Here is a 55,099-nt window from a genome sequence, read left to right on the forward strand (position 1 = left end):
AAATCGATGTCCCTCATACCGACGAGAAAACTCCTGATTGATAATCATTCTTATGAATATATCAAACTAACACATAATTCTTATTTATATGTATAAAATATCTCAGTCGTGAAAAATAATCTGAAATGTTCGTCTGACCCCAAACAAACTGGTGGATAAAACCGTTGTGCGATGCGGCCTGAGCAATAAGCCCACCGTTATAAAGGCTATCTCATTCCTTAAATCAAATTGAATTATTCAGGATGAAAGCGGCCTGATGGCCAGGCCGCTAATGTTTACTGCATGAGGAATTTTTCGAGGAACTGACGCGTACGCGGTTGTTGAGGATTGGCGAACAGCGATTTGGCCTCGCCTTGTTCAACAATACGCCCCTGGTCCATGAAAATGGCCCGGTCGGCAACATCGCGGGCGAAGCTCATTTCATGGGTCACAATCACCATGGTGCGCTTCTCTTGCGCCAGTTGGCGGATAGTGTTGAGCACTTCGCCCACCAGCTCAGGATCCAGCGCCGAGGTAGGTTCGTCGAATAAAATAACATCCGGGCGCATCGCTAACGCTCGCGCTATCGCCACACGTTGCTGCTGCCCGCCGGAAAGACGGCGAGGATAGCTGGTCTCTTTGCCCGACAGCCCTACTTTGGCCAGCAGCTCACGCGCACGTGTCGTTGCTTCGGTTTTGTTCTCGCCTTTGACGATCACCGGCCCTTCAATGATGTTCTCCAGTACCGTACGATGCGGGAACAGGTTGAAGTTCTGGAACACAAAGCCCACGTGTTGACGAAGCGTACGGATCAGCCCCTTTTGCTGGCTCAGCGGACGAGCAGTATCAATGGTGATATCACCTACCCGAATCGTGCCGCTTTCAGGTTGTTCCAGCAGGTTAATGCTGCGTAAAAGCGTGGTTTTCCCCGAGCCGCTTGGCCCGATAATCGCCACCACTTCGCCCTCTTTCACTTCCAAATCGATACCGTGCAACACGGTCTGACCATGGAATTTTTTCACCAGGTTTTTGACGTCAATAGCACTCATTTTGGATCACGCTCCTGGCGGTTGAGCTGGTTTTCAAAGTAGTTCTGCAGCGCAGAAAGCACCGTCGCCATCACCCAGTAAATCAGCGAAGCGGCCAGATACATGGTGAACACTTCCAGCGTGCGCGAGGTGATCAGCTGCGCCTGGCGGAACAGCTCAGGCACCTGAATAGTCGCCGCCAGCGAGGTATCTTTCACCAGGCTGATAAAGCTGTTAGACAGTGGCGGCAACGCCACACGTGCAGCCTGCGGGAGAATGGCGCGACGCAGCGTTTGCCATGGCGTCATCCCGATGCTCGCCGCGGCTTCCCACTGCCCTTTATCAATTGACGAGATAGCCGCACGCAGCGTTTCTGAAGTGTACGCCGCGGTATTCAGCGACAGGCCAATCATCGCCGCCGGAATCGGGTCCAGTTCAATGCCAAACTGCGGCAGGCCGTAGTAAATCATGAACAGCTGAGCGATTAGCGGCGTGCCGCGAAAAATCGAGATATAGAACCGCGCCAGCCAGCGCACCGGGCCAATCGGCGACATGCGCATCAGCGCCAGCACAAACCCCAGCACTAACCCAAAAAACATCCCGCCGATGCTGAGCTGAAGGGTAAACACCGCCCCTTTCAGCAGATACGGCAGCGAGTCGATAACCAGTTGGATACTTTCTTGCATTATGGTGTTCTTACTCAAACATGAGGATGGTAAGCGAACAGCGCCGGAGCACCGCCCGTGTGAACAAACAGGATGGGGCCTTCATCTTTAAAGCGCTTCTGGCTGATACCGTCTATCAGCCCGGCCATCGCTTTGCCGGTGTAAACAGGGTCGAGCAAAATGCCTTCCAGGCGCGCCAGCAGCTTAACGGCTTCCATCCCTTCGTCATTCGGCGTGCCGTAGCCCGGAGCAAAATAGTCATCCCACAGCGTGATATCTGCTCTGGCTTTCAACTCCAGACTTTCCGCCACCGCCTGCTGCAACGTCACCACTTTCGGTTTTTGGTCGGCAATGCTACGGGAAACCGTCACGCCAATGAGTTCCACATCCGGCATCAGCTGTTCTAACCCCACCGCGAGGCCCGCATGCGTGCCTGCGCTGCCGGAAGCCACCACCACGGAAGAAAGCGACACCGCGCCTTCACACTGCTGCGCAATCTCAAGCGCGCTTTCCACATAACCGAGCGCACCGAGAGCATTTGAGCCACCGACTGGAATGACATAAGGACGAAAACCTTGCGCTTCGACACGCGTCGCCAGTTCTTCCAGTTGGCGGTTAGGATCGGTCAGCGCGTCGCACATCTCGACCTGTGCGTTAAACAGATCAAGCATCAGACGGTTGCCGTTCGTCAGGTAGTTTTCGGCTTTGGTGCCGATTGGGTTTTCCAGCAACGCCACACAATTGAGGCCCAGCTTCGCAGCCACGGCGGCAGTCTGACGTACGTGGTTAGACTGGATTGCACCGGCGGTAATCAGCGTATCTGCGCCTTCACGTAGCGCATCAGCAGCCAGAAACTCCAGCTTACGCAGCTTATTGCCGCCCAGCGCCATCGGGGTCACATCATCACGCTTGATGAAAATATCGCGCCCCAGATAGTCAGAGAAACGTGGCAGGTACTCCAGCGGAGTGGGTGCGCCGATAAACTCCAGACGCGGGAAACGAGTTAGATTTTGCAGTGACATAGCAGCTCCTGTTTTCTTTTTATTATGCACACAGTTGCCCGCGAAAATAAGTCCCCCGTCCTGCCCCAGTTTCAAGGGGTTCCCCCTGGTGCAAATAGCTTATTTTGATTTAGCTGGTTGCAGACTTACGCCTTCCTCCAGACTAAAACGGACGAGGATCTGATATTCTCCGGCATATCCCATCGGCCAGGTGCAGCGTTTAAACGCCCGGCTGGTATCACGCAGAAAGATTTGCGTCCCTTTGGTATTGATACGCTTCAATTGGCCCATGGCGCCAATGCTCACCTTCAAGGTGACATCCCCCTCCACGCCCATGGCACGCGCTTTTTCAGAATAGACAGGCAACTGGCAATCACCAAATATTTCCTGCTCTACCGTCAACGGCTCTGACCTGGCGCGAATCGCTTTCGGCGGCGTTTTAGCCTCCCCTTTTTCTGGCGTGACAACCATAGATTCTTCATCCGCATCCTCTGGTGGAGTCAAGACCGGGGCATCGCTGACGCCTGCGGCTTTAGCCACAGCGGTAGCCTGTGCGGCTTCTGCCAGGGCCGTCGCTTCCACCTCCCGGGCCGCCGCGGCAAGCGTTGCGGTTCTGGACACTTCGGCCGCTCTATCTGCTCGCACGGCCTCTGCCGCCCTTGCGACGGCGGCCACTTTGTCCGCCTCAGTTCGTTGAGCGTTCGCTTCCAGCCGGGTCACGTCTGCTTCTTTAGCCGCCTGCCCTGCGGCAGCGGCTTTTGCCTTTAAATCTGCTTTTGCGGCTTTCGCCACCTGCGCAGCACTCGTGGCGTTGGTTTTCGCGTCTGCAACGCGTTGAGCAACCTGTTCTTTCTCTGCAACAGCCGCCAGGGTCGCCTCAGAGGCTGACGTTGCAGCCGTCACTTTCATTGCTGCGCTGGCTTTCGCCGTTTCTGCCCGTTCGGCCGCCTTCGCGGCTTCAGTGGCTTTCGCCGTCGCGATAGCGGCAGCGTCGCGGGCTTCTTGCTCAGCTTTGGCGGCCTCTTTCGCTCTGGCGACTTCAGTGGCTTTTGCGGTTTTCACGATTTGAGCGGCTTTCGTGGCGGCGGTCATGCTTTCTGATAAGTCAGCTTTCGCCGCTTTCGCTGCCTCTGTCGCTCTTGCAGCCTGCGTTTCGGCTTCGGTTAGCGTGGCGGTCGCATTCACTTTTGTGGCTTCCGCATTAGCCGCCGCCTGAGCAGCAGCCAGCGCCGCAGCCGCCTGCGTATTTTCGATGGCTTTAGCCGCTTCAGCTTCTCTTGCCGCCTCTTCTGCCTGGGCCGTTAGGGCATCGTTAATCGCGGTAGCCTCTCTGGCGGCTTGCGTCGCTTTGTTCGCTTCTGTCACTTTCGCCACTTTGACGACTAACGCCGCTTCTGTGGCTTTTGCCGCTTCGGCTACCCTGGTTTGTTCCAGCGCTTTGGCAGCTTTCGCCGCCCTGTCCGACTCTTCCGCTGCCGCAAGAGCAGCCTGAGCGGCACGCTCTGCGGCGGCAACGTCCTCAGCCGCTCTGGCAGCCTGGGCTAGTTTTTCGGCCTCAAGCGCTTGCGCGGCTTCTGTGGCCTGTTTCGCTTTTTCGGCCTCATTCGCTTTGGCCACTTTGGCCGCTTCTGCCGCTTTGACGGCTTTCGAGACTTTAAGCGCTTCTTTGGCGGTCGCGGCTTCAGCGGCTTTTGCCGCATGGTCTGCTTTAGCGATTTTTGCTTCCATGGCAGCCTGCGCCGCCTTTAGCGTTTTCGCCGCTTTAGCGGCTTCCGCATCGCTTGCGGTTTGAATGGCTTTTGCTTTCTTCGCGGCCTTAACGGCGTCGGCGGCTTTTGCTGCCAGCCTGGCCTGTTCCGCTTCCGCTTCCCGGGCCTTTTCTGCCGTTCTCACCACGTCATTTATTTTCACAGACTCCACGCCCGGCGCATTCTCAAGCACACTTCCCGTTTTATCTGTCATCGGCGAGCCGGTTTCTGTCGGGGCCCTGAAGGGAGTGATAATTGGCGTCTCCTGTGGCGGCATGGGGATCACCGGGACAACATGAGTAGCAGCAGACGTGTCAAAAATAGCGAGTATTGCCAGCAACATGAAATTTATCGGTTTCAATTTAGTCTTCCCTCAATTGACTCTCCCGCTATTATCATGAACTCCCGCAGCTGAGTATTGATCGCGCGCATTGCACGCAAAGGCTATTTTCCCCTTTTTATCATGCAGTTATATATATTTTGTATTGATATTCAGTGTGGTATTCAGTTAAACAATTCGTTAGAGAGGAACGGCAGGCGGATAAATTATGCAACCTGAAAAAGTAAAAAGTCCCGATCTGGCGACCGGGACTTTTTGTTTACTTTAGGGCGTCAGATAACGCCCTTGAGTCATCACTCTTTAGTGGGTGACATCCGCCCCAAACCACTTCTCGGAAAGCGCTTTCAGGCTGCCATCTTTCTGCATGTCAGCAATCGCACCGTCCACGGCTTTCAGCAGGTCTTCGTTGCCTTTGCGCAGCGCAACACCAGACTCCTGACGGGAGAACGCTTCACCGGTCACAGCCAGCGTATCTTTGGTTTTCTTCACCAGATCCAACGCCGCCAGACGGTCGACCAGGATCGCATCGATACGGCCTACGCGCAGATCCTGATATTTGGTCGGGTCATCATCATAGGTACGCACGTCCACGCCCTGCACGTTCTTACGCAGCCACTCTTCATAGTTGGTGCCTAAGCCCACGCCGACTTTTTTGCCTTTCAGGTCAGCCGCGGTTTTGATAGTGCCTTCATTACCTTTTTTCACCAGCGCCTGAATACCGGACACGGTGTACGGCGTAGAGAAGTCATACTTCTTCTTACGCTCGTCGGAAATGGTCACCTGGTTGATCACCACATCAATACGTTTGGAATCCAGCGAGGCCAGCATCCCGTCCCATTTGGTCGGTTTGAGGTCTGCTTTCACGCCGAGGTGTTTCGCCAGCTCCTGAGCAAACTCCACTTCAAAGCCAGTGAGTTTGCCGTCATCGCCCTGGAAGCTGAACGGCGGATAAGTGCCTTCCAGCCCAACACGCAGCGAACCACGTTCTTTGACCTGAGCCAGCAGGTTTTCAGCGGCGAACGTTTTGACGCTTGCGCCAGCGACCAGCGCCACGGCCATCATTCCCATCAGAGCCTGACGGCCCAACAGTGCTATTTTCATCATTCCCCCGAAGTATCGAATTTTTTTGCAGTGTAAGGGTTATAGCTAAAACAGCTAATACCCGTACGTTACATCTTATTCAAAATTAATATATATCAGAGGTGACCTGATACGCGAACCATTGCGACTCAACAACGGGACGGCCATTTTTATATTGCGAGTACTTGCGTAAGGCAATGCGATAATTATTGGTGCTGGTTGAAGGCAACCACGGTGCCAGCGTTTCGTCCGGTTCACCGTCGAGCAGTTCGCGGTCGATTTTCAGCGCGGTCAGATGGTTCCCCAAACGACGCAGGCGAACCACATATTCGCGCACCGTGCCGGGGCTCATATCGGTTTGTTCAAACAGATACTGCTTAAAGCCGAGGATATCGAAGAAATCGCTCTGCTCTTTGCAGTGCAAGTCACCGCAGAATCGACAAAGCGCTACCCACTCCCGGCGTTCCAGCAGCCAGTCGGCTTCGTCCATCAGCGTATCAAGGCGGGAAATGGCAATTTTGTTGACGATTTCGCCCTTGCGGACCAGCGTGATGCGATCCAGCAGTTTGTGGCAATGGGCGCAATGCGTCTGGCTGTGTTTAAAGTCTTTCAAATAGCGGCTTAAAGGCCGTCTTTTTACGTGCTGCACCGTCATGATAACTCCTGGTAGTCAATGCTATGTGCGGCATTTCTCCAGGCATGACAGCTTAGCCGCCCTCCTGGTACCGACCCAGTTTTGTACGCAAGCGCTTAATAGCCTGACTGTGAAGCTGGCTGACGCGTGACTCCCCCACTTCCAGTACGGCGCCAATCTCTTTGAGATTGAGCTCTTCCTGGTAGTAAAGCGTCAGCACCAGTTGCTCACGTTCCGGCAAGGCTTCGATGGCCTCAATCACGCGCTGGCGCAGATTGCTCTCCATCAGTTGATGGAGCGGGTTCTCCTGCTGGTTTTCTTCAGTCACCAACTCGATACTGTCGCCGTGCTCTTCCCGCCATTCGTCATAGGAGAAAAGCTGGCTGTTATTGGTATCGAGCAGCATCTGACGATACTCCTCAACAGCAATGCCAAGACGCTGGGCGACTTCCGTTTCCGTCGCGTTACGTCCCAGTTCCTGTTCCAGTTGTCCCATCGCCTGCGCCACTTCACGAGCATTGCGGCGGACGCTGCGCGGCACCCAATCGCGGCTGCGCAGTTCGTCCAGCATCGCGCCACGTATGCGCTGTACTGCGTATGTGGTAAATGCCGTGCCTTGCAGAGCATCGTAACGTTCGACGGCATTCAACAACCCAATGCCGCCCGCCTGAAGCAGATCATCCAGTTCCACGCTCGCCGGCAACCGCACCTGAAGGCGCAATGCTTCGTGTCGCACCAGAGGTACATAACGCTGCCACAGCGAGTGTTTATCCATTACACCTTCAGCGGTATAGAGTGAATTCACGATAAACAGCCCTGCAATAGTTGAGTTATCGGCATGATTATCCGTTTCTGGAGGGGTTTTAATCGACGGAATAGTGGCTAAAAGGGGGGGTTATTTGGGGAGTTAAGTGAAACTGTACAATGAAAAAACCCCGCCGGAGCGGGGTTTGTGAAGCAAATCAAGCTTTGACAGATTAACCCTGCAGCAGAGACAGAACCTGCTGTGGAACCTGGTTAGCTTTTGCCAGCACGGAGTTACCAGCCTGCTGAATGATCTGCGCTTTAGACATATTGGACACTTCGGTCGCATAGTCGGCGTCCTGAATACGGGACTGCGCTTCAGACAGGTTGGTGGTGGTGTTGTTCAGGTTAGTTACCGCAGAATCCAGACGGTTCTGGATAGCGCCCAGAGAAGAACGGAACTTGTCTACGGAAGCGATAGCATCGTCCAGTGCTTTCAGCGGATCGGTGGTGGATTGCTGAGATTTTGCAGCATCAGCACTGATCAGAGTGGTTGCGCCGCCTGCAGTTTTACCAAGGTATACGGTCTGAGTTGTGGTTGTACCACCTGCGTCGGTAAAGTCTGCGGTAACCTGGTCACCTGTAGCATTTACATTGTAGGTTTTGCCGTTGATTGACAAAGTGCTACCTTGCTTAGTTGCTCCCTGCAGATCAAGGTCAGACTGTTTTGCCGCACGGTTGTCCAACTTATCCGCGGTAGTTAACTGACCTGTGGCCGCATCTGTATAGATAGCTGGGCCAGTCAGAGTTGCGCTTGCACCTACGTTAGAAGTACTTCCCGCGACCGTCAGAGTGAGGTCTTTGCCGCCTACAGTTGTTTTGAATGTAGCATTACCAAAACCATCTGCGGACGCATCACCAACGAGTGTTAAATCGACGCCGTTTACAGTAATTTTATCGCCGTCTTTTTTCCCGACTGCGGCAGTTGCAATTGCGGATGCATCTGCTGAGCCCAATTTGGCCGTGTTAGTAGTAACTGCGTTAGCGGTGAAGGAACCATCAGCTGCATTGATGTATTGTGCAGCACCAGCAGAGGATACAGCACCACTAGAAACATCAACATTATAAGTTGCAGCGCCGACTTTGTAGTTGTCAGTACCAGTAGCGCCGAACTCGGAGATCAGCTCACCACCAGAAACTTGCTTAGCACCATCAACGTTGAAGCCAGACAGACCTAATGTGTTGGAGTCAATTTTCTTCAGGTCGATGCTGATGGTTTCGCCATCGTTCGCGCCAACCTGGATTTTCATGGAGCCGTCTTTTGCCAGCACGTTCACGCCGTTGAACTGAGTCTGACCGGATACACGGTCGATTTCGTCCAGACGGGATTTGATTTCGTCCTGGATAGAAGACAGGTCGGAATCGGAGTTAGTACCAGTGGTTGCCTGAACGGTCAGCTCACGGATACGCTGCAAGTTGTTGTTGATTTCAGACAGGGCACCTTCAGTGGTTTGAGCAACAGAGATACCGTCGTTGGCGTTACGCGCAGCCTGAGTCAGGCCTTTGATGTTAGAGGTGAAGCGGTTAGCAATCGCCTGGCCCGCAGCATCATCTTTCGCGCTGTTGATACGCAGACCAGAAGACAGACGCTCAATGGAAGTCGCCAGAGCAGACTGGTTCTTGTTGATGTTGTTCTGAGTGATCAGCGAGAGGCTGTTGGTATTAATGACTTGTGCCATGATTTCGTTTCCTGTTGTTCATCAAATCTGTGGGTTAGATTTGGGTTTCCACCCGTCGGCTCAATCGCCGTCAATGTGGTTATCGTCGTGCCCCAACCAACCTTTAGATCTTTTTTCACAAACCCTGAAATAATTTCTTAGCCGTCGAAATACTCTTCTGTCGTGCCTTTATTCCCGCCATTAAAAAAAGAAAATTAAACGTAAACTTTCCGCCATTCCCGCCGATAACCCCGGTATTCATTCTACATGTCGATAGATTAAGGAATTAATATGGCAAGTATTTCTACGCTGGGAGTTGGCTCGGGTCTCGATTTAAGCAGTATTCTGGATAGCCTGACAGCTGCTGAAAAATCAACGTTAACACCGATTTCTACGCAGCAATCTTCTTACACTGCAAAACTCAGTGCCTATGGCACTCTGAAGAGTGCATTGGTTGCATTTCAGACTGCTAACACGGCGTTGAATAAGGCTGATCTGTTTACTGCCACGACCACGACCAGTAGTGCAGACGCCTTCAGCGCGACCACAACAGGTAATGCAATTGCAGGCAAATACAACATCAGTGTCACGCAATTGGCGCAGGCGCAGACGCTGACGACGCTTAATGCTCAAAGCGATACTAAAACCGCTATTGCCAGCTCAGATAGCTCCATCACCATCCAACAAGGTGGCGGTAAAGATCCCGTCAAGATTGATATCAGTGCCGCAAACTCTTCACTGAGCGGCATTCGTGATGCTATCAACAAAGCCGATGCAGGCGTGAGCGCAAGTATCATTAACGTTGGTAACGGTCAGTATCGTCTGTCTATCACCTCTAAAGATACTGGCGTTGATAACGCGATGAGCATCAGCGTTAGCGGTGACAGCGCCCTACAAAACTTCATGGGTTACAACCCTGCCAGCGCCACTAACGGCATGGAAGAGAGCGTCACCGCCCAAAACGCCAAACTAACTGTCAACAACGTAGCTATTGAAAACAGCAGTAATACCATTAGCGATGCGCTTGAAGACATAACCCTGACATTGAATGACGTCACTACGGGTAATCAGACATTAACTATCAGCAAAGACACTTCCAAGGCTGAAAGTGCCATCAATGATTGGGTTAACGCCTACAACTCGCTGCAGGACACCTTTGCTTCTCTGACCAAATACACGGCGGTGGATGCAGGTACCGATTCCCAGGATACCAGCAATGGTGCTCTTCTGGGTGACAGCACCCTGCGTACCATCCAGACACAGCTAAAAGGCATGCTCACCAACTCTGGAAGCGCCACGCTGAAAACGCTGTCCCAAATTGGTATCACCAGTGATGCGAGCACCGGCAAATTGTCCGTCGACAGCACTAAGCTTGAGAACGCACTCACAACGAATTCAGCTGGCGTGAAAGATATGATCGTCGGTGACGGTAAAACCTCCGGCATTACCACCAGCATGAGCACCAACCTCACTAGCTGGCTCTCCAGCACCGGGATCATCCAGGCCGCGACTGATGGCGTGAGCAAGACCCTGAACAATCTGACGCAGCAATACAACGCAGCCAGCGATCGTATCGACACCATGGTCGCGCGCTACAAAGCCCAGTTTACCCAGCTTGACGTGATGATGAACTCGCTGAACTCCACCAGCAGCTATCTGACTCAGCAGTTCGACACTTCTTCCAGCAGCAAAAGCTAATTAACCAAGCCCAGGAGCTAACATGTACGGCGCAAATGGCACACAGGCCTACGCAAAAATTGGAGTCGAAAGCGCGGTGATGAGCGCCAGCCAACAGCAACTGGTGAACATGCTGTTCGAGGGTGCGCTCAGCGCCCTGGTCCGCGCTCGCCTGTTTATGCAGGACAACAATCTGGAGGGGAAAGGCCTTTCCCTCTCGAAAGCGATAAACATCATCGAGAACGGCCTCAAAATCGGCCTTGATGAGAAAAGCGATGATGAACTCACGCAAAACCTGATTGCTCTGTACGCCTATATGGTAAGGCGTCTCCTGCAGGCCAATCTGCGCAACGAAATCTCCGCCGTTGAAGAGGTGGAGTATTTGCTGCGCAATATCGCCGATGCCTGGAAGGAAGTTGCCACCTCGCCCACTCTGATTCAGGACGCCGTCTAATGAGCACTGCACCGCACCTGTATAGCCTGTACCAGCAGCTTCTTGATCAAAGCCTCATCATGCTGCGACACGCCTCGGAAGGACAATGGGATGAATTAATCGCCTGTGAAATGGAGTATGTCAGAGCGGTGCAAAACCTGGCGGAAGCCACGCAAGACCTTGATCCCTCTTCAAGTGTGCAAGAGCAACTGAGGCCTGTTCTGCGGGCCATTCTGGACAATGAATCCGAGGTGAAGCGCCTGCTGCAGGCCCGTATGGATGAACTGTCGAAACTGGTGGGCCAGTCTTCGATGCAAAAATCTGTGCTGACCGCGTATGGCAAACAGGGCGGCCACGTCCTGGTGCCGCAGGAATCCCGCGACACCCCGACCAACTGATTCGCTGGCGCGTGCTGCGCGCCAGGCGTTTTCCTCTAAATATTCCATACTAGAGTCTCTTCCCACATGGAGTCTCTGTATGCGCAATCCCACCCTGTTGCAATGTTTTCACTGGTATTACCCCGCTGGCGGTGAACTGTGGCGGGAGGTCGAAGCGCTTGCGCCCAACCTCAATGAAATTGGCGTCAACATGATTTGGCTGCCCCCGGCGTACAAAGGCGCGTCTGGCGGCTATTCCGTGGGATACGACAGCTACGACTTGTTCGATCTGGGCGAGTTTGATCAAAAAGGATCACGCTCGACCAAATACGGTGACAAAGAGCAATTGCTGAAAGCCATCGCCGCGCTGAAAGAGCATGACATCGCCGTGCTGCTGGATGTGGTGGTAAACCACAAAATGGGCGCGGACGAGAAAGAACGCATTCATGTTCAGCGCGTCAACGAACAAGATCGCACCCAAATCGACGATGAAGTCATCGAATGTGATGCCTGGACGAAATACACCTTCCCGGTTCGCGGAGGGAAATATTCGCAATTCGTCTGGGACTTCAAATGCTTTAGCGGCGTGGACTATATCGAAAACCCAAATGAAAACGGCGTGTTTAAAATCGTCAACGACTACAGCGGCGAAGGCTGGAACGATCAGGTCGACGGTGAATTGGGTAACTTCGACTACCTGATGGGCGAAAACATCGATTTTCGCAATCACGCGGTCACCGAGGAGCTGAAATACTGGGCGCGCTGGGTGATGGAACAGACCGGGTGCGACGGTTTTCGTCTTGATGCGGTCAAACACATTCCGGCCTGGTTCTACAAAGAGTGGATAGAACACGTGCAGGAAGTTGCGCCCAAACCGCTGTTTATCGTGGCGGAGTACTGGTCGCATGAAGTTGAGACACTGCAAAACTACATCAATCAGGTCGACGGTCAGACGCTTTTGTTCGATGCCCCGCTACAGATGAAATTCCACGAGGCCTCACGTCTGGGCCGCGACTACGACATGAGCCAGATTTTCACCGGCACGCTTGTCGAAGCAGACCCTTTCCACGCCATGACACTGGTGACCAACCACGACACACAGCCGCTTCAGGCGCTGGAAGCCCCGGTTGAACCTTGGTTTAAACCGCTGGCCTACGCACTGATTCTGCTGCGCGAGAATGGCGTGCCTTCGGTGTTCTATCCGGACTTGTTTGGTGCCATTTATGAAGATACCGGCGGTGACGGTAACACCTACAAAATAGAGATGCCAGTGATTGAGCAGTTGCACGAACTGATCGACGCTCGCCAGCGTTTCGCCCATGGTGTACAGACGTTGTTTTTCGATCACCCTAACTGCATTGCTTTCAGCCGCAGCGGCACAGACGAAGCGCCAGGCTGCGTGGTGGTGCTGTCAAACGGGGATGATGGCGAAAAACAAATCGCCCTTGGGGATAACTACGGCAACAAACGCTGGAAGGATTTTCTCGCTAACCGCGAAGAGACGGTGGAAACCGACGAAAGCGGCACGGGCGTGTTTACCTGCAAAGGGGGAAGCGTCAGCGTGTGGGTGATGGAGGAGGTGATTTAATTCGGGAAGGTATTTCACGGACTGTACGGCCTGATGCCCTCTCCCCCGGCCCCTCTCCCACAGGGCGAGGGGAGCAAAAACTAAAAAATCCTCTCTCGAGAGGATTTTTGCTGTTTACCTTGCCACCGGGCACTCACTCTTTTAAGGCAACGGCGACAACAGAGGATTTTTTTCCAGGTAGTCGGCACATTCCTGGGTAGGACGATCCACGCGTTTCAGCGTCATGCGATCGTACTCAATACGCTCACCTTCGCGTTCGATGGCATACACGTCGCGCTTGTTGGTGACGTTATAAATATCGTCATCACGTTGCATCAATTTACCCGGCAGCGCGATAATGCGTTTCCACTGACGGCAATCCAGCGTGTCGCCCTGCGGCGTGACAATCAGCGTCGCAATGGCTTCCGGGCTGACCATCGCACTTTGTGGCCCTTCTGACTGCCAGTAGCCCGCAAGCCCAGCCGGGGCGGGAGCTTTAACCACATCGTTATAGTTATCAATCTGAACACACCCGCTCAGGGCCAGCATCGCGCCAATCATCGCAAACTTTTTCATCACTCATCCTGCAAACCGTGAAAAAAATATTGTGTCATTAAAGGGCTATCGCTTCCAGCCTTTACTTCTGCGGAATGATGGAGATATGACCATTAGTTTCGAGGATGGCGAACTTAATTTCCGCAAGCTTTGTCAGCCCCTGATTGCTACGCGCCGAAGCCATAATGTCCTCTTCGGAGATATCCGCCATTTTCATTTTCCCCCGCAACAACACGCCATTTTCCACCAACACCACCGCCGTGCCGTCGATCATCTCCTCGGCACCCGGCAGGTATTTTTTGAGTTTGCCAAACAGCATATCCATCACGATGAGCGTAATGATGCACAACGCCGCGCCAGTGACAGAAAAATCATTGCCGAGCAGCCCTTGTTGAGTGGCCTCACTGATGATGAGTAGCAAAATAAGATCGAACGACGTCATCTGTAACAATGCACGTCGCCCGGCGATTTTAAACACCACCACCAGAATCAGGTAAATTGCGACGGCTCGCAGGATCATATCCATGGGCAACGCCTACGGATAAATAAACTGGGAAAGGGCAACAGGCGGCTGCTGATTCACCTGTAGCGTCGACTTCACTCTTCCGGCATCACGCGGTTGCACGCTGAGCCACAGCGTGCGCGTTCCGCCCTGCGGCTGATCGTGGAATTCGAGCGTCATTGCACCGTGATGGCTGGTAAAGCGCCACGGCTGTGGGTAGAGCGCATTTATCTCAAACGCATCCATAAACTGGCCGCCCAGCGTCACCGTATAACTGTCGCTGGCAGGCACTTTGAGCGTCAGCTTCAAATCCATGTCGCTTTGATTGCGCCCAAAGCGCTCATAGCTCACGCTCAACGACTGGTCCGTATTCACCGCGCTGGCGTTACTGAAGAAGCCTTTCGAAAACAGGCCGCAGAACCCAGCCAGCAACAGCAAAATCAGCAGCACGAAGCCATACTGACGAGCGGCATTCTCCACCCGCAGCCAAAAAAGATGCTCTGCGACAGGAGCATGAGACGACGATGAGGATTTGCTGCCAGCCATAGTGACCTCGACGCGTTGACGAACCGTAGAGGAAAGTATGATCGGTTACACAGGAACGGAAAGTAATCGGCTAAAAAAATAAACGGGCACATTGCGTAAGGCGACAAGCAGAGCACGACTTGTGTTACAGATTATGGCCCCCCTTCAAGAGATTAAGGCACTCCCGGAAGCGGTTATAAACGGTATTTTTCTCTTTCAGCCGATGCAGAAAAATCAATAACTCTTGTTCACTATGCAGATTGTATTTATTCATCACCAGATATTTGTGCGAGAAAAATGTTTTATCGCTGATGTTAAGCTCACTGGCTATCTGGTTCACTGTTCTTCCCTGGTAATAAAGAGCCATAATCTGACCCTGGCGCAGAGAGAGCTGTTTGTGTCGACAAGTGTAACAGTTACTCTCTATTTTATTTTCAACAACGGGCCGAAATTGCTGCCACGAAAAAGCTATCTTTTCACGGACTGCATTCAGCCTTTCATTACGCTCAATAAAAGTCAGCGTTCTGGTGCACGAAGACACGACCCCTTTTCTCAGTGGATATTCATCGACAATACCGATGACGACATTGGTTCCCCGAGCCTTCAGTTCCGGTAGACACAGATCTGCTTCCCCGAGGCACAGGGAGACCACAATGATATCGGCTGCGGCAACCGTTTCCTCGGTGAGTTCATAGATGAAATTAACAACCTGAATATTTTCTGTCGCAAAAAATTCCCTTATTAGTTCCTCCATACCAAGACGAAAGATTTCATCCTCATCTTTGATGATGATATTGACCATTGAAATAACCTTGTACTTTCCCCGCAAGGCAGGGACATCATTGTGCTTGCAGAGTAATAGCTGTAAAGATGAGGCTCAAGGCACAACAACGTATTGATTTGTGCGAGCCTCTTTTTGAATTTATTGATAGGTAAACGTTAAATTCACAACGGAGTGAAAGGTACCGGACGTGGCATTACCTTTTGCAGAATAAATACGGGCAGAGAGCGGGAACGTGGCTTTATGCGTTGATGGGTCGACAGAACTTTTCATCGACGTGCCGTTGCCATAAATGGTGGTTCGCGCACCCAGCTGTAATGAAGCGCCTGTGCTGGTCCCGGTATTTTTATAGGTCGTCACATCATTGCTATCAGGATCGCCGCTAAACTTCGCCGTTGCAAAATTTAAACCCGCGGGGCACTGATTCACTTCCAGCGTAAAATCTACCCATTCACCGCCAGAGGTTGGACTGCGCAAATCAAAAGACTGAATACTGCCTAAATCAATTGTTCTGTCGACCGTATTCACATCTACGGTGCAGGCGCTCGCCACAACTTTTCCTGAAATATTCAGCGTGCCATCGGCAAAGGCAGTATAAGGCAGCATGCTGATAAGTATTATTATCGGTAAGCTAAGTTTCATCTGCATTATTCCCCATTACGCCCCGTATTCAACGGGGCACAATGTCATTACTGATAGACGAAAGTGGCTGTGACCACGGAAATGATCGTGCCTGGCGTAACGCCGCCATTGGTGCTGTAGGCGCGAGCGCGCAGTTTGTAGGTATAGGCATTGCTGGCAATGGTCCCGGTAAGCGATTTACCGTCGCCCAGTTGATCGCCAGCCTGGCTTTGCAACTGCACACCCAGATTGGTTGCGGTGCCGGTGCTCTTGTAGAGATCACCGGTGCTCAACGCATCCTCTGTGCCGTGTACGGTCATGATGGCTTTGGTGGTACCCGCCGGGCAGCTAGTCAGGCCGATGTCGAAGTTCACCCAGTCAGTGGACGATGCCGCCGTTTGCAGGGACGATGCCTGAATGCTCTGGCCCAGATCTACCGATTTGGTCACGCTGTCGCTGCTAATTTGACACGGGGATGCCACGACATTCCCGGTGATATTCAACGTAACCGGGTCAGCAGCGTTGACACCGGCGCTAGCCAGCAGCGCGCCCATTACGACCGCGCTAACGGCGGCTAATTTTACATTTTTCATCGTTAACTCCATTTATATTATTGATAAGTCAAATTCAGCGTGGCTGAAGCGTTTGCCGTGCCGGTGGTCACAGAGGTTTTAGTCTGGTAATAACGGGCGGTTAACGGGAAAGTTTCCTGGCCGCCGGAAGACTGCTTCAAAACAATACGGTTATTCAGCACAAGTGGTGAGCCGTTATATAAAATTTGTACACCTACACCTTTAGCTACGTCACTATTACCCTGACCGGTTAAAGCCAATACACTGGTTGTGCCTACGTCCGGGTTTTGGGTTCCGGAAAGGCTGACGTTGATATTCGCCCCTGCGTCACAATCCAGCCCTAAGCTCTGAGTATTTTGGGCTCCTGACGGGATTGTCCCAATGGTGGTCCCGAAAGTTGACGCAAGAATATTTCCTATTGGGAATACAAGGTTCGGGGTTTTGATTGAGCATGCAACAACGCTTACAGGAGAACTAAAACTAATTGGAATATCTGAAGTCCATGTTCCTGCAGCCTTCGCCTGGCTATTTCCCATAAATGCTCCAATCACACCATTTAAGTTACCTGCAGTAACCGGGCCGATTTTATAAAGTTGAATCATTGGCTGGAATGTGTACGAAAATACATCCCCATTATTATTACTCCATCCATCAACCATCCAATCAGAACCTGTAGCTCCATTCACAGCAGGCATAGTTTGCCCCAAAAACAGGCTATAATCGTGAACCCCAGGGTATACCATGCCAACAGAATTCACTGAACCCGAATGCGAATTCATACCAATTGCAATCCCTACACCAGGCAAATTTGTTGAATAAATTCTGACACCATTAATCGTCATACTATATGCAAGTAATGATTTAATGCCCGCAGATGAGCCGCCAACATCAGTTACACATTTAATAGTTAATGCGTTAGTTCCATACAAAGTTGCTCCAATGGGAGTTCCTACTGCTGCATCCCTTTGTACCACTTGTCCACCACTTGTGAAAATCGAGGCGCCTATTTGCGGTGTGCAATTGGCTGCCTCAGCAACTCCAATACTCGTATAGCTGAAACATAATAAATAAAATAGCATTATTAAAATTCTGTTCATTTACTTACAGACTCCTGTGAGCTGGACTATTTTTTGAGGTGGAGTGTCGCGTTCTGTATTAAGGCGCGTAGTGCAAATTTCATTCTGACTCCATTGAACATTCAGCAACTCATCGCCGTTTATTCCAGATAAATAAACCTGCCCACCTTCCCCAACAATAAATCCTTCCGATTTACCCTCGAGGGTCGCAATCGCCCCAAACGGCACCGGCTGACCATTCGCCTGGGTCAGAGTCATCAACACGCGCATCCCAACGTTAGCGACATAATCCGCACGCACCACGGCACCACGGGTTGGAATAACCGTCTGGTTAGTCAGCTCCAGCTCCACGTCGTCCGGCAGTGAATCGGTTATCAGCGCCACGTCGTTCTTACGGAACACCGTCAGGTTGCTGACCACCGTATAGCCGCGCCAGTCGGTTTTCGCTCCGGTCTGGTTCTGCACGCTGACCCCCTTCGCGCCCGGCGCTTTGATCAGCACGTTGGTTTCACCCAGCGGCTGGCTCAGGGTGATGCCGTCGGCGTGAGCCAGAATGCCGCCCTGCAGACCGTAGTTCAGACGTTCGCTGCTCTTGTCATAGCCGTAGCCTGCCGTGACTTCGCCGTAAGTGCCTTTATAATCGGCGTTCATGTTGCCGGTGTAGCCGACATCATCCGTGCCGTAGCCCTGCTGCACGTTCCAGTTCAGCGCATTATTTTCCAGCGCCATCCCGCTCAGGCCCACCTGATGGGTGGTACCGTTGTTTTTGCTGGCGTTCATGCTGTAGTTGACCCAGCTGTTCGGCAGGAATTTCTCCAGCGGAATGCTCACGTTCAGCGCCAGCTGCTGATCCTTGTCGTAGTACGTCTGGTTACCCGATCCCGTTGAGCTACCATTTTTGCTGTAGGTGTACGTCACGCCGTAGTTAATCCCGCGCCAGCCGTTGTTGTATCCGGCGCTGTACGACTGCATCGTCCTGTCACTGTTCCAGTAATCCTCTTGTACCGCGCTCAGCATCAGCGACCCTAAGCTTTCTATGGTCTGACTGACGGTCAGCTCCATACGGTTACGGCGACGGTCCGGCACGTTGTTATTGCCGCTGTAGGTGTCGAGGACTTCCTGCATGCCGTAGTAACCGCTGGTGGAGTAGCGATAACCTGCGATAGCAAAGTTGGTGCCTGTCTCTGCAATGTTTTTGCTGTAGCGTCCACGCCAGGACTGCCCGCTGGTTCTCTCACTGTCCTGCGGCTTCGACCACGCCTGGGTGACATCCACTGAGAACGCACCGATGTCGCCCATGTTCTTGCCCACACCGGCCGCCAGAGACTGGTATTTGCTCGACTCCTGCATCCCGCCGTAAAGGGTGAAGCCTTTTGGCAGACCATAAATGGCAGTGAACTGGCTGAACGGGGTCTTGTCCACGCTGCTGTCATAGGAGCGATACTGCCCGCCGGTCACCGAATACTTCAGATGCCCTTCGCGCTGTAATACCGGTAACGAGGCAAACGGCACGCTGAAGTGCTGCTCGCTGCCGTCGGCTTCTTTGACCGTCACGTCGAGGTCACCCGCGCCACCGGTTGGGTACATGTCGGTGATTTCAAACGCGCCCGGTGCCACATAGCTCTGGTAAATGACGTAGCCGTTCTGGCGGATCACTACCTGAGCGTTGGTACGGGCGATCCCACGCACGACCGGCGCATAGCCTTTCAGCGAGTCTGGCAGCATGTCGTCGTCGGACGCCAACTGGGCACCGCGGAACGGCATGCTGTCAAACACGTCTGATGGCGAAGAGCTGTCACCCGCGGTGAGCTGAGACTTTAGCGGAATAATGTCACGCTGGCCGTAGGTGTAGACCGTGTCCCATTTGTCCTGGCCGTTGCTGTCGCGGGTCCAGGTGGTGTAGTTGCGAAAACGCCATGGACCGATGTTGATACCTGGACGCAGGTTAGCGTACTGGCTGTCAGAGCTCTGCCCGTTATTCCCCCGCGCCCAGTTATTCGACCCGCTCACCGAGTAGTTGAGCATCGCCGCGTTGATCCCCTCATCCCACAGATCGGGCGATACCCAGCCGCGTGCCTGCGGAGAAAGCGCCGCCTGCGGGACACTCAGCACCAGACGCTGGGTGCCAAACTGGAAGTCGCTTGAGGCCTGCGGGATAGCGGATAAGTTCGCGCACTGTCCGCCCGTGTCCAACTGCGGAAAGAGTTCGGTTTTCACGCCCCAGGTTTTCAGCTGCTCCACGCTCAGGCACGGCAACAGCGTCACTTCGTCGTCCGCCCCAGAGACACCCTTAAATTCCACGTCACGGGTATCCACCAGCTGGTTATCGATGACGATATCCACGTGGTAAGTCCCCGGTGCCTGGGAACCGGATTCATACGCGGAAAGGTCCGCCTTGCCCGCCCCAGGGTTATCCAGTTCGAGCAGCTCAGGGTTAAAGAAATCGCGGGCGTGGGCGGCGTTCGTTACGCTCCCCAGCGCCAGCGCGATGCAAAATGCCAGCCTGGCAGGTTTGAGTAATTGTTGTTGTCTGGAAACCATGTCGTAACCTGTAGTCCTTTATGACGTCTGAGCTTTTTTTAAATACTGCCGTTATGTGGTTTTCCTGGACCGCCGTAGTCGTTGATGACGGTAAAGGTCAGCGCCCCGCCGCTAACGCCATTCGGTAAAGTGAAGCGTGCGGTTGAGCCCGGCAGCACGTAGGAGACATCTTCGAGCTTGCGTCCGCCGACGGTGATGTCGTTAAAGTTCATCACGTAGTTCGTCGGGTTGGTCACCGTCAGTTGGTTCCCACTGCGCGACCAGCTGAGCTTGTCTGCCAGCTCTTCCGGCGCGGTACCCTTGAGGGCCGCCGGGCGGTAAATCAGCTTGATGCGAGTTTTCACCGCAATCTGCAGGCTATTGTCCTTACGCGGCGCAGACGGAATGGCCTTAATGTTCAGCCAGTAGAGACTCTCTTTATCCTGCGGTACGGCACCGGCCAGCAAAATACGCTCGACGTTCTGCTGATCTTTACCCAGGCGATACAGCGGAGGGGTAATCACAAAAGGAGCTTTCTCCGCGCCACCATTCTGCGTTTCAATCCAGGACTGAATTAAATAAGGCGTGGTGTCCGGGTTATTCACACTGATGGAAGCTTCTTTTTTATTGCCGTCATAAATTACGCGGGTGCCGCCAATAACGATCCCGGCATTCGCCGCGCTCATTCCGGCGGAAATAACTGCGCAGGCAATTAAGGTTTTACGAAGAAAATTCATTTTGTACCTCGATGAAAAAAGGGGCCGATAGCCGGCCCCAGTGCATTTCCGGAAGGGGAAATTAGTTGTAAACCACAGAGAAGTTGGCAACAGAGTTAGCCGGGCCCGCAGTCACAGTGGCAGCAGTTGATTTGTACTGTGCGTAGAACGGCAGGGTGTTGTCTGCAGTGGAGCTCAGGGTGTAGCTGTAGTCGTTCTCACCGTGCAGTGGCAGGTCAGATTTGTCACCGGTCATCAGGTTGATAGCCACGCCAGTTGCTGCATCAGCAACAGAGCTGTCGATAGCCAGCAGAGAAGAATCGGTTGCATCTGGAGTACCGTCGAAGCGGACTTTTGCAGACGTTACGGTTTCTGGGCAGTCTTTCAGCACGATGTTGAACTGAGTAGCAGCAGTTTTAGAACCGACAGCAGAGAACTCGGACTTGTTGTATTTACCGAGATCAACGGTCTGGTCCTGAGAAGCCACGTCTACAGAGCAAGCCGCGTCCAGAATTTCACCGGTGAAGTTTACGGTGCCAGCAGCAGCCATGGCGTTAGACATAGACAGTGCAGCGGTAGCAGCGAAAGCAACAGCGATCAGATTCTTTTTCATTACATTTTTCCTTAAATAGCTATTTGATTAAACCTATGACGACAGTCGTATAAATTCCGCCGCTCCATTATTTGCAGCGGGAATTTAATTAGGTATTTATGTTTTCACATGAGTTTATTGGCAATCAGTTCATCGTATTCAAAACAATATTCAATTTAATTATTTCTTCCTGGGAGAATAATCATTTCGATGATTGCCTGAGACGATGCCGTGTTGCTGGATGCGAAATTTATACATTCACGGACGCACTGGCAAATTTTTTAGGTGTTTAATTTTAGACACCAATAATATGTTCCAGAAAATTAAAGCGCTTATCTACGCAGGATACAGACAAGCCTGAAAGCTTCTATAAGACGCTATCCAAGTGATAATCACAAACAAATGAATATAACAAGTGTCTACCTTTACACACCCCTATAATAAGAGACAAAACCACGACAAAGATCACACAAGTTAATTCAAGGACCGCCTATTAAACAAAGAGTTACCGTTCAACCGTTTCGCTTGGGTGTCTATTTTTCCACACTTATCAGGAGTATCAATCCATTTATTCCAGAGTGATAATTAATACCTGCTATCCACCTGGTAAATCATTGGGTCCATCAATATGAACGAAACGTTGAATATCAATAGCAACCCTTTGGCTGCGGAAATGCTGCCCTGCGAGGAAATTACCGCATTGATGACGCCGTTAAGTGCAGACCTGCCTCGCTCAGTCGCGAAACGAAGTGAGGTTCTGAAATACACCACGTCTAAAAATCAGATGTGTATCGTGCTGCATAAAGGGAGTATGGCGCTACGCCGTCGGGGTGACGGCATGGTCGTGTCCTCAGAACAGGCACCTTTTATTTTCGGTCTGGGCAATCAACCCGAAACCCCAGATACCATGTATCTGCAATGTCTGGAGGAGTGTGAAATCAGTTTTGTTCCGCTGCGGCGCGTCAATGAAATTGTCGCCAAAGAAGAGTTATGGGAGCCCTTCGTGAAGGTGTTGCTCTATACCATCTCCAAAATTTATGAACACTGTACGCAGGTTCACCAAATGTCGGCCTACGATATTATTCGCTATCAGCTCTATGAGTTGATGAAGGAATCGGAAACCGTCAGACAGAGCACTACCGTGGCGAAATATATTAAAAATCGAACTTATCTGTCCCGTAGCGGCATTATGCGCATTTTGTCTGAATTACGGACAGGTCAGTACATACAAATTGAAAATGGGTTCCTGATGGGGATCACTAACTTACCCAAAAAGTATTAACGGTAGACCCCCTGTTGGATGACGCGGGAGGCGCTATATTTACTGTTGATAATCAATAACGGTAAGTAGAGTTAAGATGCCCAACAACGTGACACCAGCCCCTCATCTCAATCAGCCCACGCATTATGGCCTTGAATTAATCAAGCATATTGGCGCACAGATGGATTTCTCGGATTGCCCCAAGGACTGGGTTCTGCCTTACAGCGCTGAGGATGAGATGCTGTGCTATGTGGTGACAAAAGGCTTTGTCACCCTTCACCGCAAACAGGATGATTTATTACTGACCACACTGCATTCCCCAATGATAATAGGGCTCGGCAGCATTTTCCCGTATGTGGATTCGGTGTATATCAAAACGGCCAGCGAGTGCACCTTAGGCTCACTGCCGCAGTCAAAGGCGATGAAGATCGTGGAGGAAGACGATCTGTGGCGACCGTTAGCCAATCATCTGATCGCACTACTCAATAAGTTATTTACCCTCAACCAGCAACTGGTGGGACCAAACGCCTATGAGATTGTCCGTACTCAACTGCTGTATATGATGAACGAACCCGACGAGTACCGGGAATCTAAATTCATCACTCAGTACATACGCGAAAAGTCGCTGCTCTCGCGCAGCGGGATCATGAAAATCCTCAGCCAGCTGCGCCAGGGCGGGTACATTGAAATTGAAAACGGGATATTGAAGAAGGTCCACAAACTTCCCGCGAAGTACTGACTACACCTGCATCGACATCATTTCCTGATAAGCCGCTACCAGCTTATTCCTGACCTGAATGCCCATCTGCAAAGATACGGACGATTTTTGCAGGTCGGTCATCACATCGTTTAATGCAATGCCGGGTTCACCCATCGCAAATTTTTCGGCCTGCGCTTTGGCGCTGTTTTGCGTTTCGCTGATGCGGTCCAGCGCGGAGCTTAACTGCCCGGCAAAGCTGATGGACGGCTGCTCTTCAACTGCCTGATTGCGGGCGACGCTGGCGGCTGCCTGCATCTGCGTCAGTACCCCTTCGATACCTGTGATAGCCATGTTTATCCCCTGGTCGATGTCATGGAGGATGAGATTAGCAGCTTGTCAATAAGATAAAGGCGCTAATTAGCGTGAAAAAACCCGACTATTTGACCCATAGAAAATCGCGGAACGTCAAATAATGGCATGGCTATCACTTTGCCTTTGCCGACCGGGAGTCAGCCTTGTTTTTGTCCACGTTTAACACCAGCGATCCGTATTTGCGAGGTGCGCAATGAGCGCGACAGCCACGACCACAGCCCAAACAAAGATGCCTGAGTGGGTCGCTCGCCTGCGCGCTAACCCCAAAATTCCCCTTATGGTGGCAAGTGCCGCGGCGGTGGCCATCATCGTGGCTCTTGTGCTGTGGGCAAAGCAGCCGGACTACCGCACGCTGTTCAGCAATCTGACCGATCAGGACGGTGGTGCCATCGTCACCCAGCTTCAGCAGATGAACGTGCCTTACCGTTTTGCCGATAGCGGCGGCGCGATTGAAGTGCCAGCGGATAAAGTGCATGAGCTGCGTCTGCGTCTGGCTCAGGCCGGGTTGCCAAAAGGCGGCGCGGTGGGTTTTGAACTGCTGGATCAGGAAAAATTTGGCATCAGCCAGTTCAGCGAGCAGGTGAACTATCAGCGCGCGCTGGAAGGTGAACTCGCCCGCACCATCGAAACGCTCGGCCCGGTGAAAAGTGCACGTGTTCACCTTGCGATGCCGAAACCGACGCTGTTCGTGCGTGAACAAAAACAACCTTCCGCCTCCGTGACCCTGAACCTTGAGCCTGGCCGTGCGCTGGATGAAGGCCAGATTGCGGCGGTGGTGCATTTAGTGTCGAGTGCCGTTGCGGGTCTTCCACCGGGCAACGTGACGCTGGTCGATCAGGGTGGCCATCTGCTGACCCAATCGAATACCGGCGATCGCGACCTGAATGACACTCAACTCAAATACTCCGCTGATGTGGAAAGCCGCATTCAGCGCCGTATTGAATCCATCCTGTCGCCAATTGTCGGCAACGGCAACGTTCACGCGCAGGTCACCGCGCAGATCAACTTCGATAATAAAGAACAAACTCAGGAGCAATACAGCCCGAATGGCGATGCCAGCCAGGCCGTGATGCGTTCCCGTCAGGTGAATGAGAGCGAGCAGGTCGGCAGCCCGTATCCGGGCGGCGTGCCAGGCGCGTTATCCAACTCCCCTGCCCCAGCGCCAAATGCGCCAATCTCGACGCCGCCTGCCAACCAGAATGCGGCTCAGGGTCAGCAGCGTACCACCAGCACCAACAACCAGAGTGGCCCGCGCAACAGCTCGCGTAACGAAACCACCAACTACGAAGTCGACCGCACGATCCTGCACACCAAGATGAACGTCGGTGATGTGCAGCGCCTGTCCGTTGCGGTGGTGGTGAACTACAAAAATCTGCCGGACGGTAAGCCGCTGCCGCTGACCGCCGATCAGATGAAACAGATTGAAGACCTGACTCGCGAAGCGATGGGCTACTCCACCACCCGTGGCGATACCCTCAACGTGGTCAACTCGCCGTTTACCGCCGGGGATGAAACCGGAGGCGAGCTGCCGTTCTGGCAACAGCAATCGTTTATCGATCAGCTGATGTCTGCTGGTCGCTGGCTGCTGATTGCTCTTGTGGCGTGGATCTTGTGGCGTAAAGCGGTTCGTCCGCAGTTTGTTCGCCGCCAGGAAGTGCTGAAAGCCGCGCAGGAAGAAGCCCGCATCGAACGCGAAATGGCGCAGGCGGTGGAAGTTCACCTCAGCAAAGATGAGCAACAGCAGAGTCGCCGTGCCAACCAGCGCCTGAGCGCCGAGGTGATGAGCCAGCGTATTCGTGAAATGTCAGACAACGATCCGCGCGTCGTCGCGCTGGTCATTCGCCAGTGGATGAGCAACGACCATGAGTAATACAGCCCTTTCCGGTACCGATAAAAGCGTCATCCTGCTGATGACCATTGGCGAAGATCGCGCGGCGGAGGTGTTCAAACACCTCAACACCCGCGAAGTGCAAACCCTGAGTGCGGCGATGGCGAGCGTGCGTCAGATTTCGAACAAGCAACTGACCGAAGTGCTGGCCGAGTTTGAACATGAAGCAGAGCAGTACGCGGCGCTGAACGTCAATGCCAATGAGTATCTGCGTTCCGTGCTGGTGAAAGCGCTGGGCGAAGAACGCGCCGCCAGCCTGCTGGAAGATATTCTCGAAACCCGCGAAACCACCAGCGGTATCGAAACGCTCAACTTTATGGAGCCACAGAGCGCCGCCGATCTTATTCGCGACGAGCACCCGCAGATCATCGCGACCATTTTGGTGCACCTCAAACGTGGTCAGGCAGCCGATATTCTGGCGCTGTTCGACGAACGTCTGCGCCACGACGTGATGCTGCGTATCGCCACCTTCGGCGGTGTTCAGCCTGCGGCGCTGGCTGAGCTGACCGAAGTGCTCAACAACCTGCTCGACGGCCAGAACCTCAAGCGCAGCAAAATGGGCGGCGTGAGAACCGCAGCCGAAATTATCAACCTGATGAAAACGCAGCAGGAAGAAGCGGTTATCACCGCCGTGCGCGAATTCGACGGCGAGCTGGCGCAGAAAATCATCGACGAGATGTTCCTGTTCGAAAACCTCGTCGAAGTGGACGATCGCAGCATCCAGCGCCTGTTGCAGGAAGTGGATTCCGAATCGCTGCTTATCGCCCTCAAAGGGGCCGAACAGCCGCTGCGCGAGAAATTCCTGCGCAACATGTCGCAGCGTGCGGCGGATATCCTGCGCGACGACCTCGCCAACCGTGGCCCGGTTCGCCTGTCGCAGGTGGAGAACGAACAGAAAGCGATTCTGCTTATTGTGCGTCGCCTGGCCGAAACCGGCGAGATGGTGATTGGCAGCGGAGACGACACCTATGTCTGATACCACGCCATGGAAAGTCTGGCAGCCTGACGATTTGGCCCCGAGAATGCCGGAGTTTGTCGCCGAATTCAGTGCTACAGATGAGCAAACTGACGCGGAGCCGGAGATATCTGAAGAGCAAAAGCTGCAACAACAGCTGGCGCATATTCAGATGCAGGCTCACGAACAGGGCTACAACGCAGGCCTGAATGAAGGTCGCAGCGCCGGACATGCGCAAGGTTATCAGGAAGGCTTAGCACAGGGTCAGGAACAAGGCCTGACTCAGGCGCAACAGCAGCAAGCACCGTTACATGCACGGATGCAACAGCTGGTGAGCGAGTTTCAGCATACGCTGGACGCCCTCGACAGCGTGATTGCCTCGCGCCTGATGCAGATGGCGCTTGAAGCGGCACGTCAGGTGATTGGTCAGGCTCCGGTGGTCGATAACTCTGCGCTGATCAAACAGATTCAGGCGTTGCTGCAACAGGAACCACTGTTCAGCGGCAAACCGCAACTGCGTGTACATCCGGATGATTTACAGCGAGTTGAAGAGATGGTTGGCGCGACGTTAAGCCTGCACGGCTGGCGGCTGCGCGGTGACCCGACGCTGCATCATGGCGGCTGCAAAATCTCCGCTGATGAAGGCGATCTCGACGCCAGCGTCGCCACGCGCTGGCAGGAGCTGTGCCGTCTGGCCGCTCCGGGAGTCATCTGATGACCGCCCGTTTAACTCGCTGGCTGACCACGCTCGACAATTTCGAGACCAAAATGACCCAGCTTCCGGCTGTGCGTCGTTACGGTCGTTTGACTCGCGCCACAGGCTTAGTACTGGAAGCCACCGGGCTGCAATTGCCGCTGGGTGCGACGTGCGTGATTGAGCGTCAGGAAAATGGCGAGGTGCGTGAAGTCGAAAGTGAGGTCGTCGGCTTTAACGGTCAGCGCCTGTTCCTGATGCCGCTGGAAGAAGTTGAAGGCATTTTGCCGGGCGCTCGCGTGTATGCACGTAATGCTTCTGGCGACGGTCTGCAAAGCGGGAAACAGTTGCCCTTAGGGCCTGCGCTGCTTGGTCGCGTGCTTGATGGTGCCGGTAAACCGCTTGATGGTTTGCCAGCCCCGGACACCACCGAAACCGGCGCGCTGATCACTCAACCGTTTAACCCGTTGCAGCGCACGCCGATTGAACATGTGCTGGACACCGGTGTTCGCCCGATTAACGCCCTGCTCACCGTCGGACGAGGCCAGCGTATGGGCCTGTTCGCAGGCTCCGGCGTCGGGAAAAGCGTGCTGCTCGGCATGATGGCGCGTTACACCCAGGCCGATGTGATTGTGGTCGGGCTTATCGGCGAGCGTGGTCGCGAAGTCAAAGACTTTATCGAAAACATTCTGGGTGCTGAAGGCCGTGCCCGTTCCGTCGTTATCGCCGCTCCGGCTGACGTTTCGCCTCTGCTGCGTATGCAGGGTGCCGCATATGCCACGCGCATCGCCGAAGATTTTCGTGACCGTGGACAGCACGTGCTGCTGATCATGGATTCCCTGACCCGATACGCCATGGCCCAGCGTGAAATCGCGCTCGCCATTGGCGAACCGCCAGCGACCAAAGGCTATCCGCCTTCAGTGTTCGCCAAACTTCCGGCATTGGTTGAACGCGCCGGGAACGGCATTACCGGCGGCGGATCGGTCACGGCGTTTTATACCGTGCTGACCGAAGGCGACGATCAACAAGATCCGATCGCTGACTCAGCGCGAGCCATTCTTGACGGCCACATTGTGCTGTCCCGCCGTTTGGCGGAAGCGGGCCACTATCCGGCCATCGACATCGAAGCCTCCATCAGCCGCGCCATGACCGCCCTCATCACGGAGAAGCACTACGCGCGGGTGAGGAACTTCAAACAACTGCTTTCCAGTTTCCAGCGTAACCGTGACCTGGTCAGCGTCGGCGCGTATGCCAAAGGCAGCGACCCGATGCTCGACAAGGCCATTGCGTTATGGCCGCAACTGGAGGGCTTTCTGCAACAGGGCATTTTTGAAAAAGCGGGCTGGGAAGACTCTCTTCAGGCACTTGAGATTATCTTCCCCGCCGCCTGATAGCAGGAGAACACCATCATGGCGCAACACGGTGCATTAGCCACGCTCAAAGAGCTGGCTGAAAAAGAGGTCGATAACGCCGCCCTGCTGTTGGGTGAAATGCGGCGCGGCTGCCAGCAGGCCGAAGAGCAGTTGAAGATGCTGATGGACTACCAGCTGGAATACCAGAATAACCTGAACAGCAATATGTCTCAGGGCATGGCCAGCCTGCGCTGGCAGAACTATCAGCAGTTTATTCAGACGCTGGAAAAAGCCATCGACCAGCACCGTCAGCAGCTGTCGCAGTGGAACCGAAAAGTCGAACAGGCGCTCACCACCTGGCGCGAGAAAAAACAACGTTTGCAGGCATGGCAGACGCTACAGGACAGACAAGCCGCCGCGACATTGCTGGCGGAAAACCGTCTCGATCAGAAAAAAATGGATGAGTTTGCCCAGCGCGCCACCTTAAGGAAACCCGAATGATTACTCTGCCGAAACTTGTGGTCAGCGATACCGACCTCACCGCCGCCTCCGGTCTGACAGGCAAAACCAGCGATACCGGTGGCACGGCGCAGGACTTTTTCGCCCTGCTGGCAGGCGCGATGTCCGGAAAAATCGCCAAAGACGGCAAAACCCCGCTGACGCTGGCCGATTTGCAGGAAGCCAGCCAAAAGCTGCCACAAGGTGATGCTAAAACGACGCTCAGCAACCTGTTGGGACAACTTCAGGACGACAACACGACCAAAGCGGATGTCACCACGCTCAGCGATGCACAGTCAGTCCTTAGCGCATTAACGCCGGAAGTAAAGAACGATGTGCTGAAGCAGCTCGGCAAAGATCTCCAGAAAGACGACGACAAACCGAGCCTGAACGACGAAGAGATGGCCGGGTTAAGCGCGCTGATGGCGATGCTGCCGCATGTCGCTACGCCAACCGCTGCGGTGCCTGCGGGTGAAACTGTATCCGTCACAGGCGCAGATCGTAAAGACGGTCCGGCAACGCTTGCTGGCTTGCTGACGACAAATACAGAAACCACCAGCCCACACGGAAAAACCAGCGGTAAAGAATTTGCCCTGCCTCAGGCTGTGCACGGGCAAACTGCTGCCGCAACTGACGATGTCACTCTTAATCAGTCCACACCGCTGACAATGGCTGCAGCGGCGAAAGCTGATACTGACAGCAATCTTTCTGCCGCCACGCCAACAGTCAACGTTGCGCCGGTTATCAGTAACGCTAACGCAACCGTCAACACACATCCGGTGGTCACTGTGAACTCGCAGCTTGGCACGCCGGAGTGGCAGCAAAACGTCAGCCAGCACATTACGCTGTTCACCCGTCAGGGCCAGCAAACCGCCGAGCTGAAGCTGCATCCGGAGAATTTAGGCCAGGTGAGTATCACCCTGAAACTGGACGACAACCAGGCGCAAATTCAGATGGTGTCCCCGCACAGCCACGTGCGCGCCGCGCTGGAAGCCGCTATTCCCACGCTGCGCACCCAGTTGGCCGATAACGGCATTCAACTGGCGCAAAGCAACGTCAGCAGCGAAAGCTTTGCCGGACAACAACAGCAGCAATCGGCCTTTGGTCAGTCATCTTCCCAACGTTCTGCTGAAGGTGGCGCGTTTAATGCCGATGATGAAGAGACTCTGGCTGTGCCTGCCAGCCTGCAATCACAGGCGCGTGGCAACGGGATCGTCGACATCTTCGCCTAACGCCAGAGGTAGCATGATTATTCCCGTCTTTTCCGCCCTTTGAGCGTGACTTAAGTCGGGATAATCACTCTTAAAGCTGCACCGAAACAGGAAATGAGTATCAGATGACTGACACCGCGATCGCGAAAAAAAGCAAACGCTCAATCTGGATCCCACTGCTGATGCTGGTGACGCTCGCAGCCTGCGCGACTGCGGGCTATAGTTACTGGCGACTGCAGCAACAACCCTCCGCGGATGCCAAAAAAGAGGTTCCGCCACCGCCAGCCCCAGTGTTCTGGGCGCTGGATACGTTCACGGTTAACCTCGGCGATGCCGATCGCGTGCTCTATATCGGGATAACGCTGCGTCTGAAGGATGAAGCGACCCGCTCGCGTCTGAATGAGTATCTGCCGGAAGTGCGTAGCCGCCTGCTGCTGCTGTTCTCCCGTCAGGATGCGGCAAAACTGGCGACCGATACCGGGAAACAAGACCTGGTCAACGCCATCAAACAGACACTTGCTCCACCGTTGGTGGCGGGCCAACCGAAGCAGGAAGTGACTGACGTGCTGTATACAGCTTTCATTCTGCGGTAATCCCATGGGCGACAGTATTCTTTCTCAGGCCGAAATTGACGCGCTGCTGAACGGCGACAGCGAGAAAAGTGACGAACCGCAACCCGGCGCCACTGGCGACAGTGACATTCGTCCCTATGATCCTAATACCCAGCGTCGCGTGGTGCGCGAGCGTCTGCAGGCGCTGGAAATCATCAACGAGCGTTTTGCTCGTCAGTTCCGTATGGGCCTGTTCAACCTGCTGCGTCGTAGCCCGGATATCACCGTGGGCGCGATCCGCATTCAGCCCTACCACGAATTTGCCCGCAACCTGCCGGTGCCGACCAACCTGAACCTGATCCACCTGAAACCGCTGCGCGGGACCGGGCTGTTCGTGTTCTCGCCAAGCCTGGTGTTTATTGCGGTCGATAACCTGTTTGGCGGCGATGGGCGTTTCCCGACCAAAGTCGAAGGCCGCGAATTTACCCACACCGAACAGCGCGTGATTAACCGCATGCTGAAGCTGGCGCTGGAAGGCTACAGCGATGCGTGGAAAGCGATTAACCCGCTGGAAGTGGAGTATGTTCGTTCCGAGATGCAGGTGAAATTTACCAATATCACCACCTCGCCGAACGACATCGTGGTCAATACCCCGTTCCATGTTGAGATTGGCAACCTGACAGGTGAATTCAACATCTGTCTGCCGTTCAGCATGATTGAACCGCTGCGCGAGTTGTTGGTGAACCCACCTCTGGAGAACTCCCGCAGTGAAGACCAGAACTGGCGCGAAAACCTGGTGCGCCAGGTTCAGCATTCAGAACTGGAGCTTGTGGCGAACTTCGCCGACATCTCCCTGCGTCTTTCCCAAATATTAAAACTACAACCCGGTGACGTGCTGCCGATTGATAAACCGGATCGCATTATTGCCCATGTGGACGGCGTCCCGGTATTGACCAGCCAGTACGGCACGGTGAACGGTCAATACGCTCTACGCGTTGAGCACCTGATTAACCCGATTTTGAACTCGCTGAATGAGGAACAGCCCAAATGAGTGATATGAATAATCCGTCCGATGAAAACAGCGGTGCAATGGACGATCTGTGGGCTGAAGCGTTGGGCGAGCAGAAATCAGCAAGCGGCAAGAGCGCGGCTGATGCGGTATTCCAGCAATTAGGCGGCGGCGATGTAAGCGGCACGCTGCAAGATATCGACCTGATTATGGATATCCCGGTCAAACTGACCGTGGAACTGGGCCGCACCCGCATGACCATCAAAGAGCTGCTGCGTCTGACGCAAGGTTCCGTGGTGTCTCTGGACGGGCTGGCGGGCGAGCCACTCGATATTCTGATCAACGGCTACCTGATTGCTCAGGGTGAAGTTGTGGTCGTTGCCGATAAGTACGGCGTACGTATCACCGACATCATCACCCCGTCAGAACGTATGCGTCGTTTGAGTCGCTAAGATGAAAACCCAGGCCAGCGTTTCTCAACCTGCCGTGACCGCGAGTCCCTCTTCTCCGTTGATAGAAGTCAGCGGCGCGCTGCTGGGGATCATTCTGCTGATCCTGGCCGCGGCGTGGCTGGCGAAACGCTTCGGCGTTAGCGGCGCGAGAAGCTCGGCCAGTAAAGAGTTGAAAGTCAGTGCCAGCGCTTCACTCGGCCAACGTGAGCGAGTGGTGATTGTCGACGTGGAAGACGCCCGGCTGGTGCTGGGTGTGACGGCCTCTCAGGTGACGTTGCTGCACAAATTGCCTCCGGCACAGGTTGATCCTGACGCGCCAAAGCCTGAAGTGCCTGATTTTGCCTCACTGATGAAATCTGTTATCAAGCGCCCTGGGAGATCCTGATGCGTCGTGTGCTTTCCCTCTCGCTTGTCGCGCTGTGGCTGCTCTCGCCCGCGGCTTTTGCTCAACTGCCAGGGCTTGTCAGCCAGCCTCTGCCAAACGGGGGCCAAAGCTGGTCTCTGCCGGTGCAGACGCTGGTGTTTATTACCTCTCTGACTTTCCTGCCCGCGATCATGCTGATGATGACCAGCTTCACGCGCATCATCATTGTGTTTGGCCTTTTGCGCAGCGCTTTGGGCACCGCTTCCGCACCACCGAATCAGGTGCTGCTTGGGCTGGCGCTGTTTCTGACCTTTTTTATTATGTCGCCGGTTATCGACAAGATTTACAACGATGCCTACCAGCCGTTCAGTGAGGATAAAATCACGCTTGAACAGGCGATTGATAAAGGCTCGCAACCGCTGCGTGAGTTTATGCTGCGCCAAACCCGCGAGGCCGATTTAGCTCTGTTTGCGCGTCTGGCAAACACCGCGCCTATTCAGGGGCCAGAAGCCGTGCCAATGCGCATTCTGCTGCCTGCTTATGTCACCAGCGAACTCAAAACGGCCTTCCAGATTGGCTTCACCATCTTTATTCCGTTCCTGATTATCGATTTGGTGGTCGCCAGCGTGCTGATGGCGCTGGGGATGATGATGGTGCCCCCGGCCACCATTGCGCTGCCGTTCAAGCTGATGCTGTTTGTGTTGGTTGACGGTTGGCAACTTTTGGTGGGATCACTCGCCCAAAGTTTTTACAGTTAAGGAACGTCCATGACCCCTGAATCGGTAATGATGCTGGGCACCGAGGCGATGAAAGTCGCGCTGGCGCTGGCTGCCCCGCTGCTGCTGGTGGCGTTAATCACCGGCCTGCTTATCAGTATTTTGCAGGCCGCGACGCAGATTAACGAAATGACCCTGTCGTTTATCCCGAAAATCATCGCCGTGTTTATCGCCATCATCGTGGCTGGCCCGTGGATGCTGAATCTGCTGCTGGATTACGTGCGCACGCTGTTCAACAACCTGCCGTACATCATCGGATAAGCCATATGCTGCACGTCACCAGCGACCAATGGCTGCACTGGTTGAGCCTCTATTTTTGGCCGCTGTTGCGCGTGCTGGCGCTGATTTCCACCGCCCCTATTCTGAGCGAGTCCAGCGTGCCCAAGCGGGTTAAGTTGGGGCTTGGCATCATCATTACCTTTATCATCGCCCCAACGCTTCCCGCCACGGACGTGACGCTGTTTTCACCTAACGCGCTATGGCTGGCGATGCAGCAAATTCTCATCGGTATTGCGCTCGGGTTTACCATGCAGTTTGCCTTTGCCGCCGTGCGTTTTGCCGGGGAAGTGATTGGCCTGCAAATGGGCTTGTCGTTTGCGACCTTCGTTGACCCAAGCAGCCACCTGAGTATGCCGGTGCTGGCGAGGATCATGGATATGCTGGCGATGCTGCTGTTTCTGGTCTTTAACGGCCATTTATGGCTCATTTCGCTACTGGTTGATACGTTTCACACCCTGCCGATTGGGGGGAATCCGCTTAACAGCAATGCGTTTATGGCGCTTGCCCGTGCCGGTGGGCTTATCTTCCTGAACGGCCTGATGCTGGCGCTGCCGATAATTACCCTGCTGTTGACCATTAACCTTGCGCTGGGAATGCTCAACCGTATGGCCCCGCAGCTCTCCATCTTTGTGATTGGTTTTCCCATCACCCTGACTGTGGGTATTATTTTAATGGCCGCCTTGATGCCATTAATTGCGCCGTTCTGTGAACACCTCTTCAGTGAATTATTCGATCTATTAGCAGATATTATCAGCGAGTTACCTAAAATAAGTTCTCCTTAGAAATGAAAGGGCTAATCTAAGGATATTCTTAAATTGGTTCTTCAAAAACATTCACCAGCATAACTCTGGTGCGGGTGAATTGTTTTTACCCCTCTCACACATCATAACATTTACTTTACTTTAAGATGTTTCCTGGCAAATTATACGTAACTTTACGGGATAGTTGAGGTCGCCCGATTGTCTTTCCTTTGCTCTTTGTAAGTTCAGGTTAAACGTTCTCTGACAATTAAGAAGCAGTCGGGCTATGGGGTTAATTATCGTTACGCATTGAGTGAGGGTATGCCATGTCAACGATTATTATGGATCTGTGCAGTTACACCCGGCTAGGGTTGACCGGGTACCTGACCAGTCGAGGGATCAAGAAGCGCGATATTGGCGATATTGAGACCATCAGTGAGCTTGAAACGGCCTGCGAAACACTGCAACCGTCTGTCGTGTTCATTAATGAAGACTGCTTTATCCACGATACACAAAGCAGTCAGCATATTAAGCAGATCATTAATCAACACCCCAGGACACTGTTCATCGTATTTATGGCTATTGCCAACGTCCATTTCGATGAGTATTTGCTGGTCAGAGATAATCTGTTAATCAGTTCCAAATCGATTAAACCAGAATCACTGGACGATATTCTGGCTGATTACCTGCAAAAGATAAGCCGCAATGTTAGCAAGATTAACATTCCGACTTTATCGTTAAGCAGGACTGAATCAAGCATGCTAAAAATGTGGATGTCGGGACAAGGAACGATTCAGATATCCGACCAGATGAATATTAAGGCCAAAACGGTATCGTCACATAAAGGTAATATTAAAAAGAAAATAAAAACGCATAATAAGCAGGTTATTTATCATGTTGTCCGATTGACAGATAATGTCACCAGCGGTATTTACGTCAATATGCGCTAATCGTTCGAGATTCACTGGCGGCACACCCGCCAGTGAAAAAATCTTACTCGGCTTTCTCAACGAAAATGCCGTCAGCGTGCCCCAGTTCATTAAAGAACCAGATACCCATCGGGTAATCTTCCAGCGACACCAGGTACATTATTCCTTCATTAAACTGTTCAACCGCCAGCACCACCCCTGGCCGACGCGGCCCACCGTCCGTTTTGACCGTTACTCGATCGTTCACCTGCATAGCTTGTCTCCTGTCTTTTACTTCAGCCAGTGTAGAACAAAACCGCCCTGCTGGCAGCGTCTGGCGCGCCAATTGGTGTTTTTATCGACGGTCTATACTCAAAGGTGGATGTCAGCAAGAGGACCCTGTGATGAAAACTGCCAAAGAGTACAGCGACACGGCCAAACGTGAAGTGAACGTGGATGTCGATGCCCTGCTGGATGCCATCAACGAAATCAGTGAGAGCGAGGTTCACCGTGCGGGTGACGATCCTCATCATGTCAGCATTGACGGACGCGAGTACCACACCTGGCGCGAACTGGCCGAAGCGTTTGAACTCGATATTCATGACTTCAGCATTACCGAAGTGAACCGCTGAACGCAGGCAAAAAAAACCCGACCATGGAAGGGCCGGGTAGAAGCTTGCTGATGCAAGAAGCACTTGAAAATTCGTTACACCAGGAAATCTGATGCGGATAAAACATTATCCTCAATTTTTTTGTAAGACAAGCATTATTCATAGATACCGTGAATACATTTAGGATTATTCCTGACTAATTTCCGTTTAAGGAGAGGCAATGCCCAGTCAGCAACAAAGGTGGATTATTTTTACCGACCTTGAGGGCACGTTGCTGGATATGCACACCCAGCAGTGGCAACCTGCCAGCGAATGGCTTACCCGTCTCAAACAGCAGGAGATCCCGGTGATTCTTTGCAGCAGTAAAACCGCGGCTGAAATGATGCTGCTGCAAAAAGAGCTCGGTATTGGCCCGCAGCCTTTGATTGCCGAAAACGGTGCTGTCATTCAGATGGGTGATGACTGGCAGGATGCGGATGGCCCCCGGCGCATCATTGGATCGCCCCATGAAGAGATTCAGCATGTGCTCACTCAGTTACGAGAAAATGACGGTTTTAAGTTCACCACGTTTTCCGATGTGCCGGAACAGACCATCAGCGACTGGACAGGCATGAGCCTGAAACATGCGGCGCTGGCGCAACTGCATGAAGCCTCTGAAACCTTAATCTGGCGAGACAGTGACGAGCGGATGCGGGTCTTTGATGAAACCCTTGCTTCGCTGGGCTTGCAGTTTGTGCGCGGCGCACGCTTCTGGCATGTGCTGGATCAGCGTGGCGGCAAAGCGCAGGCGGTGAGCGGGATACTAAGCCGCTACCAGCAGAAAGAAGGCTTTCGCCGGGTATCAATTGGCCTGGGTGATGGCCCCAATGATGCACCGCTGCTCGACAGCACGGATTACGCGGTAGTGGTGAAAGGACTGAATCGCGACGGTATTTTCCTGAAAGATGCTACGCCGGAACGCGTGTATCACACCCGTTCCAGCGGCCCGGAAGGCTGGCGCGAAGGCCTCGATTACTGGTTTTCATCCTTGTCGCAACAGCAGACCTGATTGCGGCCATTCTGCTTCGCGTAGTACAGGCGCTTATCGGCAACGGATTGCAGATATTCGATATCGTACATTCCTTTGTCATCACTGCTGCTGACGCCCAGCGAGGCGCTGATGCGCAGCGTCTGCCCTTTCGCGACAAGCATTTCGCGGCTGTTAATACGGGTACGGATGCGTTCCGCCAGCGCACAGGCATCCTCATGACTGGCACCCGGCAGCACAAGACAGAACTCTTCCCCGCCTACGCGCCCCGCAATGTCGCCTTCTCGCACTTTGGCGCTGATCATCCCTGCCACATGAGCGAGCACTTTATCCCCGGCCTGATGGCCGAAGCGATCATTGATGCTTTTGAAGAAATCGAGATCGAGCTGAACCACAGATATCGGCAAGCCCTGACGTTCGCAGCGCCTGGTTGCTTTCGCCGCCAGATCAAACAGCGTGCTGCGGTTGTACAATCGCGTCAGGCCGTCGTGCCAGGCTTGCCACTGCAAAGAATCCTGCAAGGTGCTCATGTTAGTCACCATCCGGCGAATCACTCCCCACGAGAGCAGCAGCATGGAAGTAAACAGCAGCCATAAAAGCCCCAGCGCGATGGAAATCGAGCCAAACTCGCCGCGAACGCCTTCATCGATGTGATGAATGCGTAACAACACGCCGTCATAATTTCGCAGCTTTTGCCAGTTGATATAGCTTGTCGAGAAACGTAATCCGCCGCGAGTATCGTGCTCAAAAGCCTGAGCCAGCTGCGCTTTTTCCTGAGCGCTGAGCGGTTCTGACGCGACGCCACCCGGCGTAGATGTCGCAATCAGATTCATTTGGCGGTCGTAAAGGCGGTACTCCCCCTCCGTTTCACCTTCTGTGGACTTTGTCAGGAGTTGTTTGATTTGCGCCAGAGAGAATTCAATGGCCAGCACGCCATGCCAGATATTCTGGCTGTCTACCGGCAACGTCACGGCGACACGGCGTTGTTCACCCTCGGCGGTGTCCAGCATCCAGCTCAACCAACGAATACCACGCGTCGGATTATTCCTTTGCGACTGACTGGCAAACCACGGGCTGGTCACCAGCGCATAATACTGTTCGACGATGTCGTTGTTGTTTGCCACTGGGTTACTGGAGATAAAAAAACCGGCGCGAGAGACATACAGCAGTTGCTGAGTGACGCGTTTAAGCGAAGTAGAAAGGCGCAGCAAATAGCCGACTTCAAGCGTAGCGGTCAATTCATTGCGCAGCAGAGGGTTGTCGCGGGACAGTATCGTTGAGTCATTCACAAACTCATCGGAGACGCCGTTTACCGGCAACGTGCGCCGGTTATCCAGCGAAATAGACCACTGATGCTGACCGCGCTTGCGATCAAACTCCTCGCTGGCGTTGCGCATCACCTCAAAAGCAAGCGGCGTCCTGAGGGCGGCTTCCATCCCGGTGCGGTAAAAAAACAGCCTGTCGACGTTAAGCTGAAACTGATTGTTAAGTTCGTGGGAGACGTTCTCCAAAGTGTTACGCTGGCTGGATATATAGGCGTCTTCCAGTACCACCACTTCACGCCAGGTAAGCAGCGTAGAGAACAAAAGAACGACAAAGAAACAGATGTTGACCACCCGCCCAGGACGGGTATGGCTGCTGAGCTGATTCAGCCAGCGAGGATTTTCCACTCGTGTTACGTGGGGCACACAAACTCCCTGAACATTCCCTGAAACCCATGACAGAACAGTAAAAACGCCCGGCGCGGGAGCCCCATGCCGGGCGTGGTCGTTATGCCTCTTGCTGTGCCCGTCGGTCACCTGGCATCAGTTCGTCTTCGCGGAACGCTTCCCGCTTCACACCGAACCCATCATACCAGCGACACTCAACCATTCCGCTGGCATACCCGGTGACCACCATACGTGGCCCGCCACTTTTCGGCTTAACTTCATCACTGACCAAAAAGACCATAACTGCCTCCTGTATCAGGGTGAAACTGTTTCACGATAGCCGAAGTTTTGCGTTTTTGCGTAATGGCTTAACAATATTTACGCAGCAGAGCGAAGCCGCGAAATCAGGCTCACAACACCAAACACGACGACCCCGACGAGTAAGCCAAAGATAAGATTAAATAAGGTTGGCGCGAGCAACGCAACGAGGCCGCCATAACCCGCAGCCATGCTTTCCACTGCATGATGCAACGGCGCGATGCCGTGTACCACAATGCCGCCCCCCACCAAAAACATCGCGAGCGTACCGACAATGGTCAGCACTTTCATCAGCCACGGCGCAATAAACAGCAGCGCTTTACCCACGGCCTGCGCGAGCGCACTGGTTTTTTCCACCAGCCAGTAACCCATGTCATCCAGCTTCACAATCACGCCCACCAGACCGTAAACGCCGATGGTCACCAGAATCGCAATACCGGACAACACCAGCACCTGGTTTAACAAGGGCGCTTCAGCAACAATCCCGAGGGTGATGGCCACAATTTCGGCGGAAAGAATAAAATCAGTTCTGATAGCCCCTTTGACTTTATCCCGCTCGAAGGTCTTCGGATCCTGGCTGGCTATCGCTTCCAGACGCTGTTGGCGAGCTGCCGGATCTTCCTTGTGCTTTCTGGCGTGCAGGGAATGCAGCACCTTTTCAAACCCTTCAAAACACAGAAACGCACCGCCAATCATCAGCAGTGGCGTAATGGCCCACGGCAAAAATGCGCTGATCAGCAACGCCAGCGGCACGAGGATCACTTTGTTGAGAAACGACCCTTTTGCCACGCTCCAGACCACCGGTAATTCGCGATTGGCACGAACGCCCGACACCTGCTGCGCATTCAGCGACAGGTCGTCGCCCAGTACACCCGCGGTTTTCTTTGCGGCTACTTTGCCCATCACCGAGATGTCGTCCAGCAGTGTGGCGATATCATCCAGTAAGGTTAAAAGACTGCTCCCGGCCAAATGTGACTCCTTGCTTCTTTATTGATTTCTTAGACATACAGTATGAAGGAAAACTTACGGCTCGCACAGACACCGCTTGTGTCAATCAAAATAGCGTGTCGTCCCCCTAATTAAAGCACTCGCCAGACGGATAGTTTTCCCGTTAACTATAAGCGCCCTTTTTAACTCGTCATGAGGACGTATGCACGCCAGACAGTTGTTACCGCTTATCGGCGCTTTGTTCGCGCTATATATCATTTGGGGATCGACCTATTTTGCTATCAGCATCGGCGTGGAGAGTTGGCCACCGATGATGATGGCGGGTGTGCGATTCCTCTCCGCTGGCGTGTTGCTGATGGCGTATCTGTTGCTGACCGGGCATAAGCTCCCGGCTCGTCGCCCTCTGCTCAATGCCGCGCTGATTGGCGTGTTATTGCTGGCAGTGGGCAATGGCTTTGTCACCATTGCCGAACATCAACATGTGGCATCCGGCATTGCCGCCGTTGTGGTGGCGACGGTGCCACTGTTTGCGCTTTGCTTTAGCCGCTTTTTTGGCATTACTACCCGTAAACTCGAATGGGTTGGTGTGGCTATCGGTCTGGCGGGCATTGTGCTGCTCAACAGCGGCGGAAACCTCAGCGGTAACCCCTGGGGAGCCATTCTTATTCTGATTGGCTCATTGAGTTGGGCCTTTGGTTCGGTGTACGGTTCCCGCATCGAATTGCCGACAGGCATGATGGCAGGCGCAGTGGAAATGCTGGCGGCGGGCGTGGTGCTGATGTGTGCCTCGTGGCTGACGGGCGAGCATCTGACGCAAATGCCCACCCTCTCCGGCTTTTTGGCGGTAGGGTATCTGGCCGTTTTCGGTTCACTGATTGCCATCAATGCTTATATGTATCTGATTCGCAATGTCTCTCCCGCCGTGGCAACCAGCTATGCTTACGTCAACCCGGTTGTCGCGGTGTTACTGGGCACCAGCTTTGGCGGCGAATCGCTGTCACCGGTGGAATGGCTGGCGTTGGGAGTGATTATTTTCGCGGTGGTGCTGGTTACGCTTGGGAAAACGCTGTTCCCGGCGCGCAGCAAAATCACGCCTTGCGAGGGGGAGAAGTAATCGCTAAAGGGGATATGCCCTGAGTGTCGATCTGCGCACTGCCTGACCCCGCGCAGATCCACTCTTCCAGCCTTTCGGCCAGCACCTCATCAGTCAGTTTGTTTTTCCCACGCAATGCACATTCCCACACCACCATCACTCGCCAGTTTTCTTCGACCAATTGAGCCATGTCCCGCGCATCCCTGATAACGTTTTTACCGATTTTTTCCAGCCAGAATGCCGTTCGGGTTGCAGGTATCTTAAATAAATAACAGTCGTGATGATGCCAGAAACAGCCGTGGGTAAAGATGATGCAGCGATAATCAGTCAGAACGAAATCAGGACGCCCGGCTAACGTGGCGTCCTGAACCGTGAAGCTAAAACCAGAAGCCGTGAGTAGCGCCGAGAGACGCTTTTCAATTGCGGTATCACGCGTGCCAATGGCACGCATGTTTTTACTGCGGGTCGCGGGATTATGAACGTCCGCCATTCGCTTTTTGCTCCTGGCGCATCTCCACCGCCTGCAAAATACGTGACTTCAGCAACTTAGCGACGGCGGCAAAGGCAGGCACCACCACCGAGTTGCCAAACTGGCGGTAAGCCTGAGTATCAGAGACAGGTATGCGGAACTGGTAGCCCTGTGGCGACTCAAAGCCCATCAAACGGGCGCATTCACGTGGCGTTAACCGACGAGGACGACGCTGTTGGTTTTGCGGATCGTCAAAATGCTTTTCACCCAACGCTTTATCCCAACCGCGGTCGATCAGGATTTCCGCGCCGTCTTTGTAGTATCTGGCCGAAAGCGTGCGGGCCACACTGTCTGCGCGAGTGGGATCGACTAACCCGTAACCGAAGCCATTGCCACGTGCCTGATGCTTTTTGGCGTAGCGATAAAGGTACTTCCACAAAATCGGCGTGAGGATAAATTTGGCATCCACTGTGGGTTCCAGCAGCTCGCCAAACGTCGGGCGTCGCTCCGGGTAGAGAGCAGGCAAATCACGCAGCGTGAACCCCTGCTGCAAATTCAAATCCCGACGGAAACCGACCATCACAATGCGTTCGCGGTGCTGCGGCAGGAAGTGTTGGCCGTCGATGATTTTAGGATCGTCAGCCCCCATTTCTGCGGAATCCGCCACGTCATAACCGAGCGAATCCAGCGTTTGCATGATGATGCGGAAGGTTTTCCCACCGTCGTGACTCTTGAGGTTCTTCACGTTTTCGAGCACGAACACCGCCGGACGGCAGGCATCGATGATGCGCGCCACGTCAAAAAAGAGCGTGCCTTGCGTATCACAGGCAAAGCCATGCGCGCGGCCCAGCGCATTCTTCTTCGACACGCCAGCCAGCGAGAACGGCTGACAAGGGAACCCCGCCAGCAGCACGTCGTGTTGTGGAATGATGCTGCGAATGTGTTCCGCGGCTTCGCTGTCACTGACTTCAGGCTTATGGCTCAGCGTCACATCGCGTATATCTTCATTGAACTGATGTTCTGTCGGGTCACAGTACCAGTTGGCTTTATAAGTTCTTACAGCATGCTTATTCCACTCGCTGGTAAAAACGCACTGCCCGCCAATCGCCTCAAAACCATTGCGAATGCCGCCAATGCCGGCAAACAGGTCGATAAAGCGAAATTGTGTTGTGCGTCCGGTGGGCTGTGGCAACAGCGCCGCTACGCGTGCGTATTCGTTCTCACCCAAGCGGCGGTTAATCTTGCCATTTTCGGTGGCGCGCTTGAGGATTGCCGGGCTCCAGTGCTGTTCACCCACAGCATTCAGCGTGGCGACCAGCGTCTTGACGTCATAAATGGTCATCAGCTGGTTCAGTAATGCCTGTGCGTCTGGCCCGGAGGCTCCCGCGAGAGGAGAAGTGTGAGTGCGTGTAAGTGTGTGCTGCATATCAGTAACCGGACAGACTATTTGCGGTGAGAGTATCACAAAATTTGCGCACTGAACTCAGGACTCCGGCTCAAAACGCGCGAGAATCGCCTCATCGCAATGGAGATAATCGCCTTTCAGCTCCGCCCCCATTTTGGCCATAAACTGCACCAGATAACGCGCATTGTGAACGGCGAGCGCTTTGCCCTGCTCGGTTTGCATGGTTTGCGGTAAGCGCAGCAGCTTGTTCTGGAAATGGTCGAGCGCATAACGCTGATCGTTGAGCCCGCGATGGTCGGCAAACGGGTCGTCTGCATCAAACAAGGAGAAATTCAGTTTCCCGGCAACGGCAAATACGCGAGCCAGCCCTATCGCACCTAACGATTCGAGTCTGTCGGCATCCTGCACAATCTTCGCCTCCAGCGTCAGCGGAGTGATACTGGCGCTGTGGCTGTGCGCTTCAATGGCATGTGCGACTGATGCGTACAACTCTTCAGGAAAATCGGGAAAATCTGCCTGCAACAGGGAAAGCGTTTTTTGTGCCGCAAGCTGAGAGGAGCGGCTGCGTTCAGGATGATTTTTGGGCAAGCTGACAATGTCATGAAAATAACAGGCACACAGCACCACGAGCTCATCTACCTCTTCCTTCGCCGCTAGCTGCTGAGCGGTGGCCCAGACACGTCGAAAATGAGAAAGATCATGAGCCGCGTCGTCGCTGCCGTGATGATCATGAAGCCAGGTTTCAAAGCGTTGCTGCCAGAGATGCAAAGTCATTCAGTGCTCACCCTTATCAGAAAGAGCATTGAGAATAGCAGCTTTTAATGTCAGCTTTCTGAATACGATGACCCGCGTGACCGAGTGTACCAGGCAATACCGCCGAGAATCGAACCGACAATGCCTAACACCAAAAAGCCTAACAAGGCCCCAATTAACTTGCCAGTGGTTGAGCCCATCGTGCCATCGAGCGTTGTGCCTGGAATCGGATCAAATTGAATGACCACCCAAACGTAGTGCAGCATCGCCCAGATAAAATAGCCGCAGTAAGCATAAAAAACCCACAGCGCCAGCATGCCGCCGGGACCCCGGGTGGCTCTTTCTTCCATAAAGAGAGTTCCTTCCTGTTCGTACAGAAATGTTTCGCTTTTCACTTTCTTAGGTCACAAATGTGACATTCATCACATTATAACGTCTTCTGGCACGCCGCAAAGGGGTCAGACGTTTCTTGCTCGTGTCAGTTGCCGTTACCTTGATCTTCAGCAAATTTCGTTCACTAAAAGCCCCAGCCCAGACAAACTGTATTATTTAATTAGAAGTATGAATATTTTCTGAGAATTTCATGATCCCGGTATTTTGCCTTTAAAAGTACTTTTCCAGACTTCCTTTCCATATTCATTCATGGAATCATTCCGTGCCTTTTGTTGTTTTTACACTGCACTCATTTGTTATGCATTTCTAATCACGCCTGGTTGCTGATTGCAATCAGGTTTTTTTTCGCCTTTTCACAAAACAGACTTCTTCTTTCCCCCTCCAGACACCATTCTGTAAAAAACATTCTATAGAACAAGGATATACCTTCACGCGCATTATATAAAATTCTTATAAATCATTACGATAAATGGATAAAGTCATATCATTTATAAAATGTATATATAGCAATAGGGATACAAATAGAAATATTTTAAATAAGTTGCTTACATATTTACTTTAAATAAAAGTGAACTTAGTCGATAGTATTTATTCGTGGTTTAGCATTAATCACAACTATTCATGAAATTAATAACTCAAAGGATTGCATAATGAAAAGAAAAGTATTGGCCATGCTGGTGCCCGCTTTATTGATGGCAGGCGCCGTAAATGCAGCAGAAATTTATAATAAAGACGGCAATAAACTCGACCTGTACGGCAAAGTCGATGCCCGTCATCAATTCTCCGATGATGCTGGCTCCGATGGAGACGAGACTTATGTCCGTATCGGGTTCAAAGGCGAAACGCAGATTAACAACGAACTGATTGGTTACGGTCAGTGGGAATACAACATCCAGGCGAATGACACTGAAGGCAGCGGCAATCAGTCTGCCACTCGTCTGGGCTTTGCCGGTCTGAAATTCGGCGAATACGGTTCATTCGATTACGGCCGTAACTACGGCGTGGTGTACGACGTTGAAGCCTGGACCGATATGCTGCCAGTGTTTGGTGGCGACTCCTATACCTACACCGACAACTTTATGGTGGGTCGTGGTAACGGGATGGCAACCTACCGCAACAGCGACTTCTTTGGCCTGGTGGATGGCCTGAACTTTGCGCTGCAGTATCAGGGCGCGAATGAAGGATCAGATGGTGTGTTTGATCAGGAAGGCACCAGTAACCGCGATGGTTCTTCGGGTATGCGTAGTGACAACGGCGACGGTTGGGGGATTTCCACCACTTATGACTTCGGTATGGGCTTCAACGCAGGTGCCGCTTACGCGTCTTCTGATCGTACCAATGAGCAGCAGACAGGCAGCCTCGCGCGCGGCGAAAACGCCGACGTGTGGACGGTCGGTCTGAAGTATGACGCGAACAACATTTACCTCGCGACCATGTATGCAGAAACCCGCAATATGACGCCGTTTGGTAGTGGTGATAATAGTGATGCCTTTATTGCCAACAAAACTCAGAACTTTGAAGTGACAGCACAGTACCAGTTCGACTTCGGTCTGCGTCCAGAAATCTCTTACCTGCAGTCTAAAGGTAAGGATCTGGCCAAAGATACTGGCTTGCGCAGCGACTGGAACGACAAAGACCTCGTGAAATACGTCTCTGTTGGCGCTAACTACTACTTCAACAAAAACTTCTCCACCTACGTTGATTACAAAATCAACCTGCTGGATAACGACGATGAATTCTACACTACGGCCGGCATCAGCACCGATGACGTGGTTGGCGTAGGCATGGTTTATCAGTTCTAAGTTCGTTTTTGCTGACCAGCCCGCCTCTCAGGCGGGCTTTTTTATGGCTGCAAGATGGAAGAGTAACGCCATCCGGGCTTTTACGGGCAACTCTGATGGCTAATTTCCCAATAGCAACTTAAATCAATAATGAAAGGGCGACCCTTCTCTCAAGTTATAAAAAACATCAATGACTTGAACGAAGCGGCAGACTATGATGCCGACGTCTGGCTGAAGAAAGTGGCGCAGAGAGGGATTTGAACCCTCGGTAGAGTGACCCCTACTCCGGTTTTCGAGACCGGTTCGTTCAGCCGCTCCGGCATCTCTCCGCTGAGGTGGTTGCCATGATGCCTCTCTCTTTGGCATTTTAATACCCCCTGACCTTTTCATTGAGTTCAAGTGACGAGTTTGCGAGCAAAGCGATGATTAAATGGCCCTGGAAAGCACATGACGCACCCCATAACGCGGATATTCCGTGGGAACAGGCGCTTGCCATTCCCATTCTGGCAACGCTCACGCAGGGCGAGCAGGAAAAGCTGATCCCACTGGCTGACCGCTTCTTGCAGCAAAAACGCCTCGTTCCTTTGCAAGGGCTGGAACTGACGCCCATCAATTCTGCACGTATTGCCATGCTCTTTTGTTTGCCAGTGCTTGAACTGGGCATCGAATGGCTCGACGGCTTTCATGAAGTCCTCATCTACCCTGCTCCGTTTGTCGTGGATGATGAATGGGAAGACGATATCGGCCTGGTCCACAGCCAACGGGTTGTCCAGTCCGGACAAAGCTGGCAGCAAGGACCGATTGTGCTGAACTGGCTGGATATTCAGGACTCCTTCGATGCGTCAGGTTTCAACCTGATCATTCATGAAGTGGCGCATAAACTGGACACCCGCAACGGTGACCGCGCTAATGGCATTCCGCTCATCCACTTACGTGAAGTTGCGGGGTGGGAACACGACCTGCACGCCGCCATGGATAACATTCAGGATGAAATCGATTTAGTGGGCGAAAGTGCAGCCAGCATCGATGCCTACGCCGCCACCGATCCTGCTGAATGTTTCGCCGTACTCTCAGAATACTTCTTTAGCGCACCAGAGCTATTTGCCCCCCGCTTCCCTGCGCTGTGGCAGCGTTTCTGCCATTTTTACCAGCAAGACCCGCTGCAGAGAATTCGTGAGAATGGCGGAGATGAAAGCGCAAACTTGCATGTAGTACACTAAAAGCACGCATTGCCGAGATTTCATGCAATTGAATCAGGCAGTTAATTTTAGTGTTGACACAAAAAACGAGGCCCATTAATATGCGCCTCGTTCACACGATTCCTCTGTAGTTCAGTCGGTAGAACGGCGGACTGTTAATCCGTATGTCACTGGTTCGAGTCCAGTCAGAGGAGCCAAATTTAGAAAAGCCTGCTTTCGAGCAGGCTTTTTGCTTTTCTAGATTTGGTAGTCAATCGCCGCTTCTTCTGGCTCCATCACCTGACGTTTGATTTCGTCGACGGAAAGCCCTGCGTTGCAGAGTTCAAGGAAACGCCAGACATAGTTTCGCTGTAATTGTCCGCGTTTGAGCCCTAGCCATACCGTGTTAGCGTCGAACAGATGATGCGTATCGAGGCGGGTGAAGCGCCCTGTTTCCTGATTATCGCCCGATTGTTCCGCCACCAGCCCCACGCCCAGCCCTAACTCAACATAGGTTTTGATCACGTCAGAATCTTGCGCACTCAAAACAATATCCGGCACCAGGCCTTTACGATTGAAGGCTTCATCAATACGCGAACGGCCAGTAATCCCCTGGCGATAGGTAATCAGCGGCCAGCGAGCAATGGCTTCCAGGGTTAGTGGCGACGTTTGTGTCAAAGGGTGGCCTTCGGGAACCAACAGGTTGTGATGCCAGCGAAACCATGGGAACGCGGCCAGCGTGGTGTCATTGCTCAGGCGTTCACTGGCGATACCGATATCCGCCCCACCGTTATGCAGCAGGGCTTCAATTTCCTGCGGCGTGCCCTGGATAAGCTCCAGACGAACATCCTTGAATAATTCACGGAAGGCTTTGATCACCGGCGGCAAGCTATAGCGCGCCTGAGTGTGAGTGGTGGCGATAGTCAGCACGCCCGAAGCGTCATTGGTGAACAGATCCGCCAGGCGGCGCACATTACTCGCCTCATTCAGGATACGTTCAGCGATAACAAGGAGCGCTTTACCTGGCTCGGTCATGCCTAACAGACGTTTGCCGCGACGGATGAAAATCTCGATGCCGAGTTCTTCCTCCAGCTCACGGATATGACGGCTAACGCCAGATTGCGAGGTATAAAGCATATTGGCGACTTCGGTCAGGTTGTAATCCTGCCGTGCCGCCTCGCGAATTATTTTCAATTGCTGGAAATTCACCCTTTCCTCCAGGGACCTTCAGACATAACGCTATTGTTAGAGTCAGCGGCCCTGGCGAACAAATAATAAAAACCAGCAACTTATTCCATTACGCTATATCAACTGACCAGCTGCAGTTCGCGGTTCTCCAGCGACGGGCGGCTGACCAGTGACATCAGGATCTCTTTTACTGCCTGAGCCTGCGGCGACAGCGAACCACGAGCGGACATATTGAGCGACAACGGTAAGCTCATCGACGGCGTGGTGATTCGCGCCATCCAGCCATTTGCAGAAGCACAAAGGGTTCTGGCCGCTGATTCAGGCAGTACCGTCACGCCCATCCCACTGGCAATGGCCGCCGTCAGGGTAGAAATAGATTCAATTTCCCCAATGATTTTTGCCGTCAGGCGACGCAGGGAAAAGGCTTCATCCACACGTGCCCGCACGGCGCTGTAGTCACGCGGCAGGAACAAATTCATTTCGGCGATAGCCAACAGATCGACACTCTGACCCGGACAATCACGCGTGCCCACCAGCCACAAATCCTCTTTCAGCAGTTGCTGACTGGTCAGCCCTGCTACCGGAGAACGTTCGTACAGCACGGCCATATCCAGTTGGCCGTTCAGCAATTTATCGTTCAGTACATTTCCACTGTTCTCATGCAAATAGACCATCACTTCTGGCAGCTCATTGCGCACAGCCTGAAGCAACGGCATGGTCACAGAGGATGCCGCAGTTCCTGGTGCCAGGCCAATGGACACCTGGCCACTGAGCGTCTGTCCGATATTGTTGACCGCAAGCTGAGCCTGCTCGCACTGACGTAAAATAGTCCGTGCATGGGTATAGAGAATTTTTCCGGCTTCTGTCGGCGTCACTCCCCGCTTGGTGCGAATCAGGAGTTGCTGATCCATCTCACCTTCGAGCGTAGCCACCTGCTGGCTCAAGGCGGGCTGAGCGATATGCAACACCTCAGCAGCCTGAGTCAGGCTGCCGATATCGACGATTTTCACGAAGTATTTCAGGCGTCTTAAGTTCATTTTGCCTCCAGTTTGGGGATGCCAGTACCAGGCCGGCGATTCAGTTGTCGGAGGAGTTGCAATATGCTTGCCAGTTTTTGAACAGCCGCGTGATACGTGCCTGACAGGCCGCAAAATAAGAGATTCTGATAATGTGCGCCCTTTTAGTAGCCAGCCAATGGATTACCCGATGCCCCATCCGGGGACGAGTTGCACCAATGCGGTGCGAACCGAGCCCTTTTTCAGCGCCCTTTTGGCCCGATCACGCTTAGCTTTTTAAGAAAGCAGCCACAAAATGCACCAATGCACTCGCCTGTTTACCCTCTGGGAAAAGTGAGTGGACTACGCGCTGCGGTTTGGCGTGGATAAGCAACACGACGGGCATTGATGGTAGTTCACGAGCCAAAGCTGATAGCGATTCGGTCAGCGCAGGCGACGCACCAAGAATCATGACCACCGAGAAATGGGTGAATGCCGCCTGAAAAGCGCCCATCATCTTTTCCGCTGGAACAAAGATACTACCGGGACCTTGTTGGCTGCTAAAGCTAACCAAAGGCAGGGCTTCAGCCAGGCGTGTCACCCACGCCGGCTTATGTTGAGTCAGATTAAAAAGCGCAATTGACTCAGGCTGGACTGTCGCCCAAAAAGGGTTTTCTTCCACAGAAGGCGACAGCGCGCAAACATCATTTAAGATGCGTAATGGCGTGGGCCGCAAGGGGTCTGTCACAGACAGGCCAGCAGGCTGCTGTGCTGTAACGCCTTGCAGAACACGCCCGACAGGCGCATTCAGATACTGTTTTACTACCATCCCCTGATCCTCTTCAGGGTGGTAAGGGTCATGTTTAGCGACGTGCAGCGGCAGTGACGCACCACGCGTCTCTGAGCAACCCACTTCCCACCGAAGTTGTTGGTCATCACCAGCAGGCAGGTCTTCTGGCTGAGCGTCATCCTCCCCCGTCCTTCCCAATCCTGCGATCAGTGGTTCTACGGGTTCGTCGGCATCACAGCAGCGGGGGCTGCGGGGGATTTTCACCCCCTTCCCTGCCACAAATGTGGCTAACCTGTTGGCTTATCAAGCGGCTTCCGCCGCGTTTATGTTTACGTTAACGCCGTCCCACAGCGTACCCACTAGCTCATCTCATGAGCGGGCATGGGCGTGGGGGTGTCTTTCCTTTGCTGACGAAAAACCTGCGGCGTCACCTGATAGGTTTGACGAAAGACTTTGCAAAAATAGCTGGGTTGCGAAAAGCCCAAATTGCGGGCAATGCTGGCAATACTCCAGTCACTGTGGCAAAGCAGCTCTTTGGCGTTCGCCATGCGCTGTTGAGTCACCCATGCGTTGAAGCCAATCCCCTGATATTTTTTGAATAATTTGCTGAAATAGTACGGGCTGAGATAAACGTGTGATGCCACTTCTTCGAGCCGGAGCTCCTCTGAGAGGTGTGCCTCAATGTAGCGCAAGGCCTTTTTCATTTTGCTGTCATGCGCCAGAGGCTGTTTGCGGCTCACCGCAGCGGGCGTGGGGTTGTCCTTGATCATCACAAAACTGAGCTGCTTTTTAAGGTAGTTTTCGACAATCAGCTTCAGCAGTTCTGCAGAGGCGATGACCCGGGCGTAATCTACCTCCGGGACATTCAGAAACTCGTGGAGCAAATCAGGATCAGCACGCCAGCATTCATCCACCCGAAGAATATCCACCAGCCCGACATCCTGACTCAGCCTGACCTGGCCGCAGAGCACAAAGCCCACCAAATGCCCGGCAATGACTAACGGAATGGAAAAATCGGTGAGCCCGGCATGACAACGATAGATACAAGGCTCATCGGATTTCGACGCCTCCAGCCCACCACAACGATCGCTTAAACGGCAGCGGGAACTGTGCTGAGGATGCTGACGCATCAGCTGACAGAACGGCGTGAAATTGAACAACTCAGAAATTTCATCGCCATGAATGTTGACGACCACCACCGCCAGACCGGTGGCTTTAGCAAAATCCTGGGCAATTTTATTAATAAGTTCTGAGTTAAGGGTACTGGCAGATATCATGACATCCCTCCTCAGTTAATTTATTGTTATAGATTGAGCCATGCAGCGTATTTCCGTTCAACACCTGACACAGCGTAAATGAAGAATAAAAGGGACAATATCAAAAGTCTTCTGATGTCAGGAGACTTTTGCGCCATTCATGAAAGCAGATCACGAAATGCTTTTCTGTGTTGCATCAATCTGTGATCTGCGGCGAGCCCGCTCGCATTTTTACTCAATAGCACAACGATTACAGGGCAGGTTCTTGCCGATGAAAAAGCGATAAATCGCCGCACCAATACAAGCACCAATAACAGGTGCCACTATCGGCACCACAAAATAAGGAATATCCCGACCGCCGGTCATTGCAATATCGCCCCATCCGGCAAACCAGGTAAAAAGTTTCGGTCCGAAGTCACGCGCCGGGTTCATGGCAAAACCCGTTAACGGTGCCGTGGCGGCCCCAAGCACCGCGACTAAAAGCCCAATCAGCAACGGGGCCAGTGCACCTTTTGGCACGCCATTGCCGTCGTCCGTCAGTGCCATGATCATTCCCATCAGCATTGAGGTGATAACCACTTCAACCAGCGCGGCCTGCCACACGCTGATGGCCGCGGCAGGATACGTACTGAAAATACTTGCCAGTTGCAGGCTCTCTGCGCTGCCGCGTATCAGTTGATGCGCAGATTCATATTCCGTAAACAAGGTTCTATAAAGCAGCCAGGCTAACAGTGCCCCACCAAAAGCACCGAGGAACTGCGCCAGCGCGTAAGGCACAACCTTTCGACCGGGAAAGCAGGCGAACAGCCATAAAGCAATCGTCACTGCGGGGTTAAGATGCGCCCCGGAAATCCCGGCGGTCAGATATACAGCCAGAGAAATTCCCAGCCCCCAAACGATGCATATCTCCCACAGTCCCAAATCTGCACCGGCCAGTTTCGCGGCACTCAGGCAGCCAATGCCCAGGAACAGGAACAGCCCGGTCCCCAAAAACTCGGCCACGCATTGTGCTTTTAATGAATCATTCATAGTGACACCTTCTGAAAAGGAATTGTGCCAGTAGCCACCGACGCCCTGACTGGCGGTAACGGACAGGAGGTTCATCGGGAAGACGTGCCTGTCCGCCATTCAGCCGATGCTCGTTACAAACTCTCACTATAAAAACAAACTGCGGAAAAATGTTGGCAACCTCTTGAGTCACCCAGGAAAATAAATCACAAGCCATAGCAAATTATTGCTCTCAATAATGAAAGGATGTCATAGCTGCCAGTTGTTCAAGCTGGGAAAAGCGATCTGCCTGAATAATAAAATTATGCTTATGTGCGTTGCTTTATTATCCAAAATGCAGCCACAACCCATCTGGTCTTTAACAAACAAAAACAGCGCCGTCATTATAAATAATGTAAAGCTGGCGCAAGCAAAACGAAATAGTCACATCAGCACTGGATTTATTCCCATTCAAATACAACAGATTAAAAATCCTTACGCCAATTAAGTAGCATAACTCCACTATTCTTTTTTTCACTCTGAACTTCAGGTCAGCCATTCTTTTTCTTTTCTTCTTTCTATAGTCGTGCTCATCGAGGCAACTCAGTTGAGGTTTTTATGCAACAAGAAGCACTGGGAATGGTGGAAACCAAAGGGCTAACTGCGGCCATCGAAGCGGCTGATGCCATGGTGAAATCCGCCAATGTAGGGCTGGTGGGTTACGAGAAAATTGGCTCCGGGCTGGTCACTGTGATGGTTCGCGGCGATGTCGGAGCCGTGAAAGCCGCGACGGATGCGGGCGCTGCTGCTGCACGTAACGTAGGGGAAGTGAAAGCTGTTCATGTCATTCCCCGCCCTCACAGCGATGTCGAGAAAATCTTACCCAAAGGACTAACCCATGAGCAGCAATGAACTGGTCGATCAGATCATGGCTCAGGTGATGGCCCGCGTGGCCACACCCGATAGCTCTCCAGTGACGCGAGAATCAACGATGGCAGAGAAAAATTGCAGTTTAACGGAATTTGTCGGTACCGCGATCGGTGACACCGTCGGTCTGGTGATTGCCAACGTGGACAGCGCCCTTCTGGAAGCCATGAAGCTAGAAAAGCGCTATCGCTCGATTGGCATTCTGGGTGCTCGCACCGGGGCGGGGCCGCACATTATGGCCGCCGATGAAGCGGTCAAAGCCACCAACACCGAAGTTGTCAGCATTGAATTGCCTCGCGACACCAAAGGCGGCGCAGGCCACGGCTCGCTGATCATTCTTGGCGGCAACGATGTGTCTGATGTGAAACGTGGCATTGAAGTGGCGCTGAAGGAACTCGATCGTACATTCGGCGATGTCTATGGCAATGAAGCCGGACATATCGAGCTGCAATACACCGCTCGAGCCAGCCACGCGTTGGAAAAAGCATTTGGAGCCCCACTCGGCCGGGCTTGCGGGGTCATCGTGGGTGCGCCTGCTGCCGTGGGTGTGCTGATGGCAGACACCGCGCTGAAAGCGGCCAACGTGGATGTTGTCGCCTACAGCTCGCCAGCACACGGAACCAGCTTCAGCAACGAAGTCATTTTGGTGATTTCCGGAGACTCCGGTGCCGTGCGCCAGGCCGTCATTTCCGCCCGCGAAATCGGCAAAACGGTCCTGTCGACGCTCGGCAGTGAACCGAAAAACGATCGCCCTTCCTACATTTGACAGCGTGAGGCTGACGCATGAAATCGAAAAGATTTGAAGCACTGGCGAAGCGTCCCGTTAACCAGGATGGTTTCGTTAATGAGTGGATCGAAGAAGGCTTTATCGCCATGGAGAGCCCGAACGATCCAAAGCCCTCCATCAAAATCATCAATGGTGTGGTGACTGAGCTGGACAGCAAACCCGTCAGCGCATTTGACCTGATTGACCATTTCATCGCTCGTTACGGCATCAACCTGGCGCGTGCGGAAGAAGTGATGGCGATGGACTCCGTCAAGCTGGCCAATATGCTCTGCGATCCGAACGTAAAGCGCAGCGACATCGTTCCGCTTACCACCGCGATGACACCGGCGAAAATTGTCGAAGTCATGTCGCAGATGAACGTGGTTGAAATGATGATGGCGATGCAGAAAATGCGCGCGCGTCGCACGCCATCCCAACAGGCTCACGTCACCAACGTCAAAGATAATCCAGTGCAAATCGCTGCCGATGCGGCTGAAGGCGCATGGCGCGGGTTTGATGAGCAAGAGACAACAGTCGCTGTCGCCCGTTACGCCCCCTTCAATGCTATCGCTCTGCTGGTCGGCTCTCAGGTCGGGCGCCCTGGCGTATTAACCCAATGCTCGCTTGAAGAAGCGACTGAGTTGAAGCTCGGCATGCTGGGCCACACTTGCTACGCCGAAACGATTTCCGTTTATGGCACCGAGCCGGTCTTCACTGACGGGGATGATACGCCATGGTCGAAAGGCTTCCTCGCCTCCTCTTACGCTTCCCGCGGCCTGAAAATGCGCTTTACCTCAGGCTCGGGCTCCGAAGTGCAGATGGGCTATGCGGAAGGAAAATCGATGCTCTATCTGGAAGCACGCTGCATCTACATCACCAAAGCCGCAGGTGTGCAGGGTCTACAGAATGGCTCGGTCAGCTGTATCGGCGTACCTTCTGCGGTGCCTTCCGGAATACGTGCCGTATTGGCCGAAAACCTGATCTGCTCGTCATTGGATTTGGAATGCGCCTCCAGTAACGACCAGACCTTTACGCATTCCGATATGCGCCGTACCGCGCGTTTACTGATGCAGTTCTTGCCTGGCACTGACTTTATTTCATCGG

General features: G+C 53.2%; 61 protein-coding genes, 2 tRNA genes and 1 riboswitch (2 of these 64 only partly in view). Of the genes, 29 read left to right on the forward strand and 34 right to left on the reverse strand.

Annotated features, from left to right (window positions below):
* The 9 genes from sdiA to ACI2I2_RS11315 all read right to left on the reverse strand — a co-directional run.
* Positions 1 to 17: the beginning of a transcriptional regulator SdiA gene (gene sdiA, locus ACI2I2_RS11275; protein WP_404657992.1), read on the reverse strand. 706 nt of this gene lie to the left of the window's left edge; the window shows 17 of its 723 coding nt (coding positions 1-17); it begins with the start codon at positions 15 to 17; the stop codon falls past the left edge of the window.
* 258 nt (positions 18 to 275) lie between these two features.
* Complete coding sequence (tcyN, locus tag ACI2I2_RS11280) at positions 276 to 1,028, reverse strand: L-cystine ABC transporter ATP-binding protein TcyN (protein WP_330984407.1); 753 nt, start codon at positions 1,026 to 1,028, stop codon at positions 276 to 278.
* The gene (tcyL, locus tag ACI2I2_RS11285) at positions 1,025 to 1,693 is read right to left on the reverse strand and encodes a cystine ABC transporter permease (RefSeq protein WP_404657993.1); all 669 of its coding nucleotides are present in this window, start codon (positions 1,691 to 1,693) and stop codon (positions 1,025 to 1,027) included. The genes tcyN and tcyL overlap by 4 nt, the downstream gene beginning before the upstream one ends.
* A 14-nt stretch (positions 1,694 to 1,707) precedes the next feature.
* The gene (gene dcyD / locus ACI2I2_RS11290) at positions 1,708 to 2,694 is read right to left on the reverse strand and encodes a D-cysteine desulfhydrase (protein WP_330984409.1); all 987 of its coding nucleotides are present in this window, start codon (positions 2,692 to 2,694) and stop codon (positions 1,708 to 1,710) included.
* Between the two features lie 99 nt (positions 2,695 to 2,793).
* Entirely contained in the window at positions 2,794 to 4,635 is a 1,842-nt protein-coding gene (locus ACI2I2_RS11295) for a hypothetical protein (protein WP_404657994.1), read from the reverse strand.
* A gap of 426 nt (positions 4,636 to 5,061) precedes the next feature.
* Positions 5,062 to 5,862 carry a cystine ABC transporter substrate-binding protein gene (tcyJ, locus tag ACI2I2_RS11300; protein WP_404658070.1) on the reverse strand — a complete coding sequence of 267 codons (801 nt, stop codon included), beginning with the start codon at positions 5,860 to 5,862 and terminating at the stop codon, positions 5,062 to 5,064.
* A gap of 85 nt (positions 5,863 to 5,947) precedes the next feature.
* Positions 5,948 to 6,496 carry a flagella biosynthesis regulatory protein FliZ gene (fliZ, locus tag ACI2I2_RS11305; protein ID WP_404657995.1) on the reverse strand — a complete coding sequence of 183 codons (549 nt, stop codon included), beginning with the start codon at positions 6,494 to 6,496 and terminating at the stop codon, positions 5,948 to 5,950.
* Between the two features lie 52 nt (positions 6,497 to 6,548).
* Positions 6,549 to 7,280 (reverse strand): RNA polymerase sigma factor FliA, encoded by a 732-nt coding sequence (locus tag ACI2I2_RS11310; protein ID WP_330984412.1) that lies wholly within the window; start codon positions 7,278 to 7,280, stop codon positions 6,549 to 6,551.
* A 172-nt stretch (positions 7,281 to 7,452) separates the two neighbouring features.
* Complete coding sequence (locus ACI2I2_RS11315; RefSeq protein ID WP_404657996.1) at positions 7,453 to 8,958, reverse strand: flagellin; 1,506 nt, start codon at positions 8,956 to 8,958, stop codon at positions 7,453 to 7,455.
* A 270-nt stretch (positions 8,959 to 9,228) separates the two neighbouring features.
* Here ACI2I2_RS11315 and fliD point away from each other — a divergent pair, with 270 nt between their 5' ends.
* The 4 genes from fliD (at position 9,229) to amyA (ending at position 13,012) form a co-directional block, all read left to right on the forward strand.
* Positions 9,229 to 10,635 carry a flagellar filament capping protein FliD gene (fliD, locus tag ACI2I2_RS11320; RefSeq protein ID WP_404657997.1) on the forward strand — a complete coding sequence of 469 codons (1,407 nt, stop codon included), beginning with the start codon at positions 9,229 to 9,231 and terminating at the stop codon, positions 10,633 to 10,635.
* Positions 10,636 to 10,657: 22 nt separating this feature from the next.
* Positions 10,658 to 11,068: a flagellar export chaperone FliS gene (gene fliS / locus ACI2I2_RS11325; RefSeq protein WP_330984415.1), complete on the forward strand. Its 411-nt coding sequence runs from the start codon at positions 10,658 to 10,660 to the stop codon at positions 11,066 to 11,068.
* Complete coding sequence (fliT, locus tag ACI2I2_RS11330) at positions 11,068 to 11,445, forward strand: flagella biosynthesis regulatory protein FliT (protein WP_404657999.1); 378 nt, start codon at positions 11,068 to 11,070, stop codon at positions 11,443 to 11,445. Before fliS ends, fliT begins: the two co-directional genes overlap by 1 nt.
* Before the next feature lie 79 nt (positions 11,446 to 11,524).
* The gene (gene amyA, locus ACI2I2_RS11335) at positions 11,525 to 13,012 is read left to right on the forward strand and encodes an alpha-amylase (protein ID WP_404658000.1); all 1,488 of its coding nucleotides are present in this window, start codon (positions 11,525 to 11,527) and stop codon (positions 13,010 to 13,012) included.
* Between the two features lie 141 nt (positions 13,013 to 13,153).
* On the opposite strand, the gene yedD is transcribed toward amyA, so the two are convergent.
* From yedD to ACI2I2_RS11385, 10 genes are all read right to left on the reverse strand, one after another.
* Complete coding sequence (gene yedD, locus ACI2I2_RS11340) at positions 13,154 to 13,567, reverse strand: lipoprotein YedD (RefSeq protein WP_404658001.1); 414 nt, start codon at positions 13,565 to 13,567, stop codon at positions 13,154 to 13,156.
* 61 nt (positions 13,568 to 13,628) lie between these two features.
* Positions 13,629 to 14,072 carry a DUF421 domain-containing protein gene (locus tag ACI2I2_RS11345; protein WP_404658002.1) on the reverse strand — a complete coding sequence of 148 codons (444 nt, stop codon included), beginning with the start codon at positions 14,070 to 14,072 and terminating at the stop codon, positions 13,629 to 13,631.
* A 9-nt stretch (positions 14,073 to 14,081) separates the two neighbouring features.
* The gene (locus ACI2I2_RS11350) at positions 14,082 to 14,594 is read right to left on the reverse strand and encodes a hypothetical protein (RefSeq protein ID WP_404658003.1); all 513 of its coding nucleotides are present in this window, start codon (positions 14,592 to 14,594) and stop codon (positions 14,082 to 14,084) included.
* Between the two features lie 124 nt (positions 14,595 to 14,718).
* Positions 14,719 to 15,375 carry a helix-turn-helix transcriptional regulator gene (locus tag ACI2I2_RS11355; RefSeq protein WP_404658004.1) on the reverse strand — a complete coding sequence of 219 codons (657 nt, stop codon included), beginning with the start codon at positions 15,373 to 15,375 and terminating at the stop codon, positions 14,719 to 14,721.
* A gap of 120 nt (positions 15,376 to 15,495) precedes the next feature.
* Entirely contained in the window at positions 15,496 to 15,996 is a 501-nt protein-coding gene (locus ACI2I2_RS11360) for a fimbrial protein (protein WP_404658005.1), read from the reverse strand.
* Positions 15,997 to 16,043: 47 nt separating this feature from the next.
* Entirely contained in the window at positions 16,044 to 16,568 is a 525-nt protein-coding gene (locus tag ACI2I2_RS11365) for a fimbrial protein (protein ID WP_404658006.1), read from the reverse strand.
* A gap of 17 nt (positions 16,569 to 16,585) precedes the next feature.
* Positions 16,586 to 17,644 (reverse strand): fimbrial protein, encoded by a 1,059-nt coding sequence (locus ACI2I2_RS11370; protein ID WP_404658007.1) that lies wholly within the window; start codon positions 17,642 to 17,644, stop codon positions 16,586 to 16,588.
* Positions 17,645 to 20,164, reverse strand: coding sequence for a fimbria/pilus outer membrane usher protein (locus ACI2I2_RS11375; RefSeq protein ID WP_404658008.1), 2,520 nt, complete (start codon positions 20,162 to 20,164; stop codon positions 17,645 to 17,647).
* 38 nt (positions 20,165 to 20,202) lie between these two features.
* Positions 20,203 to 20,880, reverse strand: a complete 678-nt coding sequence (locus tag ACI2I2_RS11380) for a molecular chaperone (protein WP_404658009.1) — start codon at positions 20,878 to 20,880, stop codon at positions 20,203 to 20,205.
* Between the two features lie 61 nt (positions 20,881 to 20,941).
* On the reverse strand, positions 20,942 to 21,472 hold the full coding sequence (locus ACI2I2_RS11385; protein WP_404658011.1) for a fimbrial protein: 531 nt from the start codon (positions 21,470 to 21,472) through the stop codon (positions 20,942 to 20,944).
* A gap of 607 nt (positions 21,473 to 22,079) precedes the next feature.
* On the opposite strand from ACI2I2_RS11385, the gene ACI2I2_RS11390 reads away from it, so the two are divergent.
* Positions 22,080 to 22,733, forward strand: a complete 654-nt coding sequence (locus ACI2I2_RS11390; RefSeq protein WP_404658012.1) for a helix-turn-helix domain-containing protein — start codon at positions 22,080 to 22,082, stop codon at positions 22,731 to 22,733.
* 76 nt (positions 22,734 to 22,809) lie between these two features.
* Positions 22,810 to 23,451 carry a helix-turn-helix domain-containing protein gene (locus ACI2I2_RS11395; protein WP_404658013.1) on the forward strand — a complete coding sequence of 214 codons (642 nt, stop codon included), beginning with the start codon at positions 22,810 to 22,812 and terminating at the stop codon, positions 23,449 to 23,451.
* Here the strand turns inward: ACI2I2_RS11395 and fliE are convergent, their stop codons facing one another.
* On the reverse strand, positions 23,452 to 23,763 hold the full coding sequence (gene fliE, locus ACI2I2_RS11400) for a flagellar hook-basal body complex protein FliE (protein ID WP_404658014.1): 312 nt from the start codon (positions 23,761 to 23,763) through the stop codon (positions 23,452 to 23,454).
* A gap of 214 nt (positions 23,764 to 23,977) precedes the next feature.
* On the opposite strand from fliE, the gene fliF reads away from it, so the two are divergent.
* The 14 genes from fliF (at position 23,978) to rcsA (ending at position 35,503) form a co-directional block, all read left to right on the forward strand.
* Positions 23,978 to 25,654 (forward strand): flagellar basal-body MS-ring/collar protein FliF, encoded by a 1,677-nt coding sequence (fliF, locus tag ACI2I2_RS11405; RefSeq protein ID WP_404658015.1) that lies wholly within the window; start codon positions 23,978 to 23,980, stop codon positions 25,652 to 25,654.
* Positions 25,647 to 26,648, forward strand: coding sequence for a flagellar motor switch protein FliG (gene fliG / locus ACI2I2_RS11410; protein WP_330984423.1), 1,002 nt, complete (start codon positions 25,647 to 25,649; stop codon positions 26,646 to 26,648). The genes fliF and fliG overlap by 8 nt, the downstream gene beginning before the upstream one ends.
* Positions 26,641 to 27,342 (forward strand): flagellar assembly protein FliH, encoded by a 702-nt coding sequence (gene fliH / locus ACI2I2_RS11415; protein WP_404658016.1) that lies wholly within the window; start codon positions 26,641 to 26,643, stop codon positions 27,340 to 27,342. The genes fliG and fliH overlap by 8 nt, the downstream gene beginning before the upstream one ends.
* Complete coding sequence (gene fliI, locus ACI2I2_RS11420; protein ID WP_330984425.1) at positions 27,342 to 28,712, forward strand: flagellar protein export ATPase FliI; 1,371 nt, start codon at positions 27,342 to 27,344, stop codon at positions 28,710 to 28,712. Before fliH ends, fliI begins: the two co-directional genes overlap by 1 nt.
* Positions 28,713 to 28,730: 18 nt before the next feature.
* A complete protein-coding gene (gene fliJ, locus ACI2I2_RS11425; RefSeq protein WP_404658017.1) occupies positions 28,731 to 29,174 on the forward strand; it encodes a flagellar export protein FliJ in 444 nt (147 codons plus the stop codon).
* Positions 29,171 to 30,403: a flagellar hook length control protein FliK gene (gene fliK / locus ACI2I2_RS11430; RefSeq protein WP_404658018.1), complete on the forward strand. Its 1,233-nt coding sequence runs from the start codon at positions 29,171 to 29,173 to the stop codon at positions 30,401 to 30,403. Before fliJ ends, fliK begins: the two co-directional genes overlap by 4 nt.
* Positions 30,404 to 30,507: 104 nt before the next feature.
* A complete protein-coding gene (gene fliL, locus ACI2I2_RS11435) occupies positions 30,508 to 30,975 on the forward strand; it encodes a flagellar basal body-associated protein FliL (protein WP_404658019.1) in 468 nt (155 codons plus the stop codon).
* A gap of 4 nt (positions 30,976 to 30,979) precedes the next feature.
* Positions 30,980 to 31,984, forward strand: coding sequence for a flagellar motor switch protein FliM (gene fliM / locus ACI2I2_RS11440; protein WP_330984429.1), 1,005 nt, complete (start codon positions 30,980 to 30,982; stop codon positions 31,982 to 31,984).
* Positions 31,981 to 32,394: a flagellar motor switch protein FliN gene (fliN, locus tag ACI2I2_RS11445; RefSeq protein WP_330984430.1), complete on the forward strand. Its 414-nt coding sequence runs from the start codon at positions 31,981 to 31,983 to the stop codon at positions 32,392 to 32,394. Before fliM ends, fliN begins: the two co-directional genes overlap by 4 nt.
* A gap of 1 nt (position 32,395) precedes the next feature.
* Positions 32,396 to 32,779 (forward strand): flagellar biosynthetic protein FliO, encoded by a 384-nt coding sequence (fliO, locus tag ACI2I2_RS11450; protein WP_404658020.1) that lies wholly within the window; start codon positions 32,396 to 32,398, stop codon positions 32,777 to 32,779.
* Entirely contained in the window at positions 32,779 to 33,516 is a 738-nt protein-coding gene (gene fliP, locus ACI2I2_RS11455) for a flagellar type III secretion system pore protein FliP (protein ID WP_330984432.1), read from the forward strand. The genes fliO and fliP overlap by 1 nt, the downstream gene beginning before the upstream one ends.
* 9 nt (positions 33,517 to 33,525) lie before the next feature.
* Positions 33,526 to 33,795, forward strand: coding sequence for a flagellar biosynthesis protein FliQ (gene fliQ, locus ACI2I2_RS11460; protein WP_154160781.1), 270 nt, complete (start codon positions 33,526 to 33,528; stop codon positions 33,793 to 33,795).
* A 5-nt stretch (positions 33,796 to 33,800) separates the two neighbouring features.
* Positions 33,801 to 34,595, forward strand: a complete 795-nt coding sequence (fliR, locus tag ACI2I2_RS11465; protein ID WP_404658021.1) for a flagellar biosynthetic protein FliR — start codon at positions 33,801 to 33,803, stop codon at positions 34,593 to 34,595.
* Between the two features lie 284 nt (positions 34,596 to 34,879).
* Positions 34,880 to 35,503 carry a transcriptional regulator RcsA gene (gene rcsA / locus ACI2I2_RS11470; protein WP_404658022.1) on the forward strand — a complete coding sequence of 208 codons (624 nt, stop codon included), beginning with the start codon at positions 34,880 to 34,882 and terminating at the stop codon, positions 35,501 to 35,503.
* A 43-nt stretch (positions 35,504 to 35,546) separates the two neighbouring features.
* Here rcsA and dsrB read toward each other — a convergent pair whose 3' ends face one another.
* Positions 35,547 to 35,735: a protein DsrB gene (gene dsrB, locus ACI2I2_RS11475; protein WP_404658023.1), complete on the reverse strand. Its 189-nt coding sequence runs from the start codon at positions 35,733 to 35,735 to the stop codon at positions 35,547 to 35,549.
* A gap of 130 nt (positions 35,736 to 35,865) precedes the next feature.
* Here dsrB and yodD point away from each other — a divergent pair, with 130 nt between their 5' ends.
* Positions 35,866 to 36,093: a YodD family peroxide/acid resistance protein gene (gene yodD, locus ACI2I2_RS11480; RefSeq protein ID WP_329700695.1), complete on the forward strand. Its 228-nt coding sequence runs from the start codon at positions 35,866 to 35,868 to the stop codon at positions 36,091 to 36,093.
* A gap of 199 nt (positions 36,094 to 36,292) precedes the next feature.
* The gene (locus tag ACI2I2_RS11485; protein ID WP_404658024.1) at positions 36,293 to 37,120 is read left to right on the forward strand and encodes a mannosyl-3-phosphoglycerate phosphatase-related protein; all 828 of its coding nucleotides are present in this window, start codon (positions 36,293 to 36,295) and stop codon (positions 37,118 to 37,120) included.
* Here the strand turns inward: ACI2I2_RS11485 and dgcQ are convergent.
* The 3 genes from dgcQ to ACI2I2_RS11500 form a co-directional block, all read right to left on the reverse strand.
* Entirely contained in the window at positions 37,084 to 38,787 is a 1,704-nt protein-coding gene (gene dgcQ / locus ACI2I2_RS11490) for a cellulose biosynthesis regulator diguanylate cyclase DgcQ (RefSeq protein WP_404658025.1), read from the reverse strand. The two genes, ACI2I2_RS11485 and dgcQ, sit on opposite strands and share 37 nt — an antisense overlap.
* Before the next feature lie 82 nt (positions 38,788 to 38,869).
* The gene (locus ACI2I2_RS11495) at positions 38,870 to 39,049 is read right to left on the reverse strand and encodes a DUF2158 domain-containing protein (RefSeq protein ID WP_330984437.1); all 180 of its coding nucleotides are present in this window, start codon (positions 39,047 to 39,049) and stop codon (positions 38,870 to 38,872) included.
* A 77-nt stretch (positions 39,050 to 39,126) separates the two neighbouring features.
* A complete protein-coding gene (locus tag ACI2I2_RS11500) occupies positions 39,127 to 40,035 on the reverse strand; it encodes a DUF808 family protein (RefSeq protein WP_404658026.1) in 909 nt (302 codons plus the stop codon).
* A gap of 181 nt (positions 40,036 to 40,216) precedes the next feature.
* Between ACI2I2_RS11500 and yedA the strand changes: the two genes are divergently transcribed.
* Entirely contained in the window at positions 40,217 to 41,128 is a 912-nt protein-coding gene (gene yedA, locus ACI2I2_RS11505; RefSeq protein ID WP_404658027.1) for a drug/metabolite exporter YedA, read from the forward strand.
* Here the strand turns inward: yedA and ACI2I2_RS11510 are convergent.
* Genes ACI2I2_RS11510 through drpB form a run of 4 tightly spaced genes read right to left on the reverse strand, consistent with a single transcriptional unit; the run spans position 41,103 to position 44,084 of the window.
* On the reverse strand, positions 41,103 to 41,597 hold the full coding sequence (locus ACI2I2_RS11510) for a very short patch repair endonuclease (protein WP_404658029.1): 495 nt from the start codon (positions 41,595 to 41,597) through the stop codon (positions 41,103 to 41,105). The genes yedA and ACI2I2_RS11510 overlap by 26 nt on opposite strands.
* Positions 41,581 to 43,002, reverse strand: coding sequence for a DNA cytosine methyltransferase (locus ACI2I2_RS11515; protein WP_404658030.1), 1,422 nt, complete (start codon positions 43,000 to 43,002; stop codon positions 41,581 to 41,583). The genes ACI2I2_RS11510 and ACI2I2_RS11515 overlap by 17 nt, the downstream gene beginning before the upstream one ends.
* A gap of 57 nt (positions 43,003 to 43,059) precedes the next feature.
* On the reverse strand, positions 43,060 to 43,755 hold the full coding sequence (locus ACI2I2_RS11520) for a phosphohydrolase (RefSeq protein WP_404658031.1): 696 nt from the start codon (positions 43,753 to 43,755) through the stop codon (positions 43,060 to 43,062).
* Between the two features lie 50 nt (positions 43,756 to 43,805).
* Positions 43,806 to 44,084, reverse strand: a complete 279-nt coding sequence (drpB, locus tag ACI2I2_RS11525; RefSeq protein ID WP_404658032.1) for a cell division protein DrpB — start codon at positions 44,082 to 44,084, stop codon at positions 43,806 to 43,808.
* Between the two features lie 693 nt (positions 44,085 to 44,777).
* Between drpB and ompC the strand changes: the two genes are divergently transcribed.
* Complete coding sequence (gene ompC / locus ACI2I2_RS11530) at positions 44,778 to 45,929, forward strand: porin OmpC (protein WP_404658033.1); 1,152 nt, start codon at positions 44,778 to 44,780, stop codon at positions 45,927 to 45,929.
* A 220-nt stretch (positions 45,930 to 46,149) separates the two neighbouring features.
* Here ompC and ACI2I2_RS11535 read toward each other — a convergent pair.
* Positions 46,150 to 46,237: transfer RNA gene (locus ACI2I2_RS11535), tRNA-Ser, on the reverse strand.
* Between the two features lie 93 nt (positions 46,238 to 46,330).
* Between ACI2I2_RS11535 and mtfA the strand changes: the two genes are divergently transcribed.
* Both mtfA and ACI2I2_RS11545 read left to right on the forward strand, forming a co-directional pair.
* Positions 46,331 to 47,128, forward strand: a complete 798-nt coding sequence (gene mtfA / locus ACI2I2_RS11540; protein WP_404658034.1) for a DgsA anti-repressor MtfA — start codon at positions 46,331 to 46,333, stop codon at positions 47,126 to 47,128.
* Positions 47,129 to 47,228: 100 nt separating this feature from the next.
* Positions 47,229 to 47,304: transfer RNA gene (locus ACI2I2_RS11545), tRNA-Asn, on the forward strand.
* A 40-nt stretch (positions 47,305 to 47,344) separates the two neighbouring features.
* On the opposite strand, the gene cbl is transcribed toward ACI2I2_RS11545, so the two are convergent.
* From cbl to pduF, 5 genes are all read right to left on the reverse strand, one after another.
* Complete coding sequence (cbl, locus tag ACI2I2_RS11550; protein ID WP_404658035.1) at positions 47,345 to 48,295, reverse strand: HTH-type transcriptional regulator Cbl; 951 nt, start codon at positions 48,293 to 48,295, stop codon at positions 47,345 to 47,347.
* A 98-nt stretch (positions 48,296 to 48,393) separates the two neighbouring features.
* A complete protein-coding gene (gene nac / locus ACI2I2_RS11555) occupies positions 48,394 to 49,311 on the reverse strand; it encodes a nitrogen assimilation transcriptional regulator NAC (protein ID WP_404658036.1) in 918 nt (305 codons plus the stop codon).
* 247 nt (positions 49,312 to 49,558) lie between these two features.
* Positions 49,559 to 50,098, reverse strand: coding sequence for a hypothetical protein (locus ACI2I2_RS11560; protein ID WP_404658037.1), 540 nt, complete (start codon positions 50,096 to 50,098; stop codon positions 49,559 to 49,561).
* 97 nt (positions 50,099 to 50,195) lie between these two features.
* Positions 50,196 to 50,370: riboswitch (cobalamin riboswitch) on the reverse strand.
* A gap of 48 nt (positions 50,371 to 50,418) precedes the next feature.
* Positions 50,419 to 51,336, reverse strand: a complete 918-nt coding sequence (gene pocR / locus ACI2I2_RS11565; protein WP_404658038.1) for a regulatory protein PocR — start codon at positions 51,334 to 51,336, stop codon at positions 50,419 to 50,421.
* 210 nt (positions 51,337 to 51,546) lie between these two features.
* On the reverse strand, positions 51,547 to 52,344 hold the full coding sequence (gene pduF, locus ACI2I2_RS11570) for a propanediol diffusion facilitator PduF (RefSeq protein ID WP_404658039.1): 798 nt from the start codon (positions 52,342 to 52,344) through the stop codon (positions 51,547 to 51,549).
* Positions 52,345 to 52,920: 576 nt separating this feature from the next.
* Between pduF and pduA the strand changes: the two genes are divergently transcribed.
* The 3 genes in view from pduA to pduC are tightly spaced (at most 17 nt apart) and all read left to right on the forward strand, a layout consistent with a single transcriptional unit that may run on beyond the window.
* Positions 52,921 to 53,214, forward strand: a complete 294-nt coding sequence (gene pduA / locus ACI2I2_RS11575; protein ID WP_404658040.1) for a propanediol utilization microcompartment protein PduA — start codon at positions 52,921 to 52,923, stop codon at positions 53,212 to 53,214.
* On the forward strand, positions 53,201 to 53,995 hold the full coding sequence (pduB, locus tag ACI2I2_RS11580; protein WP_404658041.1) for a propanediol utilization microcompartment protein PduB: 795 nt from the start codon (positions 53,201 to 53,203) through the stop codon (positions 53,993 to 53,995). The genes pduA and pduB overlap by 14 nt, the downstream gene beginning before the upstream one ends.
* 17 nt (positions 53,996 to 54,012) lie before the next feature.
* On the forward strand, positions 54,013 to 55,099 hold the 5' portion of the coding sequence (gene pduC / locus ACI2I2_RS11585) for a propanediol dehydratase large subunit PduC (protein ID WP_330985448.1). The gene runs 578 nt beyond the window's last position; the window shows 1,087 of its 1,665 coding nt (coding positions 1-1,087); the start codon lies at positions 54,013 to 54,015; its stop codon lies off the right edge, out of view.

The organism is Scandinavium sp. NPDC088450 (assembly GCF_044900545.1).
Classification (GTDB): Bacteria; Pseudomonadota; Gammaproteobacteria; order Enterobacterales; family Enterobacteriaceae; genus Scandinavium.

Excerpts from the sequence above, each read along its gene's own strand:
- fliI (WP_330984425.1), top strand. The coding sequence starts at position 27,342 with ATGACCGCCCGTTTAACTCGCTGGCTGACCACGCTCGACAATTTCGAG.
- mtfA (WP_404658034.1), top strand. The coding sequence starts at position 46,331 with ATGATTAAATGGCCCTGGAAAGCACATGACGCACCCCATAACGCGGAT.
- ACI2I2_RS11515 (WP_404658030.1), bottom strand. The coding sequence starts at position 43,002 with ATGCAGCACACACTTACACGCACTCACACTTCTCCTCTCGCGGGAGCC.
- drpB (WP_404658032.1), bottom strand. The coding sequence starts at position 44,084 with ATGGAAGAAAGAGCCACCCGGGGTCCCGGCGGCATGCTGGCGCTGTGG.
- dcyD (WP_330984409.1), bottom strand. The coding sequence starts at position 2,694 with ATGTCACTGCAAAATCTAACTCGTTTCCCGCGTCTGGAGTTTATCGGC.
- pduB (WP_404658041.1), top strand. The coding sequence starts at position 53,201 with ATGAGCAGCAATGAACTGGTCGATCAGATCATGGCTCAGGTGATGGCC.
- fliH (WP_404658016.1), top strand. The coding sequence starts at position 26,641 with ATGTCTGATACCACGCCATGGAAAGTCTGGCAGCCTGACGATTTGGCC.
- ACI2I2_RS11485 (WP_404658024.1), top strand. The coding sequence starts at position 36,293 with ATGCCCAGTCAGCAACAAAGGTGGATTATTTTTACCGACCTTGAGGGC.
- fliT (WP_404657999.1), top strand. The coding sequence starts at position 11,068 with ATGAGCACTGCACCGCACCTGTATAGCCTGTACCAGCAGCTTCTTGAT.
- ACI2I2_RS11395 (WP_404658013.1), top strand. The coding sequence starts at position 22,810 with ATGCCCAACAACGTGACACCAGCCCCTCATCTCAATCAGCCCACGCAT.
- ACI2I2_RS11520 (WP_404658031.1), bottom strand. The coding sequence starts at position 43,755 with ATGACTTTGCATCTCTGGCAGCAACGCTTTGAAACCTGGCTTCATGAT.
- amyA (WP_404658000.1), top strand. The coding sequence starts at position 11,525 with ATGCGCAATCCCACCCTGTTGCAATGTTTTCACTGGTATTACCCCGCT.
- yodD (WP_329700695.1), top strand. The coding sequence starts at position 35,866 with ATGAAAACTGCCAAAGAGTACAGCGACACGGCCAAACGTGAAGTGAAC.
- dsrB (WP_404658023.1), bottom strand. The coding sequence starts at position 35,735 with ATGCAGGTGAACGATCGAGTAACGGTCAAAACGGACGGTGGGCCGCGT.
- pocR (WP_404658038.1), bottom strand. The coding sequence starts at position 51,336 with ATGATATCTGCCAGTACCCTTAACTCAGAACTTATTAATAAAATTGCC.
- yedA (WP_404658027.1), top strand. The coding sequence starts at position 40,217 with ATGCACGCCAGACAGTTGTTACCGCTTATCGGCGCTTTGTTCGCGCTA.
- fliS (WP_330984415.1), top strand. The coding sequence starts at position 10,658 with ATGTACGGCGCAAATGGCACACAGGCCTACGCAAAAATTGGAGTCGAA.
- nac (WP_404658036.1), bottom strand. The coding sequence starts at position 49,311 with ATGAACTTAAGACGCCTGAAATACTTCGTGAAAATCGTCGATATCGGC.
- ompC (WP_404658033.1), top strand. The coding sequence starts at position 44,778 with ATGAAAAGAAAAGTATTGGCCATGCTGGTGCCCGCTTTATTGATGGCA.
- ACI2I2_RS11375 (WP_404658008.1), bottom strand. The coding sequence starts at position 20,164 with ATGGTTTCCAGACAACAACAATTACTCAAACCTGCCAGGCTGGCATTT.
- ACI2I2_RS11365 (WP_404658006.1), bottom strand. The coding sequence starts at position 16,568 with ATGAAAAATGTAAAATTAGCCGCCGTTAGCGCGGTCGTAATGGGCGCG.
- tcyN (WP_330984407.1), bottom strand. The coding sequence starts at position 1,028 with ATGAGTGCTATTGACGTCAAAAACCTGGTGAAAAAATTCCATGGTCAG.
- ACI2I2_RS11345 (WP_404658002.1), bottom strand. The coding sequence starts at position 14,072 with ATGGATATGATCCTGCGAGCCGTCGCAATTTACCTGATTCTGGTGGTG.
- ACI2I2_RS11380 (WP_404658009.1), bottom strand. The coding sequence starts at position 20,880 with ATGAATTTTCTTCGTAAAACCTTAATTGCCTGCGCAGTTATTTCCGCC.
- fliJ (WP_404658017.1), top strand. The coding sequence starts at position 28,731 with ATGGCGCAACACGGTGCATTAGCCACGCTCAAAGAGCTGGCTGAAAAA.
- fliR (WP_404658021.1), top strand. The coding sequence starts at position 33,801 with ATGCTGCACGTCACCAGCGACCAATGGCTGCACTGGTTGAGCCTCTAT.
- ACI2I2_RS11370 (WP_404658007.1), bottom strand. The coding sequence starts at position 17,644 with ATGAACAGAATTTTAATAATGCTATTTTATTTATTATGTTTCAGCTAT.
- fliF (WP_404658015.1), top strand. The coding sequence starts at position 23,978 with ATGAGCGCGACAGCCACGACCACAGCCCAAACAAAGATGCCTGAGTGG.
- ACI2I2_RS11560 (WP_404658037.1), bottom strand. The coding sequence starts at position 50,098 with ATGGTAGTAAAACAGTATCTGAATGCGCCTGTCGGGCGTGTTCTGCAA.
- ACI2I2_RS11360 (WP_404658005.1), bottom strand. The coding sequence starts at position 15,996 with ATGAAACTTAGCTTACCGATAATAATACTTATCAGCATGCTGCCTTAT.
- fliZ (WP_404657995.1), bottom strand. The coding sequence starts at position 6,496 with ATGACGGTGCAGCACGTAAAAAGACGGCCTTTAAGCCGCTATTTGAAA.
- ACI2I2_RS11355 (WP_404658004.1), bottom strand. The coding sequence starts at position 15,375 with ATGGTCAATATCATCATCAAAGATGAGGATGAAATCTTTCGTCTTGGT.
- yedD (WP_404658001.1), bottom strand. The coding sequence starts at position 13,567 with ATGAAAAAGTTTGCGATGATTGGCGCGATGCTGGCCCTGAGCGGGTGT.
- pduF (WP_404658039.1), bottom strand. The coding sequence starts at position 52,344 with ATGAATGATTCATTAAAAGCACAATGCGTGGCCGAGTTTTTGGGGACC.
- fliN (WP_330984430.1), top strand. The coding sequence starts at position 31,981 with ATGAGTGATATGAATAATCCGTCCGATGAAAACAGCGGTGCAATGGAC.
- fliK (WP_404658018.1), top strand. The coding sequence starts at position 29,171 with ATGATTACTCTGCCGAAACTTGTGGTCAGCGATACCGACCTCACCGCC.
- fliO (WP_404658020.1), top strand. The coding sequence starts at position 32,396 with ATGAAAACCCAGGCCAGCGTTTCTCAACCTGCCGTGACCGCGAGTCCC.
- fliL (WP_404658019.1), top strand. The coding sequence starts at position 30,508 with ATGACTGACACCGCGATCGCGAAAAAAAGCAAACGCTCAATCTGGATC.
- ACI2I2_RS11315 (WP_404657996.1), bottom strand. The coding sequence starts at position 8,958 with ATGGCACAAGTCATTAATACCAACAGCCTCTCGCTGATCACTCAGAAC.
- fliD (WP_404657997.1), top strand. The coding sequence starts at position 9,229 with ATGGCAAGTATTTCTACGCTGGGAGTTGGCTCGGGTCTCGATTTAAGC.
- ACI2I2_RS11295 (WP_404657994.1), bottom strand. The coding sequence starts at position 4,635 with ATGACAGATAAAACGGGAAGTGTGCTTGAGAATGCGCCGGGCGTGGAG.
- pduA (WP_404658040.1), top strand. The coding sequence starts at position 52,921 with ATGCAACAAGAAGCACTGGGAATGGTGGAAACCAAAGGGCTAACTGCG.
- ACI2I2_RS11390 (WP_404658012.1), top strand. The coding sequence starts at position 22,080 with ATGAACGAAACGTTGAATATCAATAGCAACCCTTTGGCTGCGGAAATG.
- fliQ (WP_154160781.1), top strand. The coding sequence starts at position 33,526 with ATGACCCCTGAATCGGTAATGATGCTGGGCACCGAGGCGATGAAAGTC.
- ACI2I2_RS11495 (WP_330984437.1), bottom strand. The coding sequence starts at position 39,049 with ATGGTCTTTTTGGTCAGTGATGAAGTTAAGCCGAAAAGTGGCGGGCCA.
- ACI2I2_RS11385 (WP_404658011.1), bottom strand. The coding sequence starts at position 21,472 with ATGAAAAAGAATCTGATCGCTGTTGCTTTCGCTGCTACCGCTGCACTG.
- fliP (WP_330984432.1), top strand. The coding sequence starts at position 32,779 with ATGCGTCGTGTGCTTTCCCTCTCGCTTGTCGCGCTGTGGCTGCTCTCG.
- fliE (WP_404658014.1), bottom strand. The coding sequence starts at position 23,763 with ATGGCTATCACAGGTATCGAAGGGGTACTGACGCAGATGCAGGCAGCC.
- tcyJ (WP_404658070.1), bottom strand. The coding sequence starts at position 5,862 with ATGAAAATAGCACTGTTGGGCCGTCAGGCTCTGATGGGAATGATGGCC.
- fliG (WP_330984423.1), top strand. The coding sequence starts at position 25,647 with ATGAGTAATACAGCCCTTTCCGGTACCGATAAAAGCGTCATCCTGCTG.
- ACI2I2_RS11510 (WP_404658029.1), bottom strand. The coding sequence starts at position 41,597 with ATGGCGGACGTTCATAATCCCGCGACCCGCAGTAAAAACATGCGTGCC.
- fliM (WP_330984429.1), top strand. The coding sequence starts at position 30,980 with ATGGGCGACAGTATTCTTTCTCAGGCCGAAATTGACGCGCTGCTGAAC.
- rcsA (WP_404658022.1), top strand. The coding sequence starts at position 34,880 with ATGTCAACGATTATTATGGATCTGTGCAGTTACACCCGGCTAGGGTTG.
- tcyL (WP_404657993.1), bottom strand. The coding sequence starts at position 1,693 with ATGCAAGAAAGTATCCAACTGGTTATCGACTCGCTGCCGTATCTGCTG.
- ACI2I2_RS11350 (WP_404658003.1), bottom strand. The coding sequence starts at position 14,594 with ATGGCTGGCAGCAAATCCTCATCGTCGTCTCATGCTCCTGTCGCAGAG.